This window comes from Nonomuraea sp. NPDC050691, assembly GCF_040654455.1.
Lineage (GTDB): Bacteria > Actinomycetota > Actinomycetes > Streptosporangiales > Streptosporangiaceae > Nonomuraea.
The window spans coordinates 1-56,450 of sequence record NZ_JBFAIA010000029.1 but is presented as its reverse complement, the minus strand read 5'-3'; the positions used below and the strand labels follow the sequence as shown (position 1 = coordinate 56,450).

The window sequence follows — 56,450 nt, the reverse complement described above, 5'->3', positions numbered from 1 at the left end:
GTCCAGCGGCCGGGTCGAGGAGCAGCGCTGCGACCTGCTGGCCGAGCACGGCGTGACAGCGATGTCGATCCGCTGGTGGGGTGGGGCGGGTCAGCCGCCGGGCATCTGCGAGGTACCGCTGGAGACGTTCGTGGCGGCACTCGATCTTCTGGTTGAGACGGGTGTGTCGCGGCTGGCCGTGCTCGGGGGCTCGAAGGGCGCGGAGGCCGCACTGATGCTCGCGTGCCTGGAGCCGCGCGTGAACGTTGTCATCGCCGTCTCACCGTCATCCGTGGTCTGGGCCAACATCGGCCCCGGACTGGACGGAGCGTCGACCCCTTACCGGTCGTCCTGGACGTGGCACGGCAAGCCACTCCCCTTCACCCCGTATCCGGCCGAATGGCCCGATCACGGGCCGCCCATGTCCTTCCGCGCCTTCTACGAGCGCGGTCTCGCCGCCGCTCCTCCGGAATCCGCGATCCCGCTGGAGCGGACCCGCGCCGACGTCCTGCTCGTAGCGGGGGCGGACGATCAGCTGTGGCCGTCGTTGACGTTCGCCGAGGCGCTCGCGGAACGCCGGGAGGTCCGGATCGTCAGCCATCCTTCGGCCGGCCATCGGCCGCGCTTCCCCGGCGAGTCTCCCGCGCAACCGTCGCCGTCGTTCCTGTACGGAGGATCCGCCGACGCTGACGCGGCCCTGGGCGCGGCGGCCTGGCCGCACGTCCTCGCCATGCTGGGCTCATGACCGGCGACGGTCGGCGGCGAAGTACCTAAGGAAGTACTTAAGTACGACAGATTCCGCGTCACCAGCGGCTCCGTAACTTTGTGGTCAAGACGAACGACCACGAAAGAGCAAGCACATGAGCGACATCGACCAGCTGGTCCAGAGCTACCTCGCCGCCTGGAACGAGACCGACGCGGCGGCCAGGCGGGCGGCGCTCGCCGAGGTCTTCGCCGAGGACGCCACGTACACCGACCCGCTGGTGTCGGTGCGCGGCCTCGACGGCCTCGACGCGACGATCGCCGCCGTCCAGGGCCAGTTCGGCGGGCTGATGTTCAGCCTCGCCGGAGCCGTCGACGCCCACCACGACATCGCCCGCTTCACCTGGAACCTGGGTCCGGAAGGGGCCGAGCCGCTCGCCGTCGGGTTCGACGTCGTCGTGATCGGCGACGACGGCCGGATCAGCCAGGTGCTCGGCTTCCTCGACAAGGTGCCGGCCGGGGCCTGACCTCGGCGGGCGGAGCCCGACTCCGGCGGGCGGACCCGACCATCGGTCCGCCCCCACCCGTGCGACCACGCAGAACCCGACTTGGAGTAACGATGACCGCGTACCTGCTCGCCCATCTTCGCAGGCCCGAAGAGATCCACCCCGACGTGCTGGAGTACAAGGAGAAGGTCCAGGCGACCATGGACCCGTTCTTCGGCCGGTTCATCGTGCGCGGCGGCACGGTCGAGGTCAAGGAGGGATCCTGGCCAGGCGATGTCGTGCTGCTGGAGTTCCCGTCCATGGAGCACGCGCGCGGTTTCTACCACTCGGCCGCCTACCAGGAGATCCTGCCACTCCGCACGGATCACCTGGAAGGCGATCTGATCATCGTCGAGGGTGTCGACGCCCCTGATCACACGTCGTAGTTGAAGCCGAAGGCGCGCGCACCGGTCTCGGAACGGGGCCGGTGGCTGGTCTCCGGCCCGAAGGCGACGTAGGTCCCCGGGCCGTGGATGCGGTCACCCTCGATGAGCTCGCCCTGGACCACGAAGTAGGCCTCGCCGTAGGTCTCGTGGACGTCCAGCTCCGGCCACTCGGCGCCCGGCGCGAGATCGACGACCCAGGTTCTGATCCCTTCCATCCCCGGGAGCATCCGCACGTGAACCCCGGGACCGAGCTCGACGGCGGGGACGGCGTCAACGTCAACCGGCAGCATTTGTCCAGGTAGGACCCGTTCTGGCGTGGTCATCGGGCCAACGTACTCACATTCCCAGACTGGCGGCAAGATTCTTGAGCTCACCGCGGGAGGCGACGCCGAGCTTGGGATATGCCTTGTAGAGGTGATAGCCGACCGTGCGGTGGCTGAGGAAGAGCTGTGCGGCGATGTCCCGGTTGGACAGGCCCTGCGCGGCCAGCCGGACGATCTGCAGCTCCTGCGGGGTGAGCGCGGCAGCCGCTCCCTCGCCGGCGCGCGCGCCCTGGTCCTGGGCGCCGGTCGCGGTCAGCTCGCCGCGGGCCCGTTCGGCCCACGGCGCCATGCCGAGCCGGTCGAAGACCTCCAGCGCGCCGTTCAGCAGGCCCCGCGCCTCGGACTTGCGGCGCGCCCGGCGCAACCACTCGCCGTAGAGCAGCGCCGTCCTGGCGTACTCCAGCGGGCGGGCGTCCTGGTCGTGCAGCTTGAGCGCCGCCGCGTACGACTGCTCGGCCTGGTCGTCGGCGCCGATCAGGCCCCGGCAGCGCAGGACGAGCGCGTCCGCCCAGGGCTGCCGGACCGACTCCGCCCATCGTTCGAAGCGGGCCAGCGGCTCGGCGGCGCGTTCCGGCGCCCCGACCCGTACGGCCGACTCCACCAGGTCGGGGGTGGAACGCGTGGCGCAGATGTGATGGCGCATCGGTTTGCGGGTGAGACGCTCGAAGCGCGCGAGGGCGGCTTCGGCGCGCCCCAGGCCCAGGTCGAGCAGGCCGAGCGACCAGTGTGCCCAGGGCGCGCCCGGGGAGATCGCCCCGGCGGCCGCCCCGGCCAGACCGGCCTCCGCGTGCCGCGAGCAGGCGTCCTCGTCGCCCTTGGCCGCGTCGAGGTAGGCCAGCACGCTGCTGAACTGGCTGACCCACTGCTGCTGCCCGGTGTCACGGGCGAGGCCGAGCGCCTCGGTCGCCGTGGTGAGCGCGTCCAGGTGGCGGCCGGTGAAGACCTCACCCTCGACCGCGAAGAACAGCACCGTGGGAAGCCGTCCGGCCCTGCCCCGTGCCCGATGGTCCGCCGCGAGCGTGTTCGCCAGCCGGTAGGCGTCCGCGTCCTGGCCCCGCGCCAGCGCCGCGCCGCACAGGATCATCAGAGCCTGGTCCGGCGCCCCACCGCGGCGGCGTACCTCGTCGAGCGTCTCCCCCAGCGGCGGAGGAGGCTCCGAGCCGCCCGGGTTCAGCAGGTGCACGAGGAAGCAGGCGATCGGCGCCAGGGGGTCGGTGTCCGCCGGCGGCACCGCCGACAGCCGCTCCAGGGTCGCGGCGAGCTGCTGTTCGCCCAGGTACCACGCGGTGTGCACGGCCTGGATCAGCATCTGCGCGGCCTGGACGGGGTCGGCGCCGCCGATGAGCGCGGCGCCGTCGAGCAACCGCTGATGGGCGGCCGGGTAGGCCCCCTTCCAGAACTCGGCGAGCGCCTGGACCTCGCCCAGCCTCGCCCGCACGGCCGGGGCGCCGCCGGTCCGGGCCGCCGCGCGGCGCGCCAGGTCGCCGGCCCGTTCCAGGTCGCCCGTCTCCAGGGCGGCCTCGGCGGCCATGGCCTCACGGCGCGCCCTCGCCCCAGGGTCGACGCTCAGGCGGGCCGCCCGTTCGTACGCGGCGGCCGCGGCCTCGTAACCGCTGCGTACCCGAGCGCGGGCCGCGGCGTGTTCCAGCGCGGTGGCGGCCTCTTCGTCGGGCCCGGTGGCCGCGGCCGCGAGGTGCCAGGCCCGGCGGTCCGCCTGCTCGGGGCTGTCGAGTGCCGCGGCGAGCGCCCGGTGGACGGCCAGGCGGTGGGCGAGCGGCGCGCGCTGGTAGACCGCGGCGCGGATCAACGGGTGGCGGAAGCGGAGGCTGTCCTCGGAGCCGCCGCGGACGATGAGACCCGCCCGCTCGGCCGGCAGCAGGTCACCGACGCCCGCGCCCACGGTCTCGGCGGCCCGCAGGACCGCGGCGAGCTCGCCCTCCTCGTCGGCCGCGGCGACCAGGAGCAGCGTCTGCGACGCCTCCGGCATCCGGCTGACCTGGCCGTGGAAGGTCAGCTGCAGGCGGCTGGTCAGGGGCAGCGCCCCGGGGGCGAACGCCGCCCCCGGCTCGGCGGCCAGCGCGACCGGCAGCTCCAGCAGGGCCAGCGGGTTGCCCCGCGCCTCGGCCAGCAGACGGAAGCGCAGCGTGGGCGGCAGCGGGTGCCGGTCCAGCAGCGCCGCGGCCGCCTCCGGGCGCAGACCGGAAAGACGCAGCTCCGGAAGGCCGGGAGCAGGGAAGGAGCCCTCGCCGTCACGCGCGGCGAAGAGCATGACCACGCCCTCGGCCCGCAGCCGCCGGGCGGCGAACAGCAGCGCGTCCCGGGACGCCCGGTCCAGCCATTGCGCGTCGTCGACCAGACACAGCAGCCCGCCCTCGTCCGCGTACTCCGCGAGGAGGGACAGCACCGCGAGCCCCACCAGCATCGGGTCGGCGCCGGCGCCCGAGCTGAGCCCGAACGCCGACTCCAGCGCCAGGCGCTGCGGAGCCGGCAGAGCCGGGAGACAGTCCAGTGCCGGACGCAGCAACAGCTGCAGCCCGGAGAACGGCAGCTCCGCCTCGGACTCGACCCCCGTGCCGCGGAGCAGCCGCAGATCACCGGCCGTCGCCTCCGCGTGGTCGAGCAACGCCGTCTTGCCTATGCCGGGCTCTCCGCGCAGCACCAGCAGGGCGCTCTCACCGCGGCCGGCCCCGGCCAGCAAGGCCGCGATCGCGCCCGCCTCCGCCTCTCTCCCGCACAACTCCACCAGCCCTGACATGCCCCAATCCTGGCACCCTGCGAAGGTGAGGCCGCCATCGCCGCCTCAGCCAGGCCGAGTGGCGAGCCGGCTTCCCGTCCCGTCCACCGAAACCGACCGGTCCGGGAGAGGCGACCCCTCCGACGGAGACGACCGGTCATGCGGAGACGTCCGGTCAGGCGGAGACGTCCCCTCCGGCGGAGACGACCGGTCACGCGAAGACGACCCGTCCGGCGCAGACGGAGAGCGCGGCTCGGAGGGAGGGAAGGCGGTGGAGGCGGCTGTCGGGGTGGAGGGGGTGGGCGCCGGGGCGGAGGGGGTGGAGGTGCCGGAAACCGAAGGCGCTGATGTGGGGGCGGCGCCGGTGACGGGGTGGGGGTGGTCGTGGGGTGGCGGGAGGGTGCCCTCGGCCACGTGGGCGAGGGTGATCTCCGACAGGAGCGTCTCCTCGTGGTCCCGTAACGCGCTCCACACGTCCGCCAGGGGCCGCGCCACCCCCGGGTATCCGCCGTGGTCACCCCCCTCCGGCACGCCCTCCACCACCGTGATGATGTCGGCCAGGCTGATCTGTTCCTTGGGGTACGCGAGCCAGTAGCCGCCTTCGGGGCCGCGCTGGCTGTGCAGGAGTCCGGCGCGGCGCAGCTGGAGCAGGATGTTGTCGAGGAACTTGCGGGGAATGCCCTGTGCCGCCGCGATGCGCTCGGCGGGCACCGGCCCGGGCGGGGCGGCGGCCAGCTCGGCGGCGGCTCTCAGGGCGTACTGGGTCCGGGCGGAGATCCGCATGTCGCTCAGGTGGTCACCTGGTGGAGGCCCCAGCGGCGGCGCAGGGCGTTGTCGGCGAGGCCGAACAGCCGGTCCACGAGGATGCCGATGACGAGGATCACGATCATGGTGGCGAGCAGGCCGGGAGAGTCGGCCAGCTCGCGCGCGAAGTGGAGCTGCTCGCCGAGCGACGGCCGGTTGGCGATGATGACGAGCAGTTCACCGGCCATCAGCGAGCGCCAGGCGAACGCCCAGCCCTGCTTGAGCCCGGCCAGGAACGACGGCAGCGAGGCCGGCAGGATGACATGCCGGTACAGCGTGAGCCGCCGGAAGCCCAGCATGTGCCCGGCCCGCAGCAGGATGGGCGGTGTGTAGTCGACGCCGGCGATCAGGCCGTTGGCGACGGACGGCGCGGCGCCGAGCACCACCACGAACAGGATCGCGCTCTCGCTCAGCCCGAACAGCAGGATCGCGAGCGGGAACCAGGCGATGGACGGCATCGTCTGGAGCCCGGTGATGAGCGAGCCGACGGCCCGGCGCAGCGGCCGGATGCGCGACACCAGCGCCCCGACGACCAGCCCGGCGGCGATCGCGAGGGCGAACCCGACGACCGCGCGGCGCATGGTGACCGTCAGCGCCTGGTAGAACTCGGCCTCGCCGAGCCGGTGGCCGAGCTCGGTGAGCGTGGTCACGGGCCCGGCGAAGACGTACTCGGGCCACCATCCGGCGAGCACGACGAGCTGCCAGGCGGCGAGCACGAGGACGACGGCCAGGGCGACGGGCCAGGTGCCGGCCCAGGCTCGGGTGAGCAGGCCGGCGCGGCGCGCGGGCGCCAGCTCCAGGGCGTCGAGCCCGGCGATCTGCCGGGCGTGCGTGTCAGCGGCCATCGGAGGCGACCTCCAGGGCGAGGGACGGAGCCGGCGGGTCAGCGGCCATCGGGGGTCGCCTCCTGCGGGACGCGGGTCGGCGCGGCGCCGTGGCGCATGACCTCCTGGCGCAGACGCTGCGTGATCTCGCCGGCCTGCTCGGCGACCTCCGCCGAGTCGGTACGGCGGGGCCGCGGCAGCGTGACCGGGAAGTCCTCGACGACCCGGCCGGGGCGGCTGGACAGCAGCACGACCCGGTCGCCGAGCCGGACGGCCTCGCGGACGTTGTGGGTGACGAACAGCACGGTCAGGTCGCGCTCGCGCCAGATGCGCTCCAGCTCGTCGTGGAGAAGGTCGCGGGTCATGGCGTCGAGCGCACCGAAGGGCTCGTCCATGAGCAGCACGTCGGCGTCCTGGGCGAGCGCCCGGGCCAGGGAGACGCGCTGCCGCATGCCGCCCGACAGCTCGTGGGGCCGCTTCCGGCCGAACCCGCCGAGGTGGACGATCTCCAGGTACTCCGCCGCCCGGTCGCGCCGCTCCCGCTTGCCGAGCCCCTTGGCCCGCAGCGCCATCTCGACGTTGGCCGAGACCGTCAGCCACGGGAACAACGCCGGCTCCTGGAACATGAGCGCGATCCGCCGGCGGTCGACGTCGATGCGGCCGGCGGTGGGCGCGTCGAGCCCGGCGACCAGCGACAGCAGCGTGCTCTTGCCGCAGCCGGAGGCGCCGAGCAGGCAGACGAACTCGCCGCGCGCTACGTCGAGGGCGACGTTGTCCAGGGCCAGCAGGCCCGCCTTGCCGTGTCCGTACGTCTTGGAGACGGCCTGGAGGCGGACGGCGGGTCGCTGCCCGTCGGTCCGCCCGCCGGCCTGCTCCGTCAGCGGAGCGGTCATGGCACCTCCGTCACTGTCCGAGAGTCTCTTGTCCGGGAGTCACTTGTCCGGGAGTCACTTGTCCGAGATGGGCGACTGGCCCTTGGCGGCCAGGACCTCGTTGAGGATCTTGAGGTCGTAGATGCCGTTCAGGTCGACCTGGTCCAGCAGGCCCACCTTGGTGGCGTGCTCGGCGCTGGTGACCAGCGACGAGGCGATCGGGTCGTCGGTGAACGTGATGTTCTTGAACGCGCTGTCGAGGACCTCGGGCTTGAGCGCCTTGCCGGTCAGCTTCTGCAGCGCGGCGTTGGCGGTCCGGGCGGAGCCGGCCGGGTCGGACTTGATCAGGTCGTTGGCCTCGACGTGCGCCTCGATGAGCTTGCGGACCGTGTCGGGGTGCTCCTTGAGGAACTCCTGCCGGACGATCAGGTGGGTGATGACGAACTGCTTGTCCGGCCACAGGTCGCGCTCGTCGACGAGGACCTTGCCGCCGCTCTCCTTGATGAGGCGGCTGGCGAACGGCTCGGGCACCCAGGCGCCGTCGATGTCGCCGGTGGCGAACGTCTGGATGGTCTGGGAGTTCTCCTGCGGGACGATGTGGACGTCGCCGCCGCCCTTGGTGTCGGTCTTGAGTCCCTTCTCGGTCAGCCAGTAGCGCAGGGCGACGTCCTGAGTGTTGCCGAGCTGCGGCGTGGCGATCTTCTTGCCCTTGAGCTGCTCGGGCGAGGTGATGCCGGGTTTGACGACGAGGAACACGCCTCCGGAGGCGGCCCCCGCGACGATCTTGATGGCCTTGCCCTTGGACTTGGACCAGGCGTTGATGGCCGGGTTGGGGCCGACGTAGGTGGCGTCGACGGCGCCGGAGAAGACCGCCTCGATCGCGGCCGGGCCGGCGTTGAACGTGCTGGTCTTGAGCGTGGTGCCGCTGCCGAGATGCTTGGCGTAGAGGCCCTTCTCGACGCCGACGAGGGCGGTGGCGTGCGTGATGTTCGGGAAGAACCCGAGCCGCACCTCGGCCGGCGCGGCGCCGGGCTTGCCGTCGCCGCCGGACCCGCCGCAGGCCGCGGTCAAGGTCGTGAGTGCCAGAGCCGCCAGGGCGGCCACCACCCCGCGAGGCCCGCGTGCGTTCATCGGTTCTCCCTATTCCCCACTTATTTAGTAGATATAATCTGTTTATAGGGGCATGCGGGCATGGCGTCAAGCCGGGTGTTCCAGCTACCTGGGTGATCTCAGAGGTGCTTCAGCAGCAGCAGCGCGATGTCGTCCGTGCGCTGCTGGACGTCGAGCGCGTGGTCGATGAGCGTCTGCGCGACCATGGCCAGGGGCCGGCCGGAGCAGCGGGTGAGGCGTCGGCCCAGGGCCTCCATGCCCTCGCCGATGTCGATGCCCGGCGCCTCGATCAGGCCGTCGGTGTAGAGGGCGAGCATCGACCCGGGCGGCAGCGGCAGCTCCATCGTCGGGTAGTCGGCGTCCGGGTCCAGCCCGAGCAGCAGCCCCGCGGGCATGTCCGCGATCTCCGCGGGCGTGCCGGGCCGGAGCAGCAGGGGCGGGAGGTGGCCGGCGCTGGCCAGGCACGCGACGTGCCGCTCCAGGTCGAGGTTGACGTACAGGCAGCTTGTGAACAGGTCGGGCGCGAGGTCGATGAGCAGCCGGTTGGTGTGGAAGAGGACCTCGCCGGGGCTCGCGCCCGCGGTCGCGTGGGCGTGGATGGCGGTACGCACCTGCCCCATGAGGGCGGCGGCGGTCATGTCGTGGCCCTGGACGTCTCCGATGACGGCGGCGGCCGTGCTCTCGTCCAGCCTGATGAGGTCGTAGAAGTCGCCGCCGATGTCCATGCCGCGGGTGGCGGGCAGGTACCGCGCGGCCACGTCCAGGCGGGGCACGCTGGGCAGCGCGCTCGGCAGCAGGCTCGCCTGCAGGGCCTCGGCCAGGTGGTGCTTGACGTCGTAGAGCCGGGCGCGCTCCAGGGCCTGGGCGACGAGCCCGGCCAGGGAGGTGAGCGTGGCCCGCTCGTCGGCGGTGAAGACGTGCGCGTGCTCGTACGACAGGACGACGGTGCCGATGGGGCGGTCGGAGGCGATGAGCGGGAGCACCGCCCAGGCGGCCATGCCGGGCTGGGCCACCGCGTCGGGATGCCGGGCGGCCAGCTCCTCCCAGTTGCCGAAGAACGCGGCCTCGCCCGTGAGCATGACGTGCTGGCTCGCGCTGTGCGCGGTGAGCGGCAGGCCGTCGAAGTGGTCGATGACCTCCGGCTCGTAGTTGTGGGAGCCGACCACCAGCATCCGGCCGTTCTCGGCGAGCAGGATGGCCATGCCCTGGGCGTCGCAGAGGACGATGACCTGCTCGGTGACGAGGTCCACGACGTCCTGGACGGTGACGGCCCGGGTGAGGGTCGACGCGAGGTGGACCAGGTTGTAGAGCGTGTCGGCCCGGATGGGCCTGATGAGGTGCCCGGTGTCCGCCTGCGGCTCCTGGAGGACCGGCCCGGGGACGGGAACGATGCGGACGCTGATGCCCGACGGGTCGGAGTGCAGCTCGAAGGCCAGCCGCTCGCCGCGCGGGTTGGCGGCGGTGAACGCGGTGACCTGGTTGCTGAGCGCGGCGGCCCGGTAGTTGGCCTCGAAGACCGGGTCCCGCAGCCACGGCAGCACCTCCCAGGGCCTGGCCCCGAGCAGCTCGGAGACCTTGCCGCCGAGCAGGCCGGCCGCCGTCTCGGTGATGAACGTGACACGGCCGTCCATGTCGAGCGCGCAGCACCCTTCGGGCAGCCGGTTGACGTAGTCGAGCGCGGCCAGCGCCTCCTCGGGGTCCGCCTCGGCGTCGCGGCCGACGGCGAGGGGCCGGGGCCGTTCGCCGGGCACGACCGGGTGGCCGGTCTCGGCGGCCCGCCGCAGCAGGATGCCCATCCGGCGGCAGTCGAGCTCCATGACGTCCCGCTCCTGCGGGCTGAGCTCGGGGGCGTGCGGCGCGGGCCACAGCAGGACGAGTGCGCCCCAGCAGTCCTCGCCGATGCAGATGGGCGCGGCGGCCAACGAGAAGGGGTACGGCAGGGTCAGGGCGGCGTCCGGGTAGTGCCGGGCCATCTCCTCCTGCCCCGGCACCCACACCAGGCGCCTCTCGCGCACCGCGACCGAGCCGGGGATCCGGCTGTCCAGGCGGAGCCTGGACCACTGGCTGGCGATCGGCGTGGGAAGCCCGATCGTCGACTCCATGCGCAGCGTGTCCCCGTCGGGCGTGAGGAGGTAGAGGGCGCCCATGTGCGCGCCGGTGCCACCCACGGCGTGGGCCAGCAGCTCGTCCAGTCCCGGGGCGTCGTCGTCTCCGGGGCCGAAGAGTGTGGTGGCTTGGTCGTGCATGGGTGGCGCCTCACTCTCAGGGTGAGTTCTCTACCCGAAAATGCCTATAAAGGACAATATGCCCGAGTCTCTGCGATCGGCGCCACTCCGGGGCCTCTTATCCGGGTCCGACGAACCGGGGGTTACCCTGCGGCCTATGCACACGCAGCCCGCCCCCACCGGCGTTCCCGTGCTGTCCCGGCGGCTCATCGGAGCCGAGCTCCTCGTGGTGTTCTCCGTGTCGCTCGGCGCCAGCGGCCTGGTGGCGCTCGTCCGGCTGGTGGGCGCGCTCACGGCGCCGAGCGGCCTGAAGAGCCAGCACGCCGTGCTCACCCCCACGCTCGCGCCCGGCCGCCCCTGGCTGGACCTGACGCTCCAGCTCGTGAACATCGCCATCACGGTGGCGCCCGTCGCGCTCGTCGCCTACCTGCTGATCCGCTCCGGCGAGTCGCTGCGCACGATCGGCGTGGACGGGCGGGAGCCGGGCCGCGACCTCGGCCGGGGCGCCGCCCTCGCGGCCGTGATCGGCGGCACGGGGCTCGCGTTCTACCTGGCCGTGTACGCCACGGGGGTCAACCTCCAGGTGGTGGCCGGGGCGCTGCCCGACGAGTGGTGGCGGGTGCCGGTGCTGGTGCTCGCCGCGGCGCAGAACGGCGTGCTGGAGGAGGTGCTCGTCGCCGGATACCTGCTGCACCGCTTGGACCAGGCGGGCTGGAGCCCCTGGCGGGCCGTGGTGGTCTCGTCGCTGCTGCGCGGCTCGTACCACCTGTACCAGGGGTTCGGCGGGTTCGTCGGCAACGTGGTGATGGGGCTGGTGTTCGGCCGGCTCTACCAGCGGTGGGGCCGGGCGATGCCGCTGGTCGTGGCGCACACGCTGATCGACACGGTGGCCTTCGTGGGGTACGCGCTGCTCCACGGCAAGGTCAGCTGGCTCCCCTGACCCCCTACCGCACCGGGGCGCGGGCGGGGCGAAGGGATCGTCAGAGGCCGTAGCGGCTCTTCAGGTGCCGCCACCAGTCACGGAACATCCACGCGTCGAACTCGGTGATCGAGGTGGCGCTGCCCGCCTTCATGATGAAGCAGCACTGCCCCGTGGGAGTCCAGTCGTAGAAGTCGTCAAGGCCGAACGAGTGCCCCATCTCGTGCAACAGGATGTGGATGTTGTCGGCGTTGAGGTTGCCCATGAAGTACTCGCTGCCGATGCGCTGGCCCCAGTCGCCGCCCGCGCCGCCGCCGAAGCCGGCGGTGAGCCAGAGCGACATGTCGTAGTGGTGCGACGCGCCGCCCGGGCAGTTGGGGTAGTTCCCGCTCTGGTTGAAGAAGCGGCCGCACGGCTCGGCGCACTGGGGGGCGTTCTCGCGGATGTCGTTGACGTAGATGTCGACCGAGTTGTCGCTCCACTGGAGCTGCGCCCGGTCGCGCACGGCCCAGCCGACGACCTTCACCGGCACCGTGCTGTACGGCCAGCCGTTGTGCCCGGCCATCACGTCCATCCACTTCTTGAACTGGCGGGCCAGGGCGGCGTGGATCTGGTCGCGCTGGGCGGCCGTCACCGTGGCCGTGGTGTCCCAGCGGACGCAGTAGTTGATGGAGCCGCGGTTGGCCATGACCTGGTCCCAGCCGTAGTTTCGGAAGCCGTACAGGTTGGGGTACGTGCTCTCGACGTGCTGCCAGACCTCGTTGAGCGGCGTGACCAGGCTGGCCGGCGGGTTCCAGGTGCCGGGGGTGCCGCCGCCGCCCGACGGGTCGTCGGCGTACGCCTTGACCTCCAGCAGGCCGACCGACGCCTGGCCGCTCTGCAGCGCCACGCGCAGCCGGGTGGTGCTGACCTGGCCGAAGGTCACCTTGTTGTAGGCGTCCACGCGGACCGGGTAGCCGCTGGCGTTCGGGACGTCGGCGTACGCGCCGCCGTTCCAGTACTGGAGCTTCCAGGAGGCGGGGACGCGCACGCCGCCGCCGTCGTCGAAGAAGTAGATCTCGGCGGCCCGCAGGGTCTGCGCACCGCCCCAGGTCAGCTCCGCCCACTGGGCGCCGGTGTCGGGCCAGGTGCCCCAGCGGCGGTTGACGGTGTCGTTGGAGCGGGGCGGGTCGATGCCGTCGTTGAGCGCGGCCACGCTCTCCCAGGACGAGGTGTAGGACGCGCTCGGGGTGGCGGACGTGGCGAGGTTCGTCTCCGCGTACGCCGCCCGCACCGGTAGCAGGAAAGCGCTTACCAGTAGAAGCGGCAAGAGGGCCAGGCGTTTCATCGCGCCTCCAGGGTGGGGTTGGGTGTCGCCGGATGTGCGGACGCCCGGCACGCGCCTCCGTGCGGGGCGGCCCGTGCCGGGCAGGGGGACATCAAGTGATCATGGTCCGAACGCCTTGACCTCGAGCAGGCCGACGGAGTTCGATCCGTTGCCGGTGAGCAGCACCCGGAGCCGGGTGGTGCTCGTGGCCGTGAACGTCACCGTGTTGTAGGCGTTCTTCGTCAGCGTGTACGCGCTCGCGCCGGGCACGTCCGCGTACGCGCTGCCGTTCCAGTACTGCAGCTTCCACGACGCCGGCATGTCGATGCCCTCGTCGTCGTCGAAGAAGTACACCTGCGCCCGGTTCAGGTTCTGCGCCGACGACCACGTCAGGTCCACCCACTGCTGCCCGGTCTTCGGCCAGCAGCCCCAGCGCGGGTTGACGGTGTCGTTGGAGGACGGCGGGTCGATGCCGTCGTTGATCGCGTTGACGCTCTCCCAGGACGAGGTGTACGAGGCGGTCGGCGTCGCCGAGGCGGCCAGGTTGCCCGCCGGCGGCTCCTGGGTGCCGCCCCGGTTGAACACCTTGATCTCGGTCAGGCCCGTCCTGGCGCCGGAGGCGTTGGTGGCCAGCACCCGCATCCGCTGGGCGTTGACCGCGCCGAACGTCACCACGTTGTAGTTGGCCCGCGGCGCCGCCGGGCTCTTGGCCTGGCCCGGCACGCTGACCCACGCGCTGCCGTTGTGGTACTGGATGTCGTACGCCGACGGCGCCCGGTAGGTGGAGCCGGCCGGACGGCTGTCCTTGAAGTACAGGCGCACCTCGTTGAAGGTGCGGGCCGCGCCGAAGTTCAGCTCGTACCAGTCCTGGCTGTTGGGCGAGCCGCCCGCGCCCCAGAACGGCTCGTTGACCGGGTAGCCGTCCTTGGCGCCCGCGACCGTGCTGCCCGAGCCGGTGTACGAGGCGCTCGCGGTGGAGCCGGTGGCCAGGTTGGTCAGGTCGGCCGTCAGGTCCACGCCCGCCTTGGCCAGCATGTCCACCATGCGGGCGCCGGTGTGCGTCACCTGCGTCGGCGCCTGGAGCCCCGAGACGGCCACGTGGTGGGTGACCGTGCCGCTCGTGGTCACGTCACCGGTGGCCGGGTCCCAGGTGAAGGGCACCAGCGAGCCGACGGTCGCGGCCCGGGTGCCGTTGACGTAGATCGAGTAGCCCTCCGGCACGCCCGGGTAGCGCACGACGCCGTCGGACGGGTCGTCCCAGACGATGGTCAGGTCGGCGTTGCGGTAGCGCAGGTTGTTGACGGTGAAGTGGGACCAGCCGATGTTGATCGGCGACAGCTCCACCTTGGCGTCGTTGCGCGGCCGGAGCCCCGCCACGTCCTCGATCACGGTCCAGTTGCCGCTGCCGAGGATGTTGTGGTGGATCCACGACCGGTAGGTGATCGACGAACCGTTCCAGTCGGCCCAGAACTCGTTGGCGTCGGGCCACTGGGTGTTGCCGTTGACGTACTGCGCCCAGGCGTTCCAGTAGAGCAGCTTCTTGTACCAGGTCGCGTCGATCCACGAGTTGGGGTAGTTCCGCAGCACCGAGGAGAGCAGGCGGAACTGCACGGTGGAGTTGATCGTGGAGAAGTTGTTGCTGCCGGTGCCCGAGGCCGCCTTGTCGGCCTGGTTGGCGGTGTAGAAGGGGAAGATCGGATACTGGGCCGGATCGTCGAAGAGGCGCAGCGCCTGCTTGTAGGTGGCGGTGTTCGGGATCGCGCCGACGGCGAACGGGTAGTAGTTGTTGATCTCCTTCCACGGCACCCACTCGTTGGTGGACTTCAGCCGGTGCTCGAAGAGCTGCCGGTTCGGGTTCCACAGCACGTTGACGATGGCGTTCTGGATCTGCGTGGCCAGGGTGCGCATCTCGGTGGCCTTGGCGGTGTTGCCGACCGCCTCGTACGCCTGGGCGGCGGCCAGCGCGCCGCTGTACTGGTAGGCCGACTCGGCGCGGTCCATGTCGCCGCTCTTCCAGTGGAAGGAGACGGCGTCGGCGTCGTTGCCGGTCAGGGCGCCCCAGTCGTACTCGATGAGCTTGTTGTTGTCGTGGTCGTAGTAGGCGAGCTGCCCCTTGACGTCGCCCTCGGCGTAGCGGGCCAGGTTGGCCGCGATGGCCGGCTGGCCGCCGTGGATCTGGTAGCTGCGCCAGGCCGCCTCGGCGATGTACTGGGTGTAGCTGTTGGACCAGTTCTCCGGGTCGCCCGGGTTGTCGACGAAACGGCCGTTCTTCGACACCTGTCCGACGCTGAGCCAGTCGCCGTAGGCGTACTTCGGGTCGCGCAGGTACTTGAGGTCGTCGATGTGCATCGGCTGGGTCAGCACGATCGCGTTGTTGTAGCCCAGCACGCCCTCCGTCGAGGTGGGGAACTGGAACGTCTGCCCGGGGATGTCGGCGTCGAGGTGGTTGAAGCGCATCAGCCACCAGCGGTAGTAGATGTTCTTCTTGATGCCCGGCTCGGGAACGTCGATGTAGGGCACGTTCTGCGCCCACCACCGGTTGTAGGCCCGCACGTGCGTGGCGAAGGCCGTGGCGCCCGAGTACCCGGCGTACGCGTCGTACTCGGTGCGCGACTCGGGGATCTCGTTGGTGACGAAGCCCATGACGACCTTGGCGGTCACGGTGGCGCCCGCGGCGACGGTCACCGACCGGTTGAGCCCGCCGCTGGAGACCGTGAACCCGTCGCCGGTGAGCTTCGGATAGATCGTGGTGAGGTTGTTCTTGGCGTTGACCTGCCCGGTCAGCTCGCTGCCGCTGCCCGAGGCGGCGTACGGCGAGGTGGCGCGGAGCTGCAGCGTGGCCGAGCTCGACCCGTTGTTGGTGATGGACAGGTTGGTCACGGCGACGTTGTTCTCGGTGATGAACTTCGTCTGGTTGACCGTGATCGAGCCGCTGGTGTGGACGCTCTTCCAGTGGCTCGGCGCCTGCCGGCGGGAGTTGACCTGCTCGGTGAAGGTGCCGGGCGTGATGGCGACGGTGTAGGCGTTGTTGTCGCTGATGCTCTCCCAGTACGCCACCTGGCCCGCGAAGCCGAGCGTGCCCGGCGTGTGGGTCTTCATGAACACGGCGCGCCCGCGCGACATCAGCCAGGTGCCGGCCGGGTCGTTGCCCGGCCGGGCGAGCAGCCGGTCCATCCAGAAGTCGGTGCCGGAGCTCTCCGCGTCGTAGATGGCCTGCATCATGTTGCCGGTCGTGTACGAGCCGGGCGCCGCCGTGATCGCCGGGCCGCCGAACGTGGGGTACCCGATGGTCTGCGCGGCGTCGGCCGGGGCCCCGGCGACGACCATCCCGGCGATCAGCAGCAGGGCGGCCACGGCCCGCCGTACGACCTTTCTCATCACAGGGCCATCCATTCGAGGACGCCGGTCGAGTAGCCGGACTTCGAGGTGATGCTCAGCCGCAGCCGCGTCGTCGAGACCGCGGGGAACGTCGTGACGTTGTAGGTGTTCGCGGCCGTCCCGCAGGCCGACTGGCCCGGCACGTCCACGTACGCGCTGCCGTTCCAGTACTGCACCTTGCAGGAGGCGGGCAGGTCGATGCCGAGGTCGTCGTCGAACCAGTAGGTCGCGACCCGGCTGATCGGCTGGGCGCTGTTCCAGCGGTACTCCAGCCACTCGGTGCCCTGGTGGTTCCAGTTGCCGTAGGCGCCGTGGCTGTGGTCGGCCGAGCCGGTGGGCACGTACCCGTCGTTGACGGCGGCGAGCGTCTCCCACGGCGAGACGTACGAGGTGGACGCCGTCGCGGTCAGGGCCAGGTTGGTGCCGGCCGGCGGCCCGCCGGGACCCCCGCCCGGGCCGGTCGTCTGGACGACCTTCTGCATGGTGCCGTCGGCGTTCCAGTAGAGCTTGTCGAGCGTCACCGAGCGCCGGAAGTTGCCGCCGCCGGGGCTGCTCGCGTTGTGGTAGACCATGTACCACTGGCCCTTGAACTCGATGATCGCCGGGTGGTTGGTGGTCGAGGTGACCTGGTCGAGCACCACGCCGCGGTGGGTCCACGGGCCGAGCGGGTTGCTCGCGGTGGCGTAGCGGATGCAGGCGTAGCCGGAGGCGGCGCAGCCGGAGTCGTTGGCCGAGTAGGCCAGGTAGTAGACGCCGTTGCGCTTGAACATCCAGGGGGCCTCCCAGAAGTTCGAGACGCCCTGCGGGGTGATGACGGAGCCGTCCAGGTTGATCATGTCCGGCTTGAGCTTGGCGGCGCGCAGACCGTAGTAGGAGCCCCAGTAGATGTATGACTGGCCGTCGTCGTCGGTGAAGACGGTCGGGTCGATGTTGAGCGGCGAGGAGTTGGGGGTGCTGTCGCTGATCAGCGGGCCGCCCTTGGCGTCGCGGAACGGGCCGAGCGGGCTGTCGCCGACGGCCACGCCGATGTCCATCCAGCCCGCGCCGTTGCCGTTGACGGGGACGTACCAGTAGTACTTGCCGTTCTTCGGCTCGACCTCGCCGGCCCACGCGTCGGCGCCGGCCCACGGGAAGTCTGAAATTTTCAGCTTGGCGCCCTGGTCGGTCCAGGTGGTCGCGTCCCCGGACGTGAAGACGTGCCAGTCGCGCATGACGAAGTCGGTGCCGCCGGCGGGGGCCTCGTCGTGACCGGTGTAGAGGTACATGGTGTCGCCGGCCACCAGGGCGGCCGGGTCCGCTGTGTAGAGGGCGGTGGTGATGGGAGCGGCCGCGGGGGCGGGTGCCGCGGACGCGACGACCAGCCCCAACGCGGCCAACGCGCCGAGGATCGTGGTGCGTGGGCGAGTCATGCGGGACTCCTGGATGTTACCTAGCGCTTGCTTGGTTAGCGCTAACATTTCTGGGTGGCGGATAGGCGATCTTTCTGTGATTCACGTGATCAACGCGGCGGAGCACGGCGCCCTGAGTGTTTGCGATATCAAAAGAGCCGTCAAGACCCAAAATGATCGCCCAGCTCACAGCGCCGGTTTCCTCGAGTGAGGCGGATGCGGTGAGGACGCGAGTCCGGACCACGCCCGAGCCGGGACCCGGCCAAGGCAGAACACGGCAGAGCCGTCTTCCGCCTTGGCACAGAGCACCTGGGCCTACGGGACCGACCGCAGCAGGACGAAGGCGAAGTCCGATGTCGTCCTGCGGTTCAGCGGGATGTCGCTCTTGACTCTGCGGGCGATCTCGTTACGGCTGATGCCCAGTGCATGAGCGATGAGCCGTTCGGGGCGGACGGGCACGGGATCGTCGAAAGTGACCGTGACCTGGAAGGGCCCCGGGTGCTCGGGGACGGGAGGTGCGTGGAGTTCCCAGCGCCCGTCCCAATCGAGCGCGAACCGGTTGCGCCGGGCGATCAACGGGTCGAGAAGGGTGTCCACGACGAGGGAAGGCGAGTTGGCCGAGTAACCGGCCAGCAGGTCGGCCGGCAGCGAGCGGACGGGGACGCGCTCGTGGACGACCAGCCTGCTGCTCCGGCCACAGGCGATGCAGTTGACCAGGAGCCAGACGCCGAGAAGTCTGCCGTTGCCGTTGACGCGGAACTTGCCGTCGCCGGTGGTGGCGCGGTCGGCCTGGCAGGCCACGCAGGTGAGGGTGACGAGGGGCAGGCGGGTGCGCCGCACCACCCAGGGCAGCACGATATGAGGATGTGAAGACATGATCTCTCTGAAGACCTGACGGAAGGCATGGAAAACAGAGCCGACGGCGTCGTCGGCGACCGGTGCGCAGGGAAGATGTCAGGTCTGAAGAGCAGGCGGCGTCATGCGCGCGAAGTCCTCACGTAGGGGTGTGAGCGCCCAAGCTAGACGACCACCAGCCGGAGCTCCACCCCTTTTCGCGAGTCCGGCCGACGTCGGCGGGGCGGCGGAGGCGTGGGGTCACGGCTCCGCGTGCCGGTCGAGGCCGAGCGTGGCGATGAGGTCTTCGTGGAGCTCGAACCAGACGCGATGGCAGGAGTCGACGTCGGTGCGGTCGACCCAGCCGCCCTCCCCGGCCCGGGCGCGCGCCAGGGCAGCGGCGAATCGCGTGTCGTATCCGCGGAACCGCGTGAGGACGTCTCCCAGCCGGTCCGCGAGCGGCAGGAGCGCGCGGTCGATGCCGGCGAGCTCGTCGAGGACTCTGGCGTCCCATGCGGGGTCGGAGTGGTCGTTGACGGCGAGCCGATCGCCGGCGGTGGGCCGGAGTTGCCAGTCGGTGCAGGCCCGCAGCAGGAGGGCGTTCAGCGGGAGGAAGTCGCGGTAGACGTCACGGACCTCGTCGGCGCCACCGACGCGGGCGAGTTCGTCCGCGAGGAGGCGCTCGTTCTCGGCTCGGCCCCTTTCGGTCAACGACCAGCCTCCGTCGCCGGCGAAGGCGGTGTGCTCGACCCACCCACGCGCCTCGGCGTCGAGCAGCATCTCTTTCGTCTCGGCCGCGTCGAGCCCGTACCGGCGAGCGATCACCGGGGTGTCCGCGAACCCGGTGAGGCGCACGGCGTGCATGACCAGGAGGTCTGAGGGAGAGTCGCGCGTCACGAGTCGGCGTCCTGCCGCGCCGCCAGGCGGGTGAAGTGCTGCTGGCACGCCTGAGGGGACTTGAACCCCAACGCGGTCGCCATCTGCGCCCAGGTCAGTCCCGCGCTACGGGCCATGAACAGCAGGGCGGATTCGAGTCCTTCGACCTCGGCGCGGGCGGCGGGCAGGAGAGCCAGCGCGTTCAGGATGTCCTCCGGGTCCAGGTCGGCGTGGCGCCAGACGGCGAACTGCACGAGGTCGACCGCCGACGGCGGGGCGGGCGAGGGGCGCCACGGGCGGGCGTCGAGCGCGTCCGCGCCCAGGCTCATCAGACGCTCACGCGCGTCCTGCTCACGCCGGGCCTGGATGTGATCGGCGTGCTCGGTGTGAGCGATCTCGTGCTTGCGTGACATGCACCTCATGATGCACACTCAACAAAAAGTTGTCAACAAAATATTGAAAGGTTGGAGTGGGTGATCGTACCCTTGAGCGAGGCTGTCGCCGACACCTGCGGGGGCAAGGCCGGCGCGCTCGGCGCGCTGCTCCGCGCGGGCCTGCCGGTTCCCGACGGCTTCGTCGTCACGTTCGCCGCTTACCGCGCCGCCGTCCGCGACCTGGACCTCGGGCGGTCAGCCGGCGAGCCGGACGACCTCGACACGGCACGGCAAGTGATCGGGGCCCGCCCCCTCGACGCCACCATGGCCGACGCGCTGGGACGCGCACTCGCCGAGCTCGGCGATCCGCCCGTGGCGGTGAGATCGTCGGCAGCGGGCGAGGACACCGGCCAGGCGTCGGCGGCCGGTCAGCACGAGAGCTTTCTCGCCGTGCACGGAGCCGGCGAGGTCGCCGACGCCGTACGTGCCTGCTGGGCCTCGCTGTTCTCCGCGCGCGCCATCGACTACCGGGACGCCTTCGACCGGCCGTCCGATGACCTCGCGATGGCCGTCATCGTCCAGCGCCATCTGGATGCCGAGGTGTCCGGGGTCATGTTCACCCCCGCGGACCCGGACGGCGCGACCGAGATCGAGGCGTCCTGGGGCCTCGGCCCCAGCGTCGTCGGGGGCACGGTCACCCCTGACGCCTACCGCGTCGCGGAGGACGGGTCGGTCACCCGCACCGTCGCGGACAAACGGACCCGCCTTGACCGGCACGGCACGCGGCTCGTCGTCCGCGACGTGCCCACCCATGCCCGGGACCAGCCGGCGATCGACGACGCGACCGCCCACCGGCTCGCCGGGCTGGGCAAGGAGATCGCCGCCGTTTTCGGTGGACCGCAGGACATCGAGTGGGCGATCGCCGACGGCCGCACCTGGGTTCTGCAGGCACGGCCGGTCACCGCCGCACCCCCACCGCCGCCACCGCCACCGCCGCCACCGCCTTCCAGCGCCTCGCACACCCCGGCCGCCGCACTCACCGGAACGCCCGGCAGCCGCGGGAGCGTGACCGGCACCGCGAGGATCGTCCGCGGTCCCCGCGACTTCGCGCGCGTCCGCCCGGGCGACATCCTCGTCTGCCCCTTCACCGACCCCGCCTGGACGCCGCTGCTGCGCATCGCCGCCGGCGTCGTCACCGAGACCGGAGGCGTGCTCTCCCACGCCGCGATCGTCGCTCGCGAGCACGCCATCCCCGCCGTCCTCGGCATCCCGGACGCGACGAGCAGGCTCCACGACGACACCGTCATCACCGTCGACGGCACCACCGGCACCGTCACGGTGACCGGCACCACCGGCACCGTCACCTACGGAAAGACCGTCACCTACGGAACGAAGGAGATGGGAAGCGGGTCCGAACGGACACCGCGCCCCTGACCACTCATGGCAACGCGACACCTTTACCTGGCACGCCACGGCGCGGCCGACGCGTTCGGACGGCTCACCGACATCGGGCACCGGCAGGCGGCCCTGCTGGGCGAACGGCTCGCCGGCGTACCGGTCGACGCCGTGTGGCACTCCCCGCTGCCGCGCGCCGGCGCGAGCGCGCACGAACTCGCCCGGCATCTGCCGGACGTGCCCGTGACCGAGGCCGCCGAACTCGTCGACCACGTGCCCTACGTCCCCAGCGCGGCCGAGACGCCCCGGTCCTGGGCCGGCTTCTTCGACGGCTACGACGACACCGAAGCAGCCTCGGGCCAGAAGCTCGCCGAGGCGCTGGTCGCCCGGTTCGCGAAGGTCCCCGACCCGGCCTGGGACGGGACCCGGCCCGACGCACACGAGGTCCTGGTGACGCACGCGTACCCGATCGCGTGGCTGGTGCGGCACGCGCTGGACGCGCCGCCGGCCCGGTGGCTCGGGCTGAACAGCGCCAACACCGCGCTGACGGTCATCGAGTACCGCGACGGCCTGCCGCCCACGATCGTGATGTTCAACGACATGAGCCACCTCCCGCCCGACCTGCGCTGGACCGGGTTCCCCGGAGGCGTGAGGCCGTGAGGTGACTCCCGCGGCTCTCAGCGCCGTGAGAGCGCCGTGTCAGCGCGCAGCACCATGTCGCACCGGTCGCCGGCCTCGTCCACGGGGTCGCCGTCCAGGCCGCGGCGCAGGCCGAACTGGTCAGACAGGGCCTGTCCCCCTCGATGCCGGCGGAGAAGGGCCTCCACTTCGACGAGGGCGGCTACGCCCTGGTGCTGCCGGTCAGCACCGCCGTCATCGCGGCTCTCCTCGGATGGCTCAACCTGCAGGGCAGGCGATCCGGCCGGATGCTGACGCTGCGCGGGCCGTGCTGGACGCGCCCCAGGGCGTCTACCCGGGCCGGCTGCTCGCCGTCACCGACGCCCGCATGGTCTTCACGCCCCTGGCCTCGCCGGCGGTCATCGTCCTGCTCCTGCTGCCGTCGGTCCGCGCCTACTTCCGCGGCTCCCGCAGTTCCGCAGTTCCCGCAGTTCCCGCAGGAACGGGTGAGGCGCTGTCGCCTCGCCCCTTCGAGGCCCGCGAAGGACACCGACCCCCGGCCACCTCCTGGCCCGCTCCTCACGCCGAGGAGCGGGCCAGATCCGCGAGGAAGTCGGGGGAGGTCACAGCAGGCGTCTCTGCACGACGTCGGCGATGACCGCGTTCACGACCTTTCCCACCGTCTCCGGGGCCGGCGGATCCTGCTCCCGGTCGGCGAACAGCAGGTGCGCGCTCCCGATCAGGGAGAGCGCGAGGGCGTCCACGTCGGCGTCCGCGGCGATGCGCCCCATCTCGCACTCGTCCCGCAGGTACGTGCTGATCACGCCCGCGGCCTGCGTCAGCACCGGGACGCCGGGCACGGGCTGGGCCTGGCGCAACCGGGCGCGCAGTTCGTCCCGGAAGATGATGAGACTCACGACCGCCACGGTGACCGGGTCGAACAGACGGATCAGCGCCGCGGTGAGGTGGCCGGCGACGGCGCCGGTCCCGGCCGAGCCGCGCAGGTCGGCGGCCGGGCCGTCGAGCCGGGCGATGCGGTCCTGCACCAACTCGACCAGGAAGTCGTCGAAGTCCGCGAAGTGCCGGTGCAGAACGCCCTTGGCGACGCCCGCCTCCTCCGTGACGGCCCGGCTGGTCAGCCCGTTCGCCCCGTCCCGGAACAGGACGCGCTCGGCGGCCTCGAACAACTGCTGCCGCACGTCTCGGAGGGCCACTCCAGTCGGCATCGCCCGTTCTCCCCGTCCGTCGGACCTTCGCTCTACGCGGAACGCTATCCGGTTGCCGAGTGGGCATGCGCCCACTATGGTGGGCGCATGCCCACTATGCCGCGGGAGCAGCCCCGCCCTTCGGAGAACGCCCCCCACAAGGCCAGGCAGATGGCCGAATCGTTCGGGGTCGACGCCGAACGCTACGACCGGGCCCGGCCCGACTACCCCGACGCCCTGGTACAGCGGATCATCGCCGCCAGCCCCGGCCCCGACATCGCCGACGTCGGCTGCGGCACCGGCATCGAAGCCCGACAGTTCCTGGCGGCCGGCTGCCAGGTGCTGGGGATCGAGCCCGACGCGCGGATGGCCGAGTACGCCCGCCAGACCGGGGTCGAGGTCGAGGTGGCGACGTTCGAGGACTGGGACGCCGCCGGGCGCACGTTCGACGCCGTCGTCGCCGGGCAGTCCTGGCACTGGGTGGACCCGCTCGCGGGCGCGGCCAAGGCGGCTCAGGTGCTGCGTCCCGGCGGCCTGCTGGCGGTGTTCGCCCACGCCTACGACCCTCCGGCCCCGATCGCGGAGGCATTCGCCGCCGCACTGCGCCGGGTGGTGCCCGACTCGCCGTTCACCACCGGCCCGTCCCACGAGATCTACCGGCGGATGTTCGCCACGTTCACCGACGGCATCCGGCACGCCACCGCGTTCGGCGAGCCGGAGCAGTGGCGATTCGACTGGGAACGGCACTACACCCGCGACGAATGGCTCGACCTGCTGCCCACCACCGGCGGACTCACCCGGCTCCCCCCGGACAAGCTGGCCGAGGTGCTGGAGGCCGTCGGAGCCGCGGTCGACGCGGCCGGAGGCGGCTTCACCATGCCTTACACGACGATGGCGGTCACCGCGTCCCGCAACGCCTGACCGCCGTACCGGCCGCATCGTGAACGCATCGCGAAGCTATCAACCGGGGCTCGCAGGATGGGTGCCACAAGAAAGCACCAGCCCAGGGAGCGTCCCCATGTCCGCCACCGCCACCATCGTCACCGTCCTGGCCGCCCTCTGGGTGGGCTTCTCCGCCTTCTCCCTCCTTCGCCGCGCCGAGTGGGTCGTCAAGCCGCTGATGGACTACGGCGTCCCCAGCTCGTGGTGGACCTGGCTCGGCGCAGCCAAGGCCGCGGGGGCCGCGGGTCTGCTGGCCGGCCTGTTCGTACCGGTCGTCGGCGTCCTGGCCGGGATCGGCCTGGTGCTGTACTTCGCCGGAGCCGTCGTCACCGTGCTCCGGGCACGCTCGTACTCGACCGTCGTCTATCCCCTGCTGTACATGGGCCCGGTGATCGCTGCCCTGATGCTGGGCTACAACGCCTGACGACGCCGGATCCCGTTCCAAACTGACGACCCGCCGCGGTGGCGAACCTCCAACGATTCTTCGACTATGGGCATGGGTATCCCCGCGACCATGGGCAAGCATCGCCTCGTGAATCTCCCGCCGGCCGATCAACGCTCGCGGCCCATACACCAGGAGGCCGTGCTTCAGAGATCACGACTGGTTTTCGGGGAGCCGACGATCAGGCGGCGCAATGCCCGCCGCTCCCTGTTCATCCTCGTGAGGATTGGTTTCGCTGGGATGAGGCGGCCGAGTGCTCAGGCAGCAGCGGATGAAGTCTTCGATGACGGGATCGGCGTCCTCGGCGGGCGCCCAGGCCACGCCTATCCGGCTGGGGCTGACGCCGGTGACGGGCCGGTAGGTGACGCCGGGGCGGCTGTAGAAGCGGGCAGCCGATTCGGGAGCCAGAGCGATGCCGTAGCCGTTGGCGATCGCGCTGAGCCAGTCATCAGGCTGCTCGACGACGGCGCCGATGCGCACTGGACGGCCGTCACGTTCGTCAGCGGCCACCCAGAAGTCCCTCCAGCGTCCAGTCTCGGCGGGGGCCGCCACGAACGGCTCGTCCCAGAGGTCAGGGAAGGAGATCGCCTCGCGCGAGGCCAACGGGTGGGCCGTGGGCATTGCGACCCAGCGGGGCTCGGCGAACAGCACTTCCACCCGTAGGGAGTCCTGCCCAGGGAAAGGAAGCCGCACGAGGGCGACATCGACGTCTCCTGAGGCGAGTCCAGCAGTCGGGTTGGACCACGTAGCCTGCCGCATGTCCGCTCGCCAGTCCGGCCGGAGCCGCGCGAACTCCGCGATGATGTGCTGGGTGGCCTCGTTGGCGGCGCTGCCCAGGTAACCGATCCGCAACACGCGCTCCGCCTGACCGGCCGCCTTCTTGGTCTCCCCCAGGATCCGGTCCCAGCCCTCCAACAAGGCGGGTACCTTCTCGGCGAGGATCTGGCCCGGCTCGGTGAGAGCCATACCGGCCCGCGACCGGGTGAAGAGTCGCACACTCAGTAGGTCTTCGAGTTGTTTGATCTGTTTGGTGAGCGCGGGTTGCGATACGAACAGCCGTTGCGCGGCGCGGGTCAGGTTCCCTTCCTCCGCTACGGCGGCAAAGTACCGCAAGAGCCGCGTATCGACATCCATGCCGCCAGGTTATAGAAGCAGGTATTGGACGCCATGCTGGGCCCTCGCAGAGGCTTGATGCCGTGAGCGAGCAACGGACTCGCCGATGTCTCACGCTGTTCCAGGAGTTGCCCATGCCTGTCTTCATGATCTCGTACCAGGTGGTTGACGAGGGCGTCGCCGAGGTCGCCGAGGCGGTCGAGAAGGCCTTCGCCGCCGTGGACGCACAGCGGCCGGAGGGCATCCGGTACGCATACCTTCGCAGGGCCGGCAGCACTGAGTTCGTCGCGTTGCTGGAGCTTGCCGATGGCATGGAGAATCCGCTGCCCGGCATCGCCGAAGCGCGCCACCTCCAGGCGACCGTGGCCAAGTGGGCGGTGGGATCGTCCCCCACGCCCCAGGCTTTCGACGTTCTCGGCGACTACCTCATGCTCGCCTGAACGAGGGGCAACCGGAATGTTCGCTGCTTACGTGACAGTCACGGTCGTCATGATCGCGGCCACTGCGGGGACCGCCCTCGCAGACTTCGCCGGGGCGAGATTCGTCCTGGCCAACTCGGCAGAGGTGGGCGTGTCTCCGTCTTGGATCCCCCTGCTCGGATGGCTGAAAGCCGCAGGCGCGGCCGGGCTCTTGCTGGGGCTCCTGGGCGCGCGGCTCGTCGGCCTCGCCGCCGCTGCCGGGCTCGTGCTGTTCTTCACCGGCGCCGTCGTGGCCCATGCCCGGGCCCGCGTCTTCCACAACATCGCCTTTCCGGGAGGCTTCCTGGCCCTTGCCATCGGATCCCTCACCCTGGCCGTTGTGCAGCCCTGACCTGCCCACTCACGACTTTCTGCAACGCCCTTCAGCCCTCGGCCGAGCTTCCATCACATGAACCACGAACGACCAAACCCTCCGGAGGGGCTTGCCGCCGGGACGGCAGTGGGCCATTCAAGACGGCCAAGCGGGGCCCGTGGTGCTCGAGGGGCGGAGCCCCTCGACATTCGAAGACAGCTGTGAAGATGCTTGCATGAGGCGAACGACCACCGGCGGCCCGGTCTTACGCTGGGCAGCGGCGCTCCTGGCCGGCGCGCTCCTCCTCGTGGGGCTCTTCTGGCTCACGACCCGCGACGATCGGTTCGCCGACTCGGCTCCCCAGATGGAGGCCGTCGCCCGCGCGTTGGGGAAGGACGAGTTGCTCAGTCGCCGGACGATCGGCTCCCTCACGTTCGATTCGGTCTACCGGGAAGGCGACGTGGTCGTCTTCGACCTCAGCGACAGCCACCGCGCGTACAAATGGAGCCCTGACAGAAGGCCGGGCGACACATTGCGCCTGTGGGGCCCGTGGTACACGATCTGGAGCGATCCCCACTGACCTTGGCCTGTCACACCAAGAGGGACATCCGGCCGCAGGCCGGACGTCCCTCGCAGGGTGCTTCCTGGTCATGGCCCCGAGGGCGGGGTTGGGTCGAACGCGGCCCACCTGGTAAGCGCGATGGTCGGCCCGCCGGACGGCCTTCGCGTGCGTCGCAGTCGTGGCGCCCGTTGTGGCATGAGCAGACCGGCTTCGCCCCATCTCCGCCCCACGTTCCTGGCCAAGGAGGTGCCTAAAAGGGCCTAACAGGAACTGCGTCATCCCGATGAGCAGCCGCCGCACGTCCTCCTGCGGCCGTACCACCAGTCGCAGGAACTGGCTGGTCGTCCCCAGCTTGTTGCCGCACTCGCGGACGTACACGCCGTGCTCGGCGAGCAGGTGGTCGCGCAGCGGCACCCCGTCGTAGCCGGGTGGCAGCTTGACCAGCAGGAAGTTGCCCTGCGAGGAGTAGACCGACAGCTCAGGCATGGTGCTGAGCTGCTGGTACATCGCCCGCCGGTCGTTGTTGAGCCGCCGCAGGCTCTCCCGGTACTCCGTCATGCACTCCTTGAGCAGGAACACGATGACCTCGGCGAAGGAGTTGAGGTTCCACTTGGGCAGCGCGTCGCGCACCTTGCCGGCCAGCGCCGGGTTGGCCACCATGTAGCCGAACCGGATGCCGTGCAGGCCGAAGTTCTTGCCCAGGCTGCGCAGCACGATGACGTTCGGCCGCACCGCCGCCTCCCCCGCCACGCCCGGGTACGGCTCGGCGTCCACGAAGTCGCCGAACGACTCGTCCACGATGACGAGGTCGAGGTCGATGAGCTGGTCCAGGAGGCGCAGCACCTCGTGTTTGGGCAGGTAGCCGCCGTCGGGGTTGTTGGGGTTGCAGATCACGGCGACCCGCGAGCCGCGGGTGCGGATGAACGAGACGTAGTCGTTCACGTCGAGGGTGAAGTTGCGGCTCTCCAGCAGCGGATACATGTCCACCCGCTTGCCGGTCTCCAGCGGCTGGTCGGTCCAGCGGCCGAACGTCGGGATCGGGATCGCCAGGCTCTCGCGCACCAGCAGGTGGTCGATCCAGGTGATCAGTTCGGTGGAGCCGTTGCCCATCGCCACCGTCTTCGGGTTGAACCCCATGGTCGAGCAGAGTTCGGCCGTGATCGTGTCCGCGTCGCTCGGGTAGTACTTGAGGATCGTCTCCAGGTTCCGGCCGAGGTACTCGAAGATCTCGGTGGTCGGGAAGTACGGGTTGCAGGGGATGCAGAAGTCGACCGGTGGGCGCTGGCCCGAGGAGCCGCGCAGCAGTGAGAAGTACGAAGGGCTGTGCGCCTGAGCACGTAAAAGGCTGAGCTCCACGACACCTCCATGGGCACGCGTCGGACGTGGGGAGGTACGCGCCGTCCCGCCGCCCGGTTCAGGCAGGAGGTGGCCGGTCCCTTACGGCGGCGCAGGGCCGGCTCGCACCGGCCGGACGTCAGCGGCAGGCGCCGGAGCCGATCGTGCGGAGGAAGGCGCGGTCGAGGCCGTGCCGGGCCCCGTCGCGGAAGGCTGTGGTGAAGTCCCGGTCGCCGAGCTGCCGCCGCGACTGGTCCACGCACCGCTCGTGCCACGTCGCGTGGTACCACAGCCGGGTCGGCGAGGAGTCCACCGCCTGCCACAGCGCGTGCGCCGCCCCGAGCACCCAGGCCGCCCGCGCGTGTTGCCCGCCCGCGCAGGCGATCCACGCCAGCACCTCCAGGCACTGGGTGAGGCACCAGCGGTCGTTGATCTGCGCGGTGAACGTGGCGGCCTCGCGCACCAGCGCCTCCGCCCGATCGCGGTCGCCCAGACTCCAGGCGGCGATGCCGAGCGAGAGCTGGGCGTAGCCGCGGGACAGGGCGGCGTGCCGCGCCTCGCACAGCGCAAGCAGTTCCTCCCCCAGCGCGGCGGCCCGTTCCGGGGCGTGGACGGAGCCGTAGGTGGCCGCGAAGTACAGGTCCAGCGCCACGCCGGCCACGTCGTCCACGGCCCGGTGCAGGGCGATCGACTCTTCCAGCAGCTCCAGCCCCCGGTGCGCGTCGCCGGCCACGTACGCGGCGATCCCCGAGATGCGGACGACGTACGGCAGGAGGCGCTCGTCGCCGGTGCTCACCGCGAACGCGTGGCTCTCCGCCAGCCGGGGCATGGCCGAGGCCACGTCGCCCTGCCGCAGGGCGAGCATGCTGTCCACCCACAGCGCCGTGGCGCGGGCGACGCAGGGCTCCGGGGAGAGTTCCAGGCTGCGCTCCAGCCAGTAGCGGCCCTCGGTCAGTGAGCCCGAGGGCAGGCTGAACGACCACATCGTCCCGGCCGTCTCCAGCGCGATGGCCCCCATGCCGGGCTCGCTCAGGGAGATCTCCAGGGCGGCGCGCACGTTGGGCTGCTCACACTGGAGCAGCCGGTAGCGGTCGAGCTGCTCGGGGACGAGCTCGTCGACGCGGTGACCGCAGACCAGGTCGCGGTAGTGGCCGGCGTAGCGGCGGCGCATGGTCCGGTTCTCGTCCGGCTGGAGCTGTTCGGCGCCGTACGAGCGGATGCACTCCAGCATCCGGTACCGCATCCCGTCGTCGCAGCGCTCGCTGACCAGGACGGACTTGTCCACCAGGCCCGCGATCAGGTCGAACACCTCGGCGGGCGGGATGCCGTCGCCCCCGCAGACCGCCTCGGCGGTGTCCAGGTCCACGCCTCCCGGGAACAGCGACAGCCGGGCCCACAGCCGCTGCTCCCCCGGCGAGCACAGCTGGTAGCTCCAGTCCATGGTCGCGTGCAGCGTGCGGTGGCGCGGGAGCGTCGCGGCGCGGCCCGGGGCGGGGATCTCCAGGAAGTGGTCGAGCTCGCGCATCAGACCGTCGAGCCGCAGCGTGCGCAGCCGCACGGCGGCCAGCTCGATGGCCAGCGGGATGCCTTCGAGGCGCTGGGCGAGCCGCGCCACGGACGCCGCGTTCCGGGCGTCGACCTCGAAGCCCGGCCACGCGCTCGCCGCGCGGTCGGCGAACAGCCGCACCGAGTCGTGGCGGGCGATCTCCCGAGGCGTGCGGCCGGGGTCGGGCACGGCCAGCGACGGTACGGCGAGCACCTGCTCGCCGTACACGCCGAGGGTCTGCCGGCTGGTGACCAGGATCCGGACGCGGGGCGCGCCACGCAGGATCCGGTCCACCAGGCTGCCGCAGTCCTGCAGCAGGTGCTCGCAGTTGTCGAGGACGAGCAGCATGCGCTTGTCCGACAGGTAGTCGACGAGCAGCGCCACGGCGTCGGGCCCCTCGTCGCGCAGCCCCAGCTCGGCCGCGACGGTCGGCACCAGCAGGCCGCCGGTCTCCAGCAGGCCCAGCTCGATCACGTGGACGCCGTCCTTGTACGCGCCGCGCAGGCCGTCGGCGACGCGCAGGGCCAGGCGGGTCTTGCCCACCCCGCCCGTGCCGGTCAGTGTCAGCAGCCGGCCCCGGGACAGGACCTTGCGCGCCGCGGCCAGCTCGCTCCTGCGGCCGACGAAGCTCGACGCCTCCTTGACGGGGTCCGGCCGGGCCTCCTCGCCGTCCGCAATCGGTCTCACGGGGCACCTCCAGGTCCCGGCCCGTCCGCCATCGGTCTCACGGCGCACCTCCAGGTCCCGGACCGCCGGCGGGACGTTCCTGCCGGCCGACCCAGGCCGCGATCTGCACGCGGGAGCTGAAGCCGAGCTTGCTGAGGATGTTCTCGACGTGCCCCTCGGCGGTGCGCTGGGCGATGACCAGCGAGGCGGCGATGGCCTTGTTGCTCATGCCGCGCGCGACGAGGCGGGCGATCTCCATCTCCCGCTTGGTCAGCGGCGAAGATTCGCTGCGCCGCTCGTCGCCGCCGCCGGGGTCGCGCAGCGCGTACGCGATGACCTCGGCGGAGGTCATCGCCTTCCCTTTGCGGTAGGCGGTCTCGAACGGGCGGTCGCCGATCGCCGCCCGTGCCGCCTCCTCGCACGTCTCGTGGTACACCGACAGGTGACCGAACAGCGGCCCGCCGAACCCGCGCCGCATCGCCTCCAGCCCGCCGAGCAGCGTCGCGGCCCGCCGCCCGTCGCCCTCGCCGGCCGCCATCCAGGCCAGGGCCTCGGCGCACAGCCCGATGCCGAGAGGGTCCTTGAACGGCTCCTTGAGCCTGATGGCCTCGCGCTCCATCTCGACGGCGCGCCGGGTGTCGCCCTGCTTCCACACCTCTATCCCGTACGTCCACAGGGTGTAGGACCGGAACCAGCGCTCCTCGCGGGCCTCGCACAGGCTCAGGCACTCCTCGAAGCTCTCGACCGCCTCGGCGGCGTGGCCGAGCAGCGACCGGGTGGTCCCGAGGTAGATGAGCGCGTTGGCCACGAGCATGTCGTCGCTGATGGCCCGACCGCACGCCAGCGCCTCGCCGAGCAGCCGTTCCGCCTCGGGCAGCTCGCTCTGGAGGAGCGCGGCCAGTCCCTCGACGTACGCGGCTGCCCCCTCCGCCGTGTCGTCGCCGAGCGCGCGGCCGAGCTCGCGGTACTCCTTCAGCAGGTCGGCGGCCACGGCGAAGTCGCTCTGCAGCACCGCGATGCGCGCGTCGACCCCCAGCGCCCACAGGCGGGCCGGCATCGGGGTGGGGTCGGCGGCGAGCAGGTCGTCGAGCCAGCGGCGCGCCTCGTGCGGCGCGTCGGCGGCGATCCAGTAGAAGCGCAGCGCCGCGGCGAGGGCCATGCCCTGCTGGGCCTCGCCGGGCGTGGACAGGCAGTGGTCCAGCGCGGTGCGGACGTTGTCGTGCTCCAGGCGCATGCGCTGGTACCAGGTCACCTGGCCGGGGCTGAACCATTCGTGGTGCATCCGGGTGGCCAGGTCCACGTACCAGGCTCGGTGGCGGCGGCGCAGCTCCGCCTCCCCGCCGGACTCGCGCAGCCGGTCGCGGCCGTACTGGCGGATGGTCTCCATCAGCCGGAAGCGCACCATCGGGCCGTGCTCCTCGCGCAGCAGGATGGACTTGTCGACCAGGCCGATGATCACGTCGACGACGTCGTCGGCGGCGATGCCGTCACCGGAGCAGACCTGCTCCGCCGCCTCCAGGTCGACGCTGCCGGAGAAGGCCGACAGCCGTGCCCAGAGCAGCCGTTCCTGCTCGGTGCAGAGGGCGTGGCTGTAGTCGATGAGCGCCTGCAGGGTCTGCTGGCGCGGCAGGCGCGCCCGTGAGCCCGTGGTGAGGACCCGGAAGCGGTCCTCCAGCCGGGCGAGGAGCTGATCGGCGGTGATGACGCGCAGCCGCACGGCGGCCAGCTCGATGGCCAGCGGGATCCCGTCCAGGCCCCGGCAGATCCGCGCCACGGTCTCGCGGTTGTCGTCGGTGATCTCGAAGCCGGGCACGACGGCCCGGGCCCGCTCGGTGAACAGCCGCATCGCGTCGAACCGCTCGGCCGGCTCCGCGCCGGGCCGCGTGCCGTTCGTCCTGGGCACCTGGAGCGCCGGCACGACCATGGTCTGCTCGCCCGCGGCGCCGAGCGCCTGCCGGCTGGTGGCGAGGATGCGCAGGCCGGGCGCCGCGCGCACGAGCGTCGCGGCGAGAACCGAGCAGTCGTGCAGCAGGTGCTCGCAGTTGTCCAGCACGATGAGGGTCTGCCGGTCGCGCAGGTGGTCGGTGAGGACCTCCATGGGCTCGCGGGAGGAGTGGTCCATGATCCGCAGGCTCGCGATCATCGCCTGGGCCAGCACCCCTGGGCTCTCCAGGGCGGCCAGCTCGACCAGGTAGACCCCGTCGCGGAAGGCCCGCTGCACCTCTGCGGCGACGCGCAGGGCGAGCCGGCTCTTGCCGACCCCGCCGACGCCGACGAGCGTCACCAGCCTGGAGCCGGCCAGCAGCCGTTTGGCCTCGGCGATGTCGCGCCGGCGGCCCACGAAGCTGGTCAACTCGGCCGGCAGCCCGGCGGCGCTCCAGCGGTCAGTTCCCCGTGATGTCATGGCTGCTCCACGACCCGATGGCCGGTCCCCCCTCGTCGTCACCGGCAGTCAGAACTCAGCGTACGCCTCTCCCCGGACCCGCTCCGCAAGGTCATCGCAGGTCAAAGGCATGATGAAGATCGAATAGCTCGGTGGATCTTGCGCATCGGCGCCGGGTTGGTACCGTCATGGCCAGGAGCGGTCAGGATCGCCGGTCACCCGGGGGGACACATGACGGACACCTCGCTGATGCCGCTGCACATGCGCCGGGACGGCTTCGATCCCATCCCCGAGCTGGGCGCGCTGCGCGACGAGGAGGGCGTCCGGCGGGTCATGACCCCGTTCGGCGTGGAGGCGTGGCTCGTCACCCGCCACGCCGACGTCCGCACGGTCCTGGGCGACGCCGAGCGCTTCCCGCTGGCCCAGATCGGCCTGGCCCGGCTGCCCGGCGCGCCCCCGGTCAGCGACGAGGAGCTGGCCGTCCTGCGGGCGGGCAACCTGCTGGCCCACGACCCTCCGGAGCACACGCGGCTGCGACGGCTGCTGACCCCCGAGTTCACGTTGCGCCGGATGCGCCGCCTGGAGCCACGCGTCACGCGCATCGTCGAGGAGCATCTCGACGCGATGGAGAAGGCCGGCCCGCCGGCCGACCTGGTGCAGACGTTCGCGCTGCCGGTCCCGTCGCTGGTGATCTGCGAGCTGCTGGGCGTGCCCTACGGCGACCGTGAGGGCTTCCAGCACCGCACCAGCCGGATGCTCGACGTGTCGGTCCCCGTCGAGCAGCGCGTGAAGCTGCAGATGGAGTCGCGCGCCTACATGTCCGGGCTGGTCGAGCGGGTGATGGCCGACCCCGGCGAGGAGTTGCTCGGCATGCTGGTGCGCGAGCACGGCGACGAGCTGACGGCGGCCGAGCTGGCCGGCATCGGCAGCCTGCTGCTGTTCGCCGGGCACGAGACCACCTCGAACATGCTCTCGCTCGGCACGCTGGCGCTGCTGCGCCACCCCGACCAGCTCCGGATGCTGCGGGAGGAGCCCGAGCGGGCCGAGGCCGCGGTGGAGGAGCTGTTGCGCTGGCTCAGCATCGTCCACTCCGGCACCAGCAAGGTCGCCGCCGCGGACACCGAGCTCGCCGGGCAGACCATCCGGGCGGGCGAGCTGGTCATCTGCGCCCTGCCGACCGCCAACCGCGACCCGGGCCTGCTGTCCGACCCCGACACACTGGACATCACGCGGGGCGCGCCCGGACACGTGGCCTTCGGCCACGGCGTCCACCACTGCCTGGGCGCGCCGCTGGCCCGCATGGAGATGCGGATCGCGTTCCCGGCCCTGCTGCGCAGGTTTCCGGAGCTGCGCCTGGCCGAGCCGGGCCCCACCTTCCGCTCCTTCCACCTCGTGTACGGCCTGACCTCGCTGCCCGTCGCCTGGTGAGCCGAACCCCCGGCGCTACGGCTCGGTGACCTCGGCGACGTCCACCCGGTGGTGCCGGTCGCGCAGCCGCTGGATCGCCTCGGCCGGGGCGCGCGAGTCGACCACGATGATGTCGAACGCCTCCAGCGGGGCGACGCGGTGCAGGGCCACCCGGTCGAGCTTGGTGTGGTCCACCGCGAGGACGCAGCGCGTGCCGGAGGCGAGCATGGCCCGCTTGACCAGGACGATCTCCTGCTCCTGGTGGAAGGCGTGCCGGTCGGACACGGCCGAGGTGGAGACCACGACCGTGTCGGTGTTCATCGCCTCGACCGCGTCGACGCAGGCCACCCCGAGGAACGAGTCGTGGGTGGGGTAGTACTCGCCGCCGAGCGCCATCAGCCGGATGCCCGGCACGGGCGCGAGCAGCCGGATCGCCTCCAGGAAGTTGGTCACCACGGTCAGCGGGGTCACCTCGGCCAGGTGCCGGGCGACGGCCAGCGCGGTCGTGGAGTCGTCGAACATGACGGAGCTGCCCGGCTCGATGAGCCCGACCACGTGCCGGGCGATCGCCTCCTTCTCCGCCGTCTGGGCGGTCTTGCGGTAGGCGATGTTGCTCTCGAACACGCTGGACGCCTGCGCGCTGGCCCCGCCACGGAACTTGCGCACCATGCCCTGGCTCTCCAGCAGGTCCAGGTCGCGGTGCACGGTCATCACGCTGACCCCGAAGGTCTCGGCGAGCTCCGTCATGGAGACCGAGCCCTGGCGCATGACGTGCTCGGCCATGGCCTGGCGCCTGTGGGCCCCACTGGCCGCGCGTGGACGCGACTTCACTGATAGCGCTCCCATGCCTAGATGCCGATGTCTGGATGCTCGTACCGTGAGGGTCATGCCGCGTACGGCCGAGTTCGTTACGGGGACTCAATCTCTCACACCCTTGACACCTCGTGGAGGGGCTCATAGTCTCCACGCAACATCACAAGTTCACACTTTTTGGCGTTAGATTTAACGCCCTTCCCAGGATGTTGTCAGACCGCCCCGCATCTTGGGCCCTCCCGATTAAAACGTTCGCATAAAGCCCACCCCCCGCCCGCGTGGGAACTGCACGGAGGAGACCCCCATGACCGACCTACGCGAAGCCCGGATGAGCCGCGCCCAGTTCTTCCGCATGATGGGCGGGCTGGCCGCGGCCGCCGCGGCGACCGCCTGCTCCACCAAGCCGCAGACCACCACCGCGCAGGGCAAACCGGCCGCCACCGAGCTCAAGTTCGTCGGCGTCGCCGACCAGAAGGCTCCCATGGAGGAGCTGATCGCCGCCTACAAGCAGGCCAAGCCCAGCGTCTCCCTCACCACCACGTTCGCACCCCCGGACCAGGTGCAGACCTCGGTCCGCACGCAGCTCGGCGCCGGCAACGCCCCCGACCTGCACGTCGTCTACCCGGGCAACGGCAGCGCCATGTCGATGAGCCAGATCGCCAAGGCCGGGCTGCTCGCCGACCTGTCCGACCAGGCGTGGACCCAGACCATCCCGTCCGGGTTCAAGCCGGCCTTCCAGAACGACGGCAAGACCTACATGTACTCGGCGGGCTCGTCGGTCATCGGCGCCGCCTACAACACCAAGGCGTTCGAGAAGGCCGGCATCGACGCGCCGCCCACCACGTGGACCGAGTTCCTCGCCGTGTGCGACAAGCTGAAGAAGGCCGGGATCACCCCGATCGCGCTCGGCGCCCAGACGCCCTGGGTCACCCAGCTCATCACGTACGCGCTCGTCCCCTCCACCGTGTACGCCAAGGACCCGACCTTCGACGACAAGCAGCTCGCCGGGCAGACCAGCTTCGCCCAGTCGGGCTGGCGCCAGGCCATGGAGATGTACCTGGAGCTGCAGAAGCGCGGCTTCTTCAACGACAACCCCAACGGCACCACCTTCGAGCAGCAGATCTCCACGGTGGCCACCGGCAAGGCCGGCATGGCCATCCAGGTCTCGGCCGTGCTGCCCGACTTCCGCAAGGCGGCCACCAGCCCCACCGACCTGTCGATGTTCCCGGTGCCCGGCGCCGACTCGGCCGACCAGGTGTGGATCCCCGCCGGCGTGGTCGTCGGCCTCGGCGCCTCGGCCAAGGGCAAGAACGCGGCCGAGGCCAAGGCGTTCATCGACTTCCTCGGCAAGCAGGAGAGCATCAACCGCTGGGCCAAGGCCATCTCCGCCATCCCGCTCACCCAGGACTCCGGCTCCACCATCGACCCGGCCGTGCAGTCGTTCCTGCCGTTCACCAAGGACCGCGCCGTGCCGTTCATGGACCAGCGCTGGCCGAACGCCGAGGTGCAGCCCGTGCACTTCGCGGTGATCCAGGAGCTGCTCGCCGGCAAGATCAAGATCGATGAGGCCCTGAAGAAGATGGACGAGGCATACGCCAAGTGACCGCGAACATCACCCGCGGGAGCCTCCCCTCCACGGCCCGCAAGCCGTGGGGGAGGTTCAGCTCGTTCTCCCCGTCGTGGCTCTTCGCCCTGCCCGCGCTGCTCGTCTACGCCGCCGTCGTGCTCTACCCGAGCCTGGCCGGCATGGTCTACGCCTTCACCGACTGGAGCGGCCTCGGCGAGGACAAGTCCTTCGTCGGGCTGGCCAACCTGACGGCGATGTTCCGCGACGACCAGGCCATGGGCTCGATCGGCAACACGCTGCTGCTGACCGTGACGATCGTCGCCGTGCAGAACGGCGTGGGCCTGCTGCTCGCGCTCGGCGTGCACGTGAAGCTGAGAAGCCGCGCCGTCCTGCGGGTGGTGTTCTTCGCCCCGGTCGTGGTCAGCCCCGTCATGGTGGCCTTCCTGTGGAAGTACATCTACAACCCCGACCCGGACGCCGGCCTGAACGGCCTGCTCGGCACCCACATCGACTGGCTGGGCGACCCGTCGCTCGCGCTCTGGTCGATCGCGGGCACCGTGGTGTGGCAGTACGCCGGCTACTCGATGGTCATCTTCCTGGCGGGGCTGGAGGGGATCCCGCCGGAGCTGCACGAGGCGGCCATGATCGACGGCGCCGGGACATGGCAGCGGTTCCGGTACGTCACCTGGCCGCTGCTCGCGCCGGCGCTGACCATCAACCTGATGCTGTCCACGATCGGCGGGCTCAAGCTGTTCGACCAGGTCTTCGCGGCCACGAACGGCGGCCCCGGCTACGCCACCGAGACGCTCTCGACGGTCCTGTACAAGCAGGCGTTCGTCTTCGGCAAGTTCGGCTACAGCACGGCGATCGCGCTGGTGCTGGCGCTGTTCGTGGCGGCCGTGTCGATGGTGCAGCTCTACTATCTCCGCAACCGTGAGGTGGCCCAGTGAAGCGGACGTTCCTGCTGGAGATCGTCATGGTCGCCGTGGCCGTGGCGTTCCTCTTCCCGGTGTACGCGCTGATCACGCTGTCGCTGAAGGACCCGGCGCAGATCTCGCACAGCCCGCTCTCGCTGCCCGCGCCGCCCACGCTCGACAACTTCGGCAAGGCGTGGACGGCGGCCGCGCTCGGCCCGTCGCTGGTCAACAGCACGGTGATCACCGTGGTCAGCCTGGTCGCGCTGGTCGCGCTCGGCTCGTTCGCCGCCTACTACCTGGCCCGGGCCAAGAGCCGCATGGGCTACGGGCTGTACATCCTGTTCCTGCTCGGCATCGTGCTGCCGTTCCAGCTCGGCATGATCCCGCTCTACCAGCTCGTGTCCGACCTCGGGCTCATCGGCAGCCACGCCGGGATGATCGTCTTCTACACGGGGATCCAGCTCCCGTTCACCGTGTTCCTCTACACGGGCTTCATCCGGGCGCTGCCGCGCGACTACGCCAGCGCCGCCCAGATCGACGGCGCCTCCCACTTCACCGCGTTCACCAAGGTGGTCTTCCCGCTGCTGCGGCCCATCACGGGCACCGTGCTCATCCTCAACGCCGTGTTCATCTGGAACGACTTCTTCACCCCGCTGCTGTACCTGGGCGGGTCGGGCTTCGAGACGATCCCGGTGAGCGTCTTCGCGTTCGTCGGCCAGTACGTCTCCGACCACGGCCTGGTCTTCGCCGGCCTGGTGCTCGGGGCGCTGCCGGTCGTCGTCGCCTTCCTGGTGCTGCAGCGCTACGTCATCAAGGGCTTCGCCAGCGGTCTCAAGGGGTGAGCGGGCACCACGTCCCCGCCTTCACACGTACGGTGACCAGCGCATAACCTTGAGGGAACGGCTCGGGCATCACCCGGTGGCCCGGCCGTCGGGGCAGACATGATGCTGGCGATGAACGAGACCAGGCGGCAGCAGTATGTCAGGCTGCCCGCGGAGGTGACCAGCTTCGTCGGACGTCGGCACGAGGTGGCCGAGGTCAAGCGGCTGCTGTCCACGTCACGGGCGGTGACGCTCACCGGCGTGGGCGGCGTCGGCAAGACCCGGCTGGCGCTGCGGGTCGGGCTCGACATGGCGCGTGACTTCCGCAGCGGCGTGTGGTTCGTCGAGCTGGGCGCGCTGGAGAGCCCCGACATGCTGGCCCAGGTCGTGATCGAGGCTCTGGAGATCCGCCACCAGAGCGCCGGCTCCCCGCTGCGGGTGCTCACCGACTTCCTCGCCGACAAGAACGCCCTGGTCATCCTGGACAACTGCGAGCACCTGGTCAGCGAGTGCGCCGTCCTCGCCGAGGCGCTGCTGCGCGCCGCGCCCGACCTGCGGGTCCTGGCCACCAGCCGCGAGGCGCTGGGGTTCACGGGCGAGCGGATCCTGCCGGTCCCGACGCTGCCCATGCCCGGAGCCGACGGGGCGGAGCTGCCCATCGAGTCGCTGGCGCGCTCCGACGCCGTGCGCCTGTTCACCGAACGGGCCATGGCCGTCCTGCCGTCGTTCGCGCTCACCGAGGACAACCGCGACATCGTCCTGCAGATCTGCCGCCGGCTCGACGGCCTGCCGCTCGGCATCGAGCTGGCCGCCGTCCGGCTGCGCGCCCTGTCGCTGCGCCAGCTCCTCGACCGCCTGGACGACCGGTTCCGGCTGCTCACCGCCGGTTCCCCGGCCGAGCCGCCGCGCCATCAGACGCTGCGGGCGCTCATCGACTGGAGCTACACGCTGTGCTCCGAGAAGGAGCGGCTGCTGTGGGCGCGCGCGTCGGTCTTCGCGGGCGGCCTCGACCTGGAGGGCGCCGAGGCGGTCTGCTCCGGCGACGGCATCGACCACGACGAGGTGCTCGACCTCGTGTGCGCGCTGGTCTCCAAGTCCATCCTGATCAGGGAGGAGAACGGCTCGCGCGTCCGCTACCGGCTGCTGGAGATCATCCGTCAGTACGGCCTCGAACGGCTCGTCGCCCAAGGGGAGCACGGCGAGCTGCAGCGGCGCCACCGCGACTACTACCGGGAGCTCGCGGCGCAGGCGCGGGAGCAGATCTTCGGGCCCTCGCAGGTCGCCTGGTTCACCCGGCTGCGTCACGAGCACGCCAACCTGCACAGCGCCCTCGAACGCTGCCTGGCCGACCCGGCGGAGGCCGGATCCGGCCTCGAGATGGCCGCCGACCTGCTCTACCACTGGATCAGCGGCTACTACCTGGGCGAGGGCCGCCGCTGGCTGGAGCGCGCGCTCGCCAGCGGCGCGGGCACCCCCGAGGCGCGGGCGCGGGCGCTGTGGGCGGGAAGCTGGCTGGCCATCATCCAGGCCGACGTCCCCGCCGCGGCGGAGATGCTCAAGGAGAGCCAGAACCTGGGCGAGCGGCTGGGGCTGGAAGGGGTCCTCGGGTACGTCGCGCTGTACTCCGGGATGATCGCCATGTGCGAGGGCGACACCGACGGGGCCATCGAGCTGTACGAGCACGCCCTGGCCCGGCACCGCGCCACGGGCGACCCTGTGGGCACCACCCTGGCCCTCATCCGGCTCTCGCTGGCCCACTCCTTCCGCGGCGACTCCGGCCAGGCCATCGCGATGGGCGACGAGTGCCTCGCCCTGGCCGACGCGTACGGGGAGGGCTGGCACAAGGCGTACATGATGATGGCGCTCGGCGTGGACGTCTGGCGGCAGGGCGACCTGAAGCGGGCCGCCGCGCTGGAGAGGGAGAGCCTGACCTTCAACCGCGCGCTCGGCGACCCGCTCGGCGTCGGGGTCAACCTGGAGGTGCTGGCCTGGATCGCCACCAGCGAGCGCGACCACCGGCGGGCGGCGCGGCTGTTCGGCATCCTGCGGACCATCTGGCAGATGATCGGCGCGCCGCTGTCCGGCTACGGGCATCTGGCCGGCTACCACGACCAGTGCGAGGCCCTCACCCGGGAGGCGCTCGGTCCCTCCGCCTTCGAGGCGGCCTTCGAGGAGGGCGCCCGGCTGTCCTACGACGACGCGCTCGACTACGCGCTCCAGAGGGACGAGCGCGTGGTCGAGCGCTCCGCCGGCGGCGGTGAGCGCCCGGCCTCGAAGGGCTCACGGGGAGGGTCCGGGCCGCTCACCCGGAGGGAGACGGAGATCGCCCGGCTCGTCGCCCAGGGGCTGACGAACAAGGAGATCGCCACCACCCTGGTGATCTCCCAGCGCACCGCCGAGAGTCACATCGAGCACATCATGGGGAAACTCGGCTTCCATTCGCGGGCCCAGGTGGCGGTCTGGGTCAACGAGCACGACTCCTGACGCGGCCCTGGCCGCCGGTGGTCAGTACGGGAGGCGGCGGCCGGACGGGGTCCGCAGGTCGACGCCGGACTGGCCGGAGCTCGGCTTCTTGGACTTGCGGATCTGGATCCTGCGCACGGGATTGCTGTTCCTTTCGCGCTGCCGCGTCAAGCGGCCGTTCCACAGCAGATGGGCCCGGTGGAGATGCTCCGGCCGTCCGGCAGCAGCTCGCCCGCGTCATCGAAGATGACCACGCCGTTGCAGAGGAGTCCCCACCCCTGCTCGGGGTGGAAGGCCACCATGCGGGCGGCGTCGTGGCTCGGGGCGTCCGCCGGTGGACACGGCGGCTGGTGCTGGCACATGGCTCGTCCCTCTCTCCATTTGCTCGGGTCGGCTGAGCCCATGTCTAAGCACCCAGACTGCCCGCGGCGGGGCAACCAAGCGACGGGATAAATCCCTAATTCGGTACCTAGGTAGAAGCGAGGGCACGGAACCCGTCAAGGAGCGGGCGGCCCCCGCCGTCGGGGCGGGGGCTCCGGGGCCCGTGCGTCAGGCCGGCGAGGCGGTCTCGCGGACGACGCGGACCTCGCCCGCGGGGATCGTGAGCGCGCCGTCCACCGGCCGGCCGTCGGGCAGCGTGACGCCCGTGGCCGGGACCGCTGCCGGGGCGTCCGTGTGGTTGATCGCGAACAGGTACGACCGGCCGTCCGGGTGCGCCCGCCGTACGAGCTCGACCCCGGGGTGGGAGGTGGCGGAGATCCCGGCGTCCACGCAGACCTCGGCCACCACGCGCCCCAGGAGGTCGCCGTCGGGCAGCGTGGTCAGGTAGTGGGCGGTGCCGTCGCCCCAGGCGTTGCGGGTCCAGGCCGGCTCCCCGGTGGCGTACGTGTCGAGGACCTTGGCCGTGGTGGCGTGCGCGACCTCGCTCCACACCGTGCCCGTGCCGCCGCCCTCGACCGTCACCTGCTCGTCCGGCGCCAGCGGGTAGAACTCCTCGACCGTCACGCCCAGCAGGTCGCGGAACGCGCCCGGGTAGCCGCCCAGCCGCACCCTGTCGTTCTCGTCCACGATCCCGCTGTACGGGGCGACGAGCACGGTGCCGCCGGCCGCCGCGAACCGCTCGACGTTCGCCGCCCCCTGGTCGCTGATCAGGTAGAGGGCGGGGACGACGACCAGCCGGTACCTGGACAGGTCGCCCTCGGGGTGGGCGACGTCGCAGGTGACGCCCGCCTTCCAGAGCGCCCCGTACCACTGGCGGATGATCTCGACCGGGTCGCGGTGCGTGGTCGGCTGGGCGGGGTGGTCCTCCGCCCAGATGCTGGCGTAGTCGAGCAGGATCGCCGCGTCCGCCGTGACCGTGCTGCCCTCGACCTCGGCCAGGTCCTTCAGCAGGGCGCCGAGGGCCTTGACCTCCCGCCAGATCTTGGTGTCGGTGCCCGTGTGCGGGACCATCCCCGAGTGCCACTTCTCGGCCCCCGCCCGGGAGGCCCGCCACTGGAAGAACATGATCGCGTCCGCTCCCCTGGCGAGGTGCTGGACGGAGTTGCGCAGCAGCTCGCCGGGGCGCTTGGCGCGGTTGTAGCCCTGCCAGTTGACGGCGCTGGTGGAGTGCTCCATCAGCATCCACGGCCGGCCGCGGTTGAGCGAGCGGGCGAAGTCGGCGGAGAAGGCGAGGTGGACGTGGGGGTCGTCGCCGATGAGGTAGTGGTCCGAGGCGATGGGGTCGATCTCGGGGGCGTACGTCCAGTAGTCCATCTCCCAGTGCATCCCGGCCATGAGGTTGGTGGTGGCGGGGACGCCGGGCGTGAGGCGGGCGAGCAGGTCGCGCTCGGCCCGGTAGAGGTCGAGCACCGCGTCGGAGCAGAACCTGCGGTAGTCGAGCTGCTGGCCCGGGTTGGTGAAGGTGGGGGTCGCCCGAGGCGGCAGGATCTGCTCCCAGTCGCTGTAGCGCTGGGACCAGAAGGCGGTGCCCCAGGCGTCGTTGAGGGCGTCGAGCGTGCCGTAGCGCCCGCGCAGCCAGACGCGGAAGGCGGCGGCGGAGGCGTCGCAGTAGCACCGGACGTTGTGGCAGCCGTACTCGTTGTGGATGTGCCAGATGGCCAGCGCCGGGTGGTCCCGGTAGCGCAGGGCCACCTGCTCGGCGATGCGCAGCGCCCGCTCCCGGTAGATCGGCGAGCTGGGGCAGAATCCCTGCCTGCTGCCGTGGTGGAGCCTGCGGCCGTCGGCGTCGACGGGCAGCGCCTCGGGGTACGTGTGCCCGAACCAGGGGGGCGGCGCGGCCGTCGGCGTGGCCAGGCACGCCTGCACGCCGCCCTCGGCCAGCAGGTCCATGACCTTGTCGAGCAGGCTGAAGTCGAACCGGCCCTCCTCGGGCTCCAGGAACGACCACGAGAAGATGCCGACGCTGACCCGGTTGACCCCGGCCTCACGCATGAGGGCGACGTCCTCGGCCCAGGTCTCCTCGGGCCACTGCTCCGGGTTCCAGTCGCCGCCGTAGACGATCAAAGGGTGCTCCTCGCGGGACGCGTTCGTGGGGACGCGGGGCCGCGCCAGGGGGTATTAAAACGTTCTTCTTCCCTGACGACAAGGCGCCACCACAGGTGGATCCGGAGTAAATTGACCGCTCGTTCCAGAAAGAGGTAGGGTCGGAGACATGGCCAGGACCAAGGAGTTCGATCCCGACGCGGCGCTCGACGCGGCGCTGGAGCTGTTCTGGGAACGCGGGTATGAATCGACGTCGATGGCCGACCTGGTCGAACGGCTCGGCATCGGCCGGGCGAGCCTGTACGCGACCTTCGGGGGCAAGCACGAGCTCTACATGAAGGCGCTGGAGCGCTACCTGGAGCGGCGGGACCCGTCGCCCATCGAGGCGCTGTCCCAGCCGGGCCCCGCGCTGCCGGCCATCCGGCGGCTCGTCGAGTCGTACGCCCGGGAGTCGTCCACCGAGGAGGGCAAGCGCGGCTGCATGATCGCCAACGCGGCGGCCGAGCTGCTGCCCCGCGACGAGGAGGTGTGCCGGTTCGTCGACCGCAACTGGGAGGGCCTGGAGACGGCGCTGACCTCGGCGCTCATCCGCGCGCGGGCGCAGGGCGAGCTGGACGCGGGCAAGGACCCGCGGACGCTGGCCCGCTTCCTCATCGTGGTGCTCCAGGGCATGCGGCTCATGGGCAAGGCGTCACCGGACCCCGCGAGGATGCGCGACGCGGCGGCCCACGCCCTCAGTCTGCTCTGACCCCGGCTCACCCTCGGCGCCACCTCCGCCCTTGAAAGACGAGGAAGACCTTGCCATGCCCCCTATCTGGAACGAACGGTCTAGTATGGTAAGTCCGGCGTTCATCCTGCTCGCCGGCTCCCAGGTCATCCTCATCGCGTCGATCACGCTCCTCGTCGTCCCCCTCCCCGCCATCCAGCGCGAACTCGGCCTGGACCCCGCCGGCCTGGCGCTCCTCAGCTCCGCCTACGGGCTGTCGTTCAGCGGCCTGCTCCTGCTGGGGGGAAGACTCTCCGACCTGTACGGGCACCGGCGCGCGTTCCTGACCGGCGTGGCCGTCTTCGGGGCCGCCTCGGTCGCGGCCGCGCTGGCGCCCGGACAGCTCGTGCTGCTCCTGGCCCGGTTCGCCCAGGGGGCGGCGGCCGCGCTCACGGCTCCGGCCGCCATGGCGCTGGTCCGGCAGGTGGTGCCGGACCAGCGCCTGCCACGGGCGATGGCCGTGTGGGGGACCCTGTCGGTGACCGGCGCGACGGCGGGCAGCCTGCTGTCCGGCGTGATCGCCGCCCTGGTGTCGTGGCGCTGGGCGTTCGCCATCCCGATCACGGCCTCGGCCGTCGTCCTGGCCGCCGCCCGGCGGCTCCCGGACCGGGCTCCCGGTCAGGCGCCCCGGCTCGACCTGCCCGGAGCGGTCCTGGCGACCGCGGGCATGGTGGCGCTGAGCGTCGGGCTGCTGTACTCGGCGCCGATCGTGACCGTCGCCGGCGGGCTGCTGCTGGTGGCGTTCGCCGCCGTGGAGTCCCGCGCGGCCGAACCGCTGCTCCCCCTGCGATTCCTGGCCTCGCCCCGTCGCTCCGCGGCGCTGCTCGCCGTCCTCGTCACGGCCGCCGCCAGCGCGACCACCACGTTCTTCCTGACGCTCTGGCTCCAGCAGGTACGCGGACTGACCCCGCTGCAGACCAGTGCCGCGTTCGCCCCGTACCTGCTGGTGCTGGCCATGGGCCCGGTGTCCGGCCGGCTCGTCGGGCGGCTCGGCGCCCGCGCGGTGACCATGTGCGGGCTGGGGCTCGGGGCGGCCTCCATGGGACTGCTCAGCCTGATCGAGCCGGACACCCCGTACGCCGGAGCGGTGCTCGCCGGGCTGCTGCTGTTCCCGGTCGCGTCCGGGCTCGCGCTGTCGGGGGCGACCGTGGCGGCGCTCGACGGCGTGCCCGCGCGCCAGGCCGGGCTCGGGGCCGGACTGGTCAACACCGCGATGGAGGTGGGGCCGACCGTCGGGCTGGCGGCGCTGGCGGCCCTCGCCGCGGCACGCACCGGCCCGCACCGGGATCCGGCCGCCGTCACCCACGGATACGGCTTCGCGCTGGCCGCCACCGCACTGCTCTTCATCTTGACCGCGGCGCTGACCGGCGTCGCCGGCCGCAACCCGCGCAACGAGAACACCCACAACAGAGAGGTTCGTCATGAGGTTCGCAGATAAGGTCGTGCTCGTCACCGGCGGCGGCTCCGGCATCGGCCGGGCCACCGCGCTCGCCTTCGCCCGCGAGGGGGCCCGCGTCGTGGTCGCCGGACGGAGCAGGGAGCCGCTGGAGCAGACCGTGAAGCTGGCCGAGGAGACGGGCGGCCAGGCCGTCGCGATCACGGCCGACGTGACCCGCGCCGCGGACGTGGAGCGGCTGGTGGCCGACACCGTCGCGACGTGCGGGACGCTGGACGTCGCCGTCAACAACGCCGGGGTCTTCACGATGGGGCAGGCGGCCGAGATCGACGAGGCCGACTGGGCCTACACGCTCACGGTCAACACCACGGGCGTCATGCTGTCCATGAAGTACGAGATCGCCCACATGCTCACGGCCGGAGGCGGGGTCATCGTCAACGTCTCCTCGCAGATCGGCGCCCACAAGCGCATCCCCGGCCTGGGCGCGTACGCGGCGAGCAAGGCGGCCGTGACCGCGCTGACGCGGACGGCGGCGCTGGAGTACATCCGGGAGGGCATCCGGATCAACGTCGTCAGCCCCGGGCCGCACGACACGACGATGTCGATGCGCCCGGGCGAGACGGAGGCGGACCGCGCGGAGCGGATGCGCGACGCGCTTCCCGCGGGGCGGGTCGGCACGCTGGAGGAGGCGGCGGGCGCCATCCTCTGGATCGCCTCGGCGGAGGCGGGTTTCACGATCGGGCACGACCTGGTGGTGGACGGCGGCTCCACCCTCTGAGTCCACTCCCCCTGCGAGGCTCCGACGCGGCCCCACCATCCGAGTGGGGTTCCCCTCTGAGGGGGCGGCCCACCTCCCCCAGGCCCCAAGGCCGGCGAGCCCGAGCCTGAGGGGGCTCCCCTCAGGCCGCCCCACCCTCCGGGGCTGCCCACGCCGGCGGGCGCCCGGCCGTGAGAGTGGGGGCCGCGGGAGCGGGGGTGGGTTTGGGGCGGGGGTCGGCGGAGAGGGGCGTCGGGTGATCGAGGGCTTCCGTGAGGACGAGGTGCGGCTGGGCGGCGAGGTGTCCGTCTTCTTCCGGTACGCGGGACAAGGGTCGCCCGTGGTGCTGCTGCACGGCCATCCCCGTACCTCCGCGACGTGGCACCGCGTCGCCCCTCGCCTGGTCGCGGAGGGGTTCACGGTCGTCTGCCCCGATCTGCGCGGCTACGGCCGCTCCCGCGGTCCCGCTCCCTCCCCGGACCACGCCGCCCACTCCAAGCGCGCCCTGGCCGGCGACGTGGTGGAGGTGATGCGGCGGCTCGGTCACGGGCGGTTCGCGGTGGCCGGGCACGACCGCGGCGGCTGCGTCGCCTTCCGGCTCGCCCTCGACCACCCCGAGACCGTCACGCGGGTGGCCCTGCTCGACTGCGTGCCGATCACCGCGCACCTGTCCCGCATGACACCGGAGTTCGCGACCTCGTACTGGCACTGGTTCTTCTTCGCCCAGCCCGGCGTGCCCGAGCGCGTCATCGGCGCCGATCCCGACGCCTGGTACCACGGCGACCCCGAGGCCATGGGCCACGCCAACCACGCGGAGTTCCGCCGGGCCACCAGGGACCCTGACGTCGTGCGCGGCATGCTGGAGGACTACCGCGCCGGCCTCACCGTCGACCGGCGTCACGAGGAGGCCGACCGGGCCGCCGGTGTCCGGCTGCGCTGCCCGGCCCTCGTCCTGTGGTCCGTCCGCGACGACCTGGTGGACCTCTACGGCGATCCGCTCGCCCTGTGGCGCGACTGGGCCGGCGACCTGTGCGGCCACGGCGTGGACTCCGCCCACCACATGGCGGAGGAGGCCCCGGGGCAGCTGGCCGCCGCGCTCACCGCGTTCCTCAAGGACTGAGCCGAGGGTCCCCTGGGACGCCAGAGGACAAGGTGACGATCTTCAATAAGGCGGATAAATCGTCATATAAAGCATTAATGCATCGGATGGCGGGACTTGGCGAGAAATGGGGCCTAGCCGCAGTGATGGCGTTCTTGATAAACATTTTCGCGCCACCCGCACGCGTTTTCATGAACCGGCCATCCATTAAGGGCGATAGTGAGCGAACCGATTCGGTTGTCCTCCCTCTGGACGCACCTCGTTCGCCGTCTGTCGCGACACACTCGGCGGGAGAACACGGTTGCTGGCCGATGATTTCTTCCTCATCGCGTGGGACACGACCGGCACCGGCAAGCCCCGCCTGCACCTCCAGGGGCTGACGTTGGGCCTGGCCGGGGCCCTGATCGGCGAGCTCGTCCTGGAGAACCGGCTCACCGTGAGCGGCACGCGGCTCCAGCTTCTCGACCCGCTCCCGCTGCGTGAACGCGTGGCCGACACGACCCTGGCCGATATCGCCGATTCCCCCCAGCACACCGATGTGCGCACCTGGCTGGCATACCTGGCGCAACGCTCCCTCACCGATGTCACCGGCCGATTGCTGGCCATCGGGCTGCTGGAATGCGTCACGCCCAGATTATTGAAACACAAACAGAATCGCTATTTCGCGACGGAGTTCGGACCCGCCGTCTGGCCCTCCACCCGGCTGCGCCTCTCGCTGGTCCGCCGCCGGCCGCTGAACCCGTACGACATGCTGCTGGCCGCGCTCGTGGACGCCTGCGGCATGACCGACACCGTCGTCGAGGACCCCGGCCACCGGGCCGCCGCGCACCGCTACCTGGCCGCCGTGCTCGCGGCCATGCCGCAGCCGCTGAGCGACCTGAGCCGCCACGTCAGCGCGGCCGTCGGCGACGCCGTGCTCACCTACCGCACCTGACCCCGACTCAACCGTCCTGAACCCGTTCTGACCCCCCAGAGAGGTATCGGATGCCCGTCGCCCCCTCCCCCACCCGTTCGGATCCGATCGCCGGCGCGCTGGCCGCCGACCGGCTCGGCGCGCCGTCGGTCGTCTACTTCGTGCTGTCGGCCGCGGCGCCGCTCACCGTGGTCGCCGGCGTGGTCACCACCGCGTACGCGGTCACCGGCATCACCGGCCTGCCCGTCGCCTTCCTGGCCGTGGGCGTCGTGCTCGCGGTCTTCGCCGTCGGGTACGTCGCGATGGCCCGCCACATGGCCAACGCCGGAGCCTTCTACACCTACATCAGCCGGGGCCTCGGCCGCCCGGCCGGCATCGCCGCGGCCTGGGTCGCACTGATCGCCTACAACGCGCTCCAGGTGGGCCTGTACGGGGCGTTCGGCGCGGCGGCCACGCCCCTCGTCGAGCGGTGGGCCGGCGTCTCGCCGCCCTGGTGGACGCTGTCGCTGGTCGCGTGGGCGCTGGTGTCGGTCCTCGGGGTGATGCGGATCGACGTCAACGGCCGGCTGCTCGCCGTCCTGCTCACGGCCGAGGTGGCGGTGATCCTGCTGTTCGACGTGGCCGACCTCGTCGGGCCCGCGCCGGCCGGCGTCTCGCTGGAGACCCTGTCGCCGGGCGCGCTGTTCGTGCCAGGAGTCGGCGCGCTGCTGATCACGGCCACGCTGGGCTTCGTGGGATTCGAGTCGGCCGTGGTCTTCTCCGAGGAGAGCCGCGATCCCCGCCGTACGGTGCCGGCGGCCACGTACGCCTCGATCGCCATCATCGCCGGCCTGTACGCGCTGTCCGCCTGGGCCATGACGGTCGCCACCGGACCCGCGAACATCGTCGAGGTCGCCCGCCGCGACGGCGCCGAGACCATCTTCGTCATCGCCACCACGCAGCTCGGCGTCGCCGTGGTGGACATCGCCCGGGCGCTCTTCGTCACCAGCCTGTTCGCCGCGATGATCTCGTTCCACAACACCACGGCCCGCTACTTCTTCGCCCTCGGCCGCGAGCGTGTGCTGCCCGCCGTGTTCGGCCGCACCCGGCCCCGCACCGGCGCGCCCAAGGCCGGCTCGATCGCGCAGAGCGTGCTGGGCCTCCTCGTGATCGTGGGGTACGCGGTGCTGGGCCTGGACCCCCTGGTGCAGCTCTTCTTCTACGGCGGCACCTTCGGCGGCTTCGGCGTGCTGCTCCTGGTCTTCGCCACCTCGATCGCGGTCATCGTGTTCTTCTCCCGCGAGCCGAGCGGCGAGGACGTCTGGCGGCGGCTGGTCGCGCCGCTGCCGGCCGCCGCGGCACTGGCCGTCATGGTCGTCCTCGCGGTGAGCAACTTCGCGACCGTGCTCGGCGTGCCCGACGGCGATCCGCTGGCCTGGATCCTGCCCTCCGTGTACGGCGTCGCGGCCGTGGTGGGCCTGGTGTGGGCCATGGTGCTGCGCTCCGGGCAGCCGGCCGTCTACTCCCGGGTCGGGCTGGGCGCCAAGGCCGCGACCGTCCACGACCTGGCCCGCTGAGGAGCACCCCATGACCCCGTCGTCCCGTCTCCCCGTCATCCGCCGCGCCGGCGCCCGCGACGTGCCGCGCGTCGCGGAGCTGATCGCCACCGCGTTCGCCCCTCTCGCCGCCCTGTCCTACCTCGTGCCCGAGCCGCGCGGACGGCACGAGATCATGACCGCCGACTTCCGGATCCTGGTCGAGCACGCCGCCCGGCACGGCGAGATCGACCTGATCGACGACGCCCCGGCCGTGGCCGTCTGGTTCCCGCGCGTGGGGCCGCTGCCCGAACCGCCCGGCTACGAGCAGCGGCTCGCGGCGGCCACCGGGCCGTGGCTGGAGCGCTTCCTGCTGCTGGATTCGCTGTTCGACAAGCACCATCCGGACGAGCCGCACCACCACCTGGCGTTCCTGGCGGTCCACCCGGCGCGGCAGGGCCGGGGGCTCGGCAGCGCGCTGCTGCGCCACCATCACGCCCGGCTCGGCGGGCTGCCCGCGTACCTGGAGGCGAGCAGCCCGCGCAGCCGCGACCTGTACCTGCGGCACGGCTATCTGCCGCGCGAGACGTTCGCGCTGCCGGACGGCGCGACGTTCTGGCCGATGTGGCGCCCGGGCGACGTCCCGTCGGCCGCCTGACCGGCGTGTTCTAGGCCGGGCCCGCGTCGAAGTCGGTGCGATGGGCCAGGGCCCACTGGCGGAAGGTGCGCGGCGGCGTCCCGGTCACCTTCTCCACGGTGGGATAGATCTGGGACTCGTCCAGGGTGCCGTCGCTGTAGAAGCTGAAGAACGCCTGGATGTACTCCTCCGGCACGCGCCCCGCCATGTCCGCCCTGGCCTCCTCGTCCGACAGGGCCTGGAAGCGCAGGTCACGCCCGAGCACATCGGCCAGGACGGCGAGCCGCTGCGCCGGCAGCAGCCGCTCCGGCCCGCTCAGCGGGTGGATCCGGCCCTCGTGCCCGGGGTCGAGCAGGGCGCGGACGGCCACGGCGGCGATGTCGTACGGGTCGACCGAGGCGATCGGCACCGCGCCGAACGCGTCCCTGACGACGTTCCCGGCCCGCAACTGCGGCAGCCAGCGCAGCGCGTTGGACATGAACGCGTTGGGCCGCAGGAACGTCCAGGCCAGCCCGGACTCGCGCACCGCCGTCTCCGAGCCGATCATGTACTGGGAGACGGCGTTGCGGGTGTCGGTGGCGACGGTGGCCAGGCTGGACAGCAGCACCACCCGCTCCACCCCGGCCTCCCGGAACCGGGCGAGCAGGCCGGGCATGTCGCGGTAGCCGGGCAGCAGGAACACCCCGCGCACGCCGTCGAGGGCGGCGCCGAGCGTGTCCGGCGCGTTCAGGTCGCCGACGGCCTGCTCCACCGGCAGGCCGGCGGGTTCGCGGACCAGCGCGCGCACGGGTTCTCCCGCGCTGACAAGCGCGCGCACGACCTCCCCGCCGACGTTGCCGGTGGCTCCGGTGACGAGGATCATCGCAGGGTCCTGCCGAAGTGCGCGGCCACGGCGTCCACCGCGACGGTGACCTGCGGCTCCTGGTCGTAGAAGTCGAACTGGGTGCCCTGGGTCCACAGGATGTCCTTGGCGCCGGCGAGCCCGGCGTGGAAGCGGTGGGCGCCTTCGGGAATGGCGGCGTCTTCGCTGTGCACGAGCAGGGTGGGCCGGCTGATGCGCGGCGCCAGGGCGATGGAGTCGTAGGTGAGCCAGTCCGGCCAGGCCATCACGGCGAAGCGGTTGGGCCAGGCGGGGATGCCGCCACGCTCGGGGTTGAGGTAGAAGTCGATGTCGTACGGCATGGCCGCGCGAGGGTCGGCGGCGCTGACGACCGGCACGTAGTCGATCTCGCCGGTCTCGTCGTAGCGCGACCGGGCCTCCAGCCCGATCTTGATCTTCTCGGCGACCGCCTCGGCGCCGCCGTACGCGGCCTCGCAGATGGCGGCGTCGTGCAGCCAGGGCGCCACCAGGGCCAGGGAGGCGACGAGGGGGTCGTGGGCGGCGTTGTCGGCCATGTACATCGCGGCCGCGCAGATGCCCAGGGCGCCGAGCCGGTCGGCGTCGATGGCCGGGTGGGTGGCCAGGAAGGCGACCGCGTGATGGATGTCGATGACCTTGCGGGCCGGGTTCTCCACATCCCGTGGGTCGCCACCCGACTCACCGAAGCCGGTGAAGTCGAACGACAGGGCCGCGTAGCCGCGTTCGGCCAGGCGCTGGGCGTAGCGGTCGGCCATCAGCTCCTTGACGCTGGTCCAGGTGCCCGCGACCACCACGCCCGGGGCCCGCTCCACCCCCTCGGGCAGGAACAGGTTGCCGGCGAGGGTGACGCCGTCGCTGTCGAAAGTGACCTTGGTGACCTTGTTCACGCGTACTCCAGAGTGGCCTTCGTGATCAATCCGTCGGTGATGTCGAAGTGGTAGTTGGCGCGGAAGCCGCCCACGCCGCCGGGCTGGAAACGGACGAGCATGGTGACCCCACCCGGTCTCGGGGTGTGGTCCAGCAGCGTGTAGACGCCGCCGATGACCTCGTCGGCGGCCCAGCGCCGGATGGCGTCCCGGCCGCGGATCTCACGCCCGACGTCGATGACCAGGCCGTCGGGCGCGAAGCCGGCGGCCAGGGCGTCGGCGTCCCCGGCCGCCACCGCGTCCAGGTAGCGCCGCGCCGCCGGGTCCAGCGGCCCGCGCGAGGCGGGCGCGGAGGGCAGCGGCTGGATGGCGTCGGTGGCGACCGCCCGCTGGAAGTCGCTGCCGGCCCCGGCCGCCACCCCGCCGGCGACCAGCACGGCGGCCGCCGCCCCCACGATGGCGCGCTTCCTCATCGGGCGCCGTCGCTCCAGGCCGCGGTCATCACCACGCCGGTGATGCGCCACCCGCCGCCGGTGCGCGCGAGGTCGAAGCGGTAGGTGCCGCCCAGCGTCCACAGCGAGTCGTCGTCCTTGCGGTGCGTGGCCTGGAAGGAGGCCGTGCACACGGCCGCGTCCCCGGCGACGGTGACCAGGTGGTTGCCGATCAGGTGCTGGGTGGCCACGTAGGCGCCCAGCGCGCCCTCCCAGCCCTCGACGATCTGCGCCGGGGTGAGGACGACCGGCTCGCCGCCATTGAGACTGGTGTAGTCCAGCAGCACCTTGTCGGCGAACACCTCGGCGAGGTCGCTCCACTCCCGCTGGTCGGCGTGCCAGGCCATCCGGGTGCACGTGTCGATGACATCCAAACGATCCATGCGGCTCAGCATGTCGGCGCTGCACAGGCGCGCAGGAGAGGAAGAAGTTGCAGGTCCGGGTGCAGGAACCTGCACCCGGACCTCACAGCCAGCCGCGCTCCTTGGCCCGCAGTGCCGCCTGGAAGCGGGTGGCGGCGCCGAGTCGTGCCATCAGGTCGGCGACGTGGGCGCGGAACTTGCGCACGGAGACGTTGAGCGAGCGTGCGGCGGTCTCGTCGGTGTCGTGACGGGTCAAGGCGTGCAGGACCTGCTGCTCGACCGGGGACAGGGGCAGGTCGTGCAGATCCCGGGCGCGGTCCCACATGCCGTCGAAGACGTCGGCGAGCATGGCGACCAGGCCGGGCTGACGGATCTCCAACGCTCCGGCCTCCGGGCCGTGGGGATCGGCCTGGACGAAGGCGACCGCGCGGTTGACGATCGCCAGGTGCCGGGTCGGCTCGGCGGTGACCCGGTGCAGGTCGCCCAGGGCGTGCAGGGACCGGGCGTGGGGGTCGTGCGCCGGGTCGGCCAGGGCCCAGGCGGGGAACAGGGTGCGGCTGCGCAACCCGCGTGCCAGCAGCCGCTGGAACGGCCGGGGGTCGTAGGGCGTGCTGCTGTGGGCGCGGGTCGTCACGTGGGCGAACTCGCCGGGGTTCTCGGCCAGCAGGGCGCGCATGCGGCGGGTGACGGCCGGTCCGTCCGGGATGTGCTCGACCATTTGGACGAGGCGGCCGCTGCGGTGCTCCTCGGTCAGCTCGGTCAGCACGTCCCAGGCCATGGTGAGCTCGGTCAGCCGGCGGCGGGTCTGCTCGATGCGCCGCCGTACCAGCAGATCGACCGCGGCGGCCGGGGGAATCGCGGTCAGTGCCTCGCCGACCAGGCCGAACGCTCTCAGCTCGGCGAGGACGCGGCGAGCCTCGGGCATGACGAGGTCGACGGTGTCCGCGTCGAGATGCGGGTGACGCAACAGGTAGCGGTAGAGGCGCTCCTGTTCGTCGGTCAGACCTAGACTCGCCAGACTCATGATCACCGGTAGTGGACGGGGCCACGAGGTCGAGGCCGTTCGCAGGTGTCCTCCAGGCTGCACGGCGCCGGCGTCTCTATCAACGCCGACCTCGCACCCGCTCGATAACATGAGAGTTATCGGACGAAAGGGATGTCTATGGAGCTACAGGACATCGGGCTCATCCTGCTGATCGCCCAGGGGCGTCGGCTGCCCGCTTCCCCCGGCCTCTCCTGAGTGACGTCCGTGGAGATCCGCGACATCGAGATCTTCCTGACGCTGGCCGAGGAGCTGCACTTCGGCCGGGCCGCGGCGCGCCTGCACGTCTCGCAGGCCCGGATCAGCCAGGCCATCAGGGAACAGGAGCGCCGCATCGGCGGCGCGCTGTTCGACCGTTCCAACCGTCGCCACGTCGAGATCACCCCGCTCGGCCGCCAGCTCCGCGACGACCTGAGGCCCGTCTACGCCGCCCTGCGCGACAGCCTCGAACGCGCCCGCCTGGCCGCCCGGGGCATCACCGCCGTGCTCCGCGTCGGCATGATGCCGATCAACGTCCACGACCTGCGCCCGTACTGGGACACCTTCCGCGCCCGTCACCCCGCCTGGGAACTGCGCATCAGCCACCCCGCCTTCGACGACCTGTTCGGCAGGCTGCGTCGCGGCGAGTTCGACGTCCTGGTCGCCTGGCTGCCCATCGAGGAGCCCGATCTCACCGTCGGTCCCGTCCTCTTCGCCGACCCGCGCGTGCTGGCCGTGGCCCCCGGGCACGAACTCGCCGGCCACACGTCGATCTCGATGGAGACGATAGGCGACTTCCAGCATCCCAACATCGAGTCCCGGCCGGACTACTGGCTCGACGCCTACGTACCGCCCCACACCCGCAAGGGCCGCGTCGTCGAACGCGGCCCCCTCGTGGGCAACATGGCCGAGATCTTCACCCGGATCGCCATGGGCGAGATCGTGACGCTGTTCCCGGAGCACATGAGGCGGTACTGGGTGCGGCCTGACATCGTCTACGTACCGGTCCACGACCTGACGTCCCTGCCGTACGCGCTGGTGTGGCGGTCGGACAGCGAGAACGACCTCATCCGCGCGCTGGCCCGGACGGTGCGCGACCTCGGGCCGCTCTGAACGGGACGCGTCCCGGTCGCGGCGCCGGTGGTCCGTCAGTCCAGGTCGAGGTCGAGGTCGAGGTCGCGAAGCTGGGCGCGCGCCGAGATCCCCAGCTTGGGGAACGCGCGGTACAGGTGCGAGCCCACCGTCCGCGGGCTGAGGTGCAACCGGTCGCCGATCTCGCGGTTGCTCAGCCCCCTTGCGGCGAGCCTGGACACTTCCCGCTCCTGCGGGCTGAGCAGGGCGGCGACGCGCCGGCTCCGGCGGGGCGGGCCGCCGCCGGCCGCCAGGAACCGGCCGCGCGCGCGGCGCGCCCAAGGCTCCGCCCCCAGGGCGTCGAACGTCTCGCTCGCGGCCCTCAGCATCGCCTGGGCCTCGGTCCTGCGGTGGTTGCCGTGCAGCCACTCGCCGTACAGGAGTTCGGTGCGGGCCCGGTCGAAGGGGCGCCGGTCGGGCCCGAGGCTCGCCAGCGCGCTCCGATAGTGGGATTCGGCGCGGGCGTCGTCCGAGAGCATCGCGTGGGAGCGATGCCAGCCGGCCAGGGCCGCGGGGCCGCGGACGCCGCCGGTCCGCGGCTCCATGGCCTCGACGATCCGCCGAGCCGGCTCCGTGTCCCCGGCGCCCACGGCGGCCTCGACCAGATCCGGGAGCATCGCGAGCGCGACGAAGTCATTGGAGTGCGGCGACCCCCGCTCGAACAGGCGCAACAGCTCCGCGAACGCCTCGGCTGAGGCGCCCTCCCCGAGCGCCAGCAGTCCCAGCGCGCCGGTCGCCGTCGCGGCGGCGAGGCGCTCGCGCAGCGGGAACGCCACCTCCAACGCCTGCCGGGCATGCCGGCGGCATGCCGCCGCATCGCCGCGCACGGCGGCGAACCGCGCCGCCTGGGCGAGGAAGCCGGCCGTCCACCCCCGCTGGCCGGTCTCGTAGCTGAACCGAAGCCCCTCCTCGGCATGCGCGGCGCCCTCCGCCCAGCGTCCGAGCCGGAACTCGATGTCGGCATGGTAGGACAGCACCTCGGTCAGCAGCGCGGCGGAGCCCTCGGCACGGACCCGGCGGCCGGTGGCTTCGACGAGCCGGAGGGCCTGGTGATCGTCGGGCCCCATCCAGCCGATCACGGTCGCCCACATCCATTGCCGCTCGTCTCCCCCGCCCCGGCCCCCGGGCAGGGCAGCCGGCAGTTCCCACAGCTCGGCACCGGTGACGACCCCCTCGAAGCCGCCGAGGAGACCTTCGGCGGCGCGGAGCGTCGCCGAAGAGCAGTCCAGGGCGGTGATGCGCCGGGTCGCCAGCAGCGTCGCCCCCATGTCCCCGGCGCGCAACGCCGATCCGGCCGCGAGCAGGAGGGTCCAGGCCGCCTCCTCGGGATCGCTGGACGCCATGAGTTCGGCGCACCGCACCAGGTGCGTGAAGGCGATGGCGGGGTCCCCGCCGTACAGCTCGATGGTCCCGTTGAGCTGCGCCAGTGTCACGGCGGGCACCGGCTCGGCCATGACCTGGTCGGCCAGCGTCCTGGCCAGGCCGGGCCGGCCCGCGTCCAGTGCGACGAAGGCGGCGGTCACCGTCCTGTGGCGGCGATCGGCGGGCGACTCACTGAGCCGCGCGGCCTGCCGCAGAACGGAGATCGCCGCCGCCGCGCCGCCGCGCC

At 71.6% G+C, this 56,450-nt stretch carries 51 protein-coding genes and 1 pseudogene (1 of these 52 running past the window's edge); 24 read left to right on the top strand and 28 right to left on the bottom strand.

All coding sequences use genetic code 11. The features are described from left to right. From AB0H81_RS14865 to AB0H81_RS14855, 3 genes are all read left to right on the top strand, one after another. A protein-coding gene (locus tag AB0H81_RS14865) for an acyl-CoA thioester hydrolase/BAAT C-terminal domain-containing protein (RefSeq protein ID WP_358374216.1) crosses the window boundary here: on the top strand, positions 1–724 show its 3' portion. 59 nt of this gene lie to the left of the window's left edge; the window shows 724 of its 783 coding nt (coding positions 60–783); the start codon falls outside the window, past its left edge; its stop codon occupies positions 722–724. A 115-nt stretch (positions 725–839) separates the two neighbouring features. Next, positions 840–1,208, top strand: coding sequence for a nuclear transport factor 2 family protein (locus AB0H81_RS14860; protein WP_358374214.1), 369 nt, complete (start codon positions 840–842; stop codon positions 1,206–1,208). Positions 1,209–1,300: 92 nt separating this feature from the next. Further along, positions 1,301–1,612, top strand: a complete 312-nt coding sequence (locus AB0H81_RS14855; RefSeq protein WP_358374211.1) for a DUF1330 domain-containing protein — start codon at positions 1,301–1,303, stop codon at positions 1,610–1,612. Here AB0H81_RS14855 and AB0H81_RS14850 read toward each other — a convergent pair. The 7 genes and pseudogenes from AB0H81_RS14850 to AB0H81_RS14820 form a co-directional block, all read right to left on the bottom strand. Further along, positions 1,600–1,902 (bottom strand): cupin domain-containing protein, encoded by a 303-nt coding sequence (locus tag AB0H81_RS14850; RefSeq protein ID WP_358374208.1) that lies wholly within the window; start codon positions 1,900–1,902, stop codon positions 1,600–1,602. The two genes, AB0H81_RS14855 and AB0H81_RS14850, sit on opposite strands and share 13 nt — an antisense overlap. A 46-nt stretch (positions 1,903–1,948) precedes the next feature. Continuing rightward, positions 1,949–4,690: a LuxR C-terminal-related transcriptional regulator gene (locus AB0H81_RS14845; protein ID WP_358374205.1), complete on the bottom strand. Its 2,742-nt coding sequence runs from the start codon at positions 4,688–4,690 to the stop codon at positions 1,949–1,951. Positions 4,691–5,077: 387 nt separating this feature from the next. Further along, positions 5,078–5,452, bottom strand: a pseudogene (locus AB0H81_RS14840) (Rrf2 family transcriptional regulator); the annotation flags it as partial. Positions 5,453–5,457: 5 nt separating this feature from the next. Next, complete coding sequence (locus AB0H81_RS14835) at positions 5,458–6,318, bottom strand: ABC transporter permease (RefSeq protein WP_358374202.1); 861 nt, start codon at positions 6,316–6,318, stop codon at positions 5,458–5,460. 38 nt (positions 6,319–6,356) lie between these two features. Then, positions 6,357–7,190, bottom strand: a complete 834-nt coding sequence (locus AB0H81_RS14830; protein WP_358374199.1) for an ABC transporter ATP-binding protein — start codon at positions 7,188–7,190, stop codon at positions 6,357–6,359. Between the two features lie 54 nt (positions 7,191–7,244). Next, entirely contained in the window at positions 7,245–8,300 is a 1,056-nt protein-coding gene (locus AB0H81_RS14825; RefSeq protein WP_358374196.1) for an ABC transporter substrate-binding protein, read from the bottom strand. 98 nt (positions 8,301–8,398) lie between these two features. Continuing rightward, entirely contained in the window at positions 8,399–10,525 is a 2,127-nt protein-coding gene (locus AB0H81_RS14820; RefSeq protein ID WP_358374193.1) for a SpoIIE family protein phosphatase, read from the bottom strand. Between the two features lie 136 nt (positions 10,526–10,661). On the opposite strand from AB0H81_RS14820, the gene AB0H81_RS14815 reads away from it, so the two are divergent. Continuing rightward, positions 10,662–11,444, top strand: a complete 783-nt coding sequence (locus AB0H81_RS14815) for a CPBP family intramembrane glutamic endopeptidase (RefSeq protein WP_358374190.1) — start codon at positions 10,662–10,664, stop codon at positions 11,442–11,444. Between the two features lie 40 nt (positions 11,445–11,484). Here the strand turns inward: AB0H81_RS14815 and AB0H81_RS14810 are convergent, their stop codons facing one another. The 6 genes from AB0H81_RS14810 to AB0H81_RS14785 form a co-directional block, all read right to left on the bottom strand. Continuing rightward, on the bottom strand, positions 11,485–12,696 hold the full coding sequence (locus AB0H81_RS14810; RefSeq protein WP_358374188.1) for a hypothetical protein: 1,212 nt from the start codon (positions 12,694–12,696) through the stop codon (positions 11,485–11,487). Positions 12,697–12,849: 153 nt separating this feature from the next. Continuing rightward, positions 12,850–16,107 (bottom strand): discoidin domain-containing protein, encoded by a 3,258-nt coding sequence (locus AB0H81_RS14805; protein ID WP_358374231.1) that lies wholly within the window; start codon positions 16,105–16,107, stop codon positions 12,850–12,852. After that, positions 16,107–17,516 (bottom strand): glycoside hydrolase family 43 protein, encoded by a 1,410-nt coding sequence (locus tag AB0H81_RS14800; RefSeq protein ID WP_358374185.1) that lies wholly within the window; start codon positions 17,514–17,516, stop codon positions 16,107–16,109. The genes AB0H81_RS14805 and AB0H81_RS14800 overlap by 1 nt, the downstream gene beginning before the upstream one ends. A 294-nt stretch (positions 17,517–17,810) precedes the next feature. After that, on the bottom strand, positions 17,811–18,350 hold the full coding sequence (locus AB0H81_RS14795; protein ID WP_358374183.1) for a DUF1062 domain-containing protein: 540 nt from the start codon (positions 18,348–18,350) through the stop codon (positions 17,811–17,813). 240 nt (positions 18,351–18,590) lie between these two features. After that, the gene (locus AB0H81_RS14790) at positions 18,591–19,226 is read right to left on the bottom strand and encodes a transcriptional regulator (RefSeq protein ID WP_358374180.1); all 636 of its coding nucleotides are present in this window, start codon (positions 19,224–19,226) and stop codon (positions 18,591–18,593) included. Further along, on the bottom strand, positions 19,223–19,618 hold the full coding sequence (locus tag AB0H81_RS14785; RefSeq protein WP_358374178.1) for a DNA-binding protein: 396 nt from the start codon (positions 19,616–19,618) through the stop codon (positions 19,223–19,225). Before AB0H81_RS14785 ends, AB0H81_RS14790 begins: the two co-directional genes overlap by 4 nt. Before the next feature lie 60 nt (positions 19,619–19,678). Here AB0H81_RS14785 and AB0H81_RS14780 point away from each other — a divergent pair, with 60 nt between their 5' ends. Continuing rightward, positions 19,679–21,013 carry a PEP/pyruvate-binding domain-containing protein gene (locus AB0H81_RS14780; protein WP_358374176.1) on the top strand — a complete coding sequence of 445 codons (1,335 nt, stop codon included), beginning with the start codon at positions 19,679–19,681 and terminating at the stop codon, positions 21,011–21,013. Positions 21,014–21,019: 6 nt separating this feature from the next. Continuing rightward, positions 21,020–21,634: a histidine phosphatase family protein gene (locus AB0H81_RS14775; RefSeq protein WP_358374174.1), complete on the top strand. Its 615-nt coding sequence runs from the start codon at positions 21,020–21,022 to the stop codon at positions 21,632–21,634. 17 nt (positions 21,635–21,651) lie between these two features. Here AB0H81_RS14775 and AB0H81_RS14770 read toward each other — a convergent pair whose 3' ends face one another. Beyond that, on the bottom strand, positions 21,652–21,801 hold the full coding sequence (locus tag AB0H81_RS14770) for a hypothetical protein (RefSeq protein ID WP_358374172.1): 150 nt from the start codon (positions 21,799–21,801) through the stop codon (positions 21,652–21,654). A 119-nt stretch (positions 21,802–21,920) separates the two neighbouring features. Between AB0H81_RS14770 and AB0H81_RS14765 the strand changes: the two genes are divergently transcribed. Further along, on the top strand, positions 21,921–22,250 hold the full coding sequence (locus AB0H81_RS14765; protein ID WP_358374170.1) for a hypothetical protein: 330 nt from the start codon (positions 21,921–21,923) through the stop codon (positions 22,248–22,250). On the opposite strand, the gene AB0H81_RS14760 is transcribed toward AB0H81_RS14765, so the two are convergent. Beyond that, positions 22,216–22,818, bottom strand: a complete 603-nt coding sequence (locus AB0H81_RS14760; protein WP_358374168.1) for a TetR/AcrR family transcriptional regulator — start codon at positions 22,816–22,818, stop codon at positions 22,216–22,218. The two genes, AB0H81_RS14765 and AB0H81_RS14760, sit on opposite strands and share 35 nt — an antisense overlap. 87 nt (positions 22,819–22,905) lie before the next feature. Here AB0H81_RS14760 and AB0H81_RS14755 point away from each other — a divergent pair, with 87 nt between their 5' ends. After that, positions 22,906–23,718: a class I SAM-dependent methyltransferase gene (locus tag AB0H81_RS14755; RefSeq protein WP_358374165.1), complete on the top strand. Its 813-nt coding sequence runs from the start codon at positions 22,906–22,908 to the stop codon at positions 23,716–23,718. 97 nt (positions 23,719–23,815) lie between these two features. Then, positions 23,816–24,163: a DoxX family protein gene (locus AB0H81_RS14750; protein WP_358374162.1), complete on the top strand. Its 348-nt coding sequence runs from the start codon at positions 23,816–23,818 to the stop codon at positions 24,161–24,163. A gap of 171 nt (positions 24,164–24,334) precedes the next feature. Here the strand turns inward: AB0H81_RS14750 and AB0H81_RS14745 are convergent, their stop codons facing one another. After that, on the bottom strand, positions 24,335–25,315 hold the full coding sequence (locus tag AB0H81_RS14745; protein WP_358374160.1) for a LysR family transcriptional regulator: 981 nt from the start codon (positions 25,313–25,315) through the stop codon (positions 24,335–24,337). A gap of 113 nt (positions 25,316–25,428) precedes the next feature. On the opposite strand from AB0H81_RS14745, the gene AB0H81_RS14740 reads away from it, so the two are divergent. Continuing rightward, positions 25,429–25,734 (top strand): hypothetical protein, encoded by a 306-nt coding sequence (locus AB0H81_RS14740; protein WP_358374157.1) that lies wholly within the window; start codon positions 25,429–25,431, stop codon positions 25,732–25,734. Positions 25,735–25,750: 16 nt separating this feature from the next. Next, positions 25,751–26,104: a DoxX family protein gene (locus AB0H81_RS14735; RefSeq protein ID WP_358374154.1), complete on the top strand. Its 354-nt coding sequence runs from the start codon at positions 25,751–25,753 to the stop codon at positions 26,102–26,104. Positions 26,105–26,330: 226 nt separating this feature from the next. Here AB0H81_RS14735 and AB0H81_RS14730 read toward each other — a convergent pair whose 3' ends face one another. From AB0H81_RS14730 to AB0H81_RS14720, 3 genes are all read right to left on the bottom strand, one after another. Then, a complete protein-coding gene (locus AB0H81_RS14730) occupies positions 26,331–27,983 on the bottom strand; it encodes a histidinol-phosphate transaminase (RefSeq protein ID WP_358374151.1) in 1,653 nt (550 codons plus the stop codon). 118 nt (positions 27,984–28,101) lie between these two features. Beyond that, on the bottom strand, positions 28,102–30,195 hold the full coding sequence (locus AB0H81_RS14725; protein ID WP_358374149.1) for an NB-ARC domain-containing protein: 2,094 nt from the start codon (positions 30,193–30,195) through the stop codon (positions 28,102–28,104). Between the two features lie 37 nt (positions 30,196–30,232). Further along, positions 30,233–32,578 (bottom strand): LuxR C-terminal-related transcriptional regulator, encoded by a 2,346-nt coding sequence (locus tag AB0H81_RS14720; RefSeq protein ID WP_358374147.1) that lies wholly within the window; start codon positions 32,576–32,578, stop codon positions 30,233–30,235. 210 nt (positions 32,579–32,788) lie between these two features. Here AB0H81_RS14720 and AB0H81_RS14715 point away from each other — a divergent pair, with 210 nt between their 5' ends. After that, on the top strand, positions 32,789–33,985 hold the full coding sequence (locus AB0H81_RS14715) for a cytochrome P450 (protein WP_358374146.1): 1,197 nt from the start codon (positions 32,789–32,791) through the stop codon (positions 33,983–33,985). 15 nt (positions 33,986–34,000) lie between these two features. On the opposite strand, the gene AB0H81_RS14710 is transcribed toward AB0H81_RS14715, so the two are convergent. Continuing rightward, a complete protein-coding gene (locus tag AB0H81_RS14710) occupies positions 34,001–34,747 on the bottom strand; it encodes a DeoR/GlpR family DNA-binding transcription regulator (RefSeq protein WP_358374143.1) in 747 nt (248 codons plus the stop codon). 334 nt (positions 34,748–35,081) lie between these two features. On the opposite strand from AB0H81_RS14710, the gene AB0H81_RS14705 reads away from it, so the two are divergent. From AB0H81_RS14705 to AB0H81_RS14690, 4 genes are all read left to right on the top strand, one after another. After that, positions 35,082–36,380 (top strand): extracellular solute-binding protein, encoded by a 1,299-nt coding sequence (locus AB0H81_RS14705; RefSeq protein WP_358374141.1) that lies wholly within the window; start codon positions 35,082–35,084, stop codon positions 36,378–36,380. After that, positions 36,377–37,294 carry a sugar ABC transporter permease gene (locus AB0H81_RS14700; RefSeq protein ID WP_358374138.1) on the top strand — a complete coding sequence of 306 codons (918 nt, stop codon included), beginning with the start codon at positions 36,377–36,379 and terminating at the stop codon, positions 37,292–37,294. The genes AB0H81_RS14705 and AB0H81_RS14700 overlap by 4 nt, the downstream gene beginning before the upstream one ends. Beyond that, positions 37,291–38,103 carry a carbohydrate ABC transporter permease gene (locus tag AB0H81_RS14695; RefSeq protein WP_358374135.1) on the top strand — a complete coding sequence of 271 codons (813 nt, stop codon included), beginning with the start codon at positions 37,291–37,293 and terminating at the stop codon, positions 38,101–38,103. Before AB0H81_RS14700 ends, AB0H81_RS14695 begins: the two co-directional genes overlap by 4 nt. A gap of 111 nt (positions 38,104–38,214) precedes the next feature. Continuing rightward, positions 38,215–40,566 (top strand): LuxR C-terminal-related transcriptional regulator, encoded by a 2,352-nt coding sequence (locus AB0H81_RS14690; RefSeq protein ID WP_358374132.1) that lies wholly within the window; start codon positions 38,215–38,217, stop codon positions 40,564–40,566. Between the two features lie 146 nt (positions 40,567–40,712). Here the strand turns inward: AB0H81_RS14690 and AB0H81_RS14685 are convergent, their stop codons facing one another. Together AB0H81_RS14685 and AB0H81_RS14680 are read right to left on the bottom strand one after the other, a co-directional pair. Beyond that, positions 40,713–40,907 carry a DUF5999 family protein gene (locus tag AB0H81_RS14685; protein WP_358374129.1) on the bottom strand — a complete coding sequence of 65 codons (195 nt, stop codon included), beginning with the start codon at positions 40,905–40,907 and terminating at the stop codon, positions 40,713–40,715. Positions 40,908–41,094: 187 nt separating this feature from the next. Beyond that, entirely contained in the window at positions 41,095–43,050 is a 1,956-nt protein-coding gene (locus AB0H81_RS14680) for a beta-galactosidase (protein WP_358374127.1), read from the bottom strand. A 148-nt stretch (positions 43,051–43,198) separates the two neighbouring features. Between AB0H81_RS14680 and AB0H81_RS14675 the strand changes: the two genes are divergently transcribed. The 7 genes from AB0H81_RS14675 to AB0H81_RS14645 all read left to right on the top strand — a co-directional run bounded on the left by AB0H81_RS14675 (position 43,199) and on the right by AB0H81_RS14645 (position 50,132). Beyond that, positions 43,199–43,777, top strand: a complete 579-nt coding sequence (locus AB0H81_RS14675) for a TetR family transcriptional regulator (protein WP_358374124.1) — start codon at positions 43,199–43,201, stop codon at positions 43,775–43,777. Between the two features lie 85 nt (positions 43,778–43,862). After that, the gene (locus AB0H81_RS14670; RefSeq protein WP_358374121.1) at positions 43,863–45,233 is read left to right on the top strand and encodes an MFS transporter; all 1,371 of its coding nucleotides are present in this window, start codon (positions 43,863–43,865) and stop codon (positions 45,231–45,233) included. Next, positions 45,217–45,969 (top strand): SDR family oxidoreductase, encoded by a 753-nt coding sequence (locus AB0H81_RS14665; RefSeq protein ID WP_358374118.1) that lies wholly within the window; start codon positions 45,217–45,219, stop codon positions 45,967–45,969. The genes AB0H81_RS14670 and AB0H81_RS14665 overlap by 17 nt, the downstream gene beginning before the upstream one ends. A gap of 235 nt (positions 45,970–46,204) precedes the next feature. Further along, complete coding sequence (locus AB0H81_RS14660) at positions 46,205–47,068, top strand: alpha/beta hydrolase (RefSeq protein ID WP_358374115.1); 864 nt, start codon at positions 46,205–46,207, stop codon at positions 47,066–47,068. A gap of 280 nt (positions 47,069–47,348) precedes the next feature. Continuing rightward, the gene (locus tag AB0H81_RS14655) at positions 47,349–47,981 is read left to right on the top strand and encodes a GPP34 family phosphoprotein (protein WP_358374112.1); all 633 of its coding nucleotides are present in this window, start codon (positions 47,349–47,351) and stop codon (positions 47,979–47,981) included. 50 nt (positions 47,982–48,031) lie between these two features. Then, positions 48,032–49,516 carry an APC family permease gene (locus AB0H81_RS14650; protein WP_358374109.1) on the top strand — a complete coding sequence of 495 codons (1,485 nt, stop codon included), beginning with the start codon at positions 48,032–48,034 and terminating at the stop codon, positions 49,514–49,516. 10 nt (positions 49,517–49,526) lie between these two features. Beyond that, a complete protein-coding gene (locus AB0H81_RS14645) occupies positions 49,527–50,132 on the top strand; it encodes a GNAT family N-acetyltransferase (protein WP_358374106.1) in 606 nt (201 codons plus the stop codon). Positions 50,133–50,142: 10 nt separating this feature from the next. Here the strand turns inward: AB0H81_RS14645 and AB0H81_RS14640 are convergent, their stop codons facing one another. From AB0H81_RS14640 to AB0H81_RS14620, 5 genes are all read right to left on the bottom strand, one after another. Further along, positions 50,143–50,973, bottom strand: coding sequence for an NAD(P)H-binding protein (locus AB0H81_RS14640; protein ID WP_358374103.1), 831 nt, complete (start codon positions 50,971–50,973; stop codon positions 50,143–50,145). Next, positions 50,970–51,857 carry an alpha/beta fold hydrolase gene (locus AB0H81_RS14635; protein ID WP_358374100.1) on the bottom strand — a complete coding sequence of 296 codons (888 nt, stop codon included), beginning with the start codon at positions 51,855–51,857 and terminating at the stop codon, positions 50,970–50,972. Before AB0H81_RS14635 ends, AB0H81_RS14640 begins: the two co-directional genes overlap by 4 nt. Continuing rightward, positions 51,854–52,309: a nuclear transport factor 2 family protein gene (locus tag AB0H81_RS14630; protein ID WP_358374097.1), complete on the bottom strand. Its 456-nt coding sequence runs from the start codon at positions 52,307–52,309 to the stop codon at positions 51,854–51,856. The genes AB0H81_RS14635 and AB0H81_RS14630 overlap by 4 nt, the downstream gene beginning before the upstream one ends. Next, entirely contained in the window at positions 52,306–52,710 is a 405-nt protein-coding gene (locus AB0H81_RS14625; protein ID WP_358374094.1) for a nuclear transport factor 2 family protein, read from the bottom strand. The genes AB0H81_RS14630 and AB0H81_RS14625 overlap by 4 nt, the downstream gene beginning before the upstream one ends. Positions 52,711–52,792: 82 nt before the next feature. After that, on the bottom strand, positions 52,793–53,713 hold the full coding sequence (locus AB0H81_RS14620; protein ID WP_358374091.1) for a hypothetical protein: 921 nt from the start codon (positions 53,711–53,713) through the stop codon (positions 52,793–52,795). 216 nt (positions 53,714–53,929) lie between these two features. Between AB0H81_RS14620 and AB0H81_RS14615 the strand changes: the two genes are divergently transcribed. Next, positions 53,930–54,823: a LysR family transcriptional regulator gene (locus AB0H81_RS14615; protein ID WP_358374088.1), complete on the top strand. Its 894-nt coding sequence runs from the start codon at positions 53,930–53,932 to the stop codon at positions 54,821–54,823. A 35-nt stretch (positions 54,824–54,858) separates the two neighbouring features. On the opposite strand, the gene AB0H81_RS14610 is transcribed toward AB0H81_RS14615, so the two are convergent. Further along, positions 54,859–56,450, bottom strand: a 1,592-nt coding sequence (locus AB0H81_RS14610; protein WP_358374084.1) for a helix-turn-helix transcriptional regulator, incomplete at its 5' end; no start/stop codon positions are given.

Bases quoted from the DNA above. Each gene is read 5' to 3' on its own strand.
- AB0H81_RS14715 (WP_358374146.1), top strand. From the start codon at position 32,789: ATGACGGACACCTCGCTGATGCCGCTGCACATGCGCCGGGACGGCTTC.
- AB0H81_RS14845 (WP_358374205.1), bottom strand. From the start codon at position 4,690: ATGTCAGGGCTGGTGGAGTTGTGCGGGAGAGAGGCGGAGGCGGGCGCG.
- AB0H81_RS14750 (WP_358374162.1), top strand. From the start codon at position 23,816: ATGTCCGCCACCGCCACCATCGTCACCGTCCTGGCCGCCCTCTGGGTG.
- AB0H81_RS14675 (WP_358374124.1), top strand. From the start codon at position 43,199: ATGGCCAGGACCAAGGAGTTCGATCCCGACGCGGCGCTCGACGCGGCG.
- AB0H81_RS14815 (WP_358374190.1), top strand. From the start codon at position 10,662: ATGCACACGCAGCCCGCCCCCACCGGCGTTCCCGTGCTGTCCCGGCGG.
- AB0H81_RS14825 (WP_358374196.1), bottom strand. From the start codon at position 8,300: ATGAACGCACGCGGGCCTCGCGGGGTGGTGGCCGCCCTGGCGGCTCTG.
- AB0H81_RS14685 (WP_358374129.1), bottom strand. From the start codon at position 40,907: ATGTGCCAGCACCAGCCGCCGTGTCCACCGGCGGACGCCCCGAGCCAC.
- AB0H81_RS14665 (WP_358374118.1), top strand. From the start codon at position 45,217: ATGAGGTTCGCAGATAAGGTCGTGCTCGTCACCGGCGGCGGCTCCGGC.
- AB0H81_RS14820 (WP_358374193.1), bottom strand. From the start codon at position 10,525: ATGCACGACCAAGCCACCACACTCTTCGGCCCCGGAGACGACGACGCC.
- AB0H81_RS14785 (WP_358374178.1), bottom strand. From the start codon at position 19,618: ATGTCACGCAAGCACGAGATCGCTCACACCGAGCACGCCGATCACATC.
- AB0H81_RS14760 (WP_358374168.1), bottom strand. From the start codon at position 22,818: ATGCCGACTGGAGTGGCCCTCCGAGACGTGCGGCAGCAGTTGTTCGAG.
- AB0H81_RS14625 (WP_358374094.1), bottom strand. From the start codon at position 52,710: ATGGATCGTTTGGATGTCATCGACACGTGCACCCGGATGGCCTGGCAC.
- AB0H81_RS14720 (WP_358374147.1), bottom strand. From the start codon at position 32,578: ATGACATCACGGGGAACTGACCGCTGGAGCGCCGCCGGGCTGCCGGCC.
- AB0H81_RS14835 (WP_358374202.1), bottom strand. From the start codon at position 6,318: ATGGCCGCTGACACGCACGCCCGGCAGATCGCCGGGCTCGACGCCCTG.
- AB0H81_RS14755 (WP_358374165.1), top strand. From the start codon at position 22,906: ATGCCCACTATGCCGCGGGAGCAGCCCCGCCCTTCGGAGAACGCCCCC.
- AB0H81_RS14645 (WP_358374106.1), top strand. From the start codon at position 49,527: ATGACCCCGTCGTCCCGTCTCCCCGTCATCCGCCGCGCCGGCGCCCGC.
- AB0H81_RS14740 (WP_358374157.1), top strand. From the start codon at position 25,429: ATGCCTGTCTTCATGATCTCGTACCAGGTGGTTGACGAGGGCGTCGCC.
- AB0H81_RS14855 (WP_358374211.1), top strand. From the start codon at position 1,301: ATGACCGCGTACCTGCTCGCCCATCTTCGCAGGCCCGAAGAGATCCAC.
- AB0H81_RS14620 (WP_358374091.1), bottom strand. From the start codon at position 53,713: ATGAGTCTGGCGAGTCTAGGTCTGACCGACGAACAGGAGCGCCTCTAC.
- AB0H81_RS14800 (WP_358374185.1), bottom strand. From the start codon at position 17,516: ATGACTCGCCCACGCACCACGATCCTCGGCGCGTTGGCCGCGTTGGGG.
- AB0H81_RS14860 (WP_358374214.1), top strand. From the start codon at position 840: ATGAGCGACATCGACCAGCTGGTCCAGAGCTACCTCGCCGCCTGGAAC.
- AB0H81_RS14710 (WP_358374143.1), bottom strand. From the start codon at position 34,747: ATGGCCGAGCACGTCATGCGCCAGGGCTCGGTCTCCATGACGGAGCTC.
- AB0H81_RS14745 (WP_358374160.1), bottom strand. From the start codon at position 25,315: ATGGATGTCGATACGCGGCTCTTGCGGTACTTTGCCGCCGTAGCGGAG.
- AB0H81_RS14630 (WP_358374097.1), bottom strand. From the start codon at position 52,309: ATGAGGAAGCGCGCCATCGTGGGGGCGGCGGCCGCCGTGCTGGTCGCC.
- AB0H81_RS14775 (WP_358374174.1), top strand. From the start codon at position 21,020: ATGGCAACGCGACACCTTTACCTGGCACGCCACGGCGCGGCCGACGCG.
- AB0H81_RS14850 (WP_358374208.1), bottom strand. From the start codon at position 1,902: ATGCTGCCGGTTGACGTTGACGCCGTCCCCGCCGTCGAGCTCGGTCCC.
- AB0H81_RS14830 (WP_358374199.1), bottom strand. From the start codon at position 7,190: ATGACCGCTCCGCTGACGGAGCAGGCCGGCGGGCGGACCGACGGGCAG.
- AB0H81_RS14690 (WP_358374132.1), top strand. From the start codon at position 38,215: ATGAACGAGACCAGGCGGCAGCAGTATGTCAGGCTGCCCGCGGAGGTG.
- AB0H81_RS14650 (WP_358374109.1), top strand. From the start codon at position 48,032: ATGCCCGTCGCCCCCTCCCCCACCCGTTCGGATCCGATCGCCGGCGCG.
- AB0H81_RS14640 (WP_358374103.1), bottom strand. From the start codon at position 50,973: ATGATCCTCGTCACCGGAGCCACCGGCAACGTCGGCGGGGAGGTCGTG.
- AB0H81_RS14805 (WP_358374231.1), bottom strand. From the start codon at position 16,107: ATGAGAAAGGTCGTACGGCGGGCCGTGGCCGCCCTGCTGCTGATCGCC.
- AB0H81_RS14705 (WP_358374141.1), top strand. From the start codon at position 35,082: ATGACCGACCTACGCGAAGCCCGGATGAGCCGCGCCCAGTTCTTCCGC.
- AB0H81_RS14670 (WP_358374121.1), top strand. From the start codon at position 43,863: ATGGTAAGTCCGGCGTTCATCCTGCTCGCCGGCTCCCAGGTCATCCTC.
- AB0H81_RS14735 (WP_358374154.1), top strand. From the start codon at position 25,751: ATGTTCGCTGCTTACGTGACAGTCACGGTCGTCATGATCGCGGCCACT.